Consider the following 57,671-nt stretch of genomic DNA (forward strand, 5'->3'; position numbering starts at 1 on the left):
CGCACAAAGTGCACGTCATCTTACGGGACAATTTTTCTTAATGACTTTTTCCGGATCAAATCTAGCAAAGAAGATCCGCGAGACACCAGATCTTCTGGGACTCAATATTCCGACGTCCAAAGCTTCCTCACCGGGCGCCTTGGTTTCGACAAAGATTGAGGTCATAAAGCAAGACGGCACTTTAAAACTGTCACGCCTTCAACAGCTCTATTATAAATCTTATGAGAAGGAACGATTTAGAAGATTCCTAACCGCTGACTGCCAAAATTCTTATGAGGATCTTTTGGCTCAAGAGGGAAAGGCTCTCGCACTGACGTTTATTTTAAGCGCAGATTATTTAAAAGCAAAACCTTACACGTACAAGGTGTCAGAAAACGAGTCCCAGATGGCCGTTAATATTGACATTATTCAGAGCGACACCACCTTCGTCACCAATCTTACTAAATCAGTGAAGGACTGCGTTGATTTCGGTGAAATGGGGTTTGTGCACACACTTTCTCAATAGCAAAACCAGGGACCTCAAAACAGAGGTCCCTTCGGGGGACCTATTGACCTAACATTTGATTGCGAGTGGTCTCGCAATCAGACTTAAATGTAAAATCACGGATGATCTTTCCGTTATAGTCAATCATCTTCACTCTGCCAACATCGCTGACACAAGCTAGCCCTGAAGAGATTTGCGCCAAGCTTTCGTTGCAATCAGATTTAAAAGTGAATTTATAGATCTTCTTGCCTTCAACTAAATCAAACAGCTCCACATTGCCCACATCACTGGTGCAAGCAAAGCCATCATTCTGATTTTGAAGTGCATCGATACAGTCCGATTTAAAGGTCATTTTCTTAACCACACCCACTCGCGCTGACAAAATATTGACTTGCCCCACATTCGAAGAGCACATCAAATCACCTTGTCTGGTTTCTAGAGTGGCAGTGCAATCGCTTTTAAAGGTAAAATCCAAAATCTTCTTACCCCAGGTGTTGAACATTGCCACTTTACCTATATCACTGGTGCAAAATAAACCGCGATCCATAGTTTCTAAAGCGGCGGAACAATCTGAAGCAAAAGTAAACTCTTTCACCAAACGCCCTTGGCTATTTACAAGGCTTTTGCCATCGCAAAAAACTTGTGGGGCACGTTGACGCCCGCCCCATTTATTTTTAGCTTGTCCCATCACAGGGATCATCGTGGACACCAACAAAAGACCCATCACGGCTTTTTTCATAAATACTCCTTATATATTGATGGGCTGTTTATAAAAGATAAACCCCCGATCTCGCCACCGAAACCACCCTCATCTGGAAAAAGACTATATATGTCTTGAACTTTGACAGGTCCCCGAAACTTCAGTTCAGGGAGCCAAATTGCGTCACCTCCATGAAATTTCGATGAGGTCCCACTCCTCAAGTCCTCTAAAACTCTGATGAACAGTGGCATTTTAGTTGCTCCTAAGCCCGCAGGATTAACCGTGGAGGTTTATTAATATGGAATTCGTACTATCGTTAGCACGTGGATTCACGTCAGCAGATGCATTTTGGATGTGGGCTATTTTGGCCGCTCAAATCGTTTCTATCGCAATTATTGCGGAAAGAAGTGTGGCTCTTTTCGGTGCTCGTAAGATCAATCAAAAAGACCTTTCTAAGCTTTTGGCCGAAGACATTAAGGCCGGAAACCTAGATAAAGCTCTTCGTCGCGCTATGCAAATGGGCAAAAACGAACCTTTGGGCGTTGTTGCTTCCGCTGGCATTCAAGCAGCTCTAGATATGGGCGGCAAAGAAGAAATCCAACTTAAAATGGATGAAGTTCTACTAGAAGAAAACTCTCGCGTTGAAAAACGCATTGGTTTCTTGGCGATGTTTGCCAACGTAGCAACTTTGATTGGTCTATTAGGTACAATCACGGGTCTTATTCACTCTTTTGCGGGTATCGCCAATGCCAATCCAGCAGAAAAAGCTGCGATCTTGTCAGCCGGTATCTCTTTAGCGATGAATACAACGGCTTACGGTCTTATCGTTGCGGTTCCAGCCCTGATCATGTACGCGGTTTTACAAAACCGTGCGTCTCGTTTAACAGATGACCTTAATAAAGGTGCACTGAATCTTTTCATCCAGTTGGGCTTTCATTATGAGCCAGTAACTGCTGAAGAGAAAACTAGCAAAAAATCTGCGAAGTAATTCGCGCTAAACCGGGAGTTCACCATGGATCACGATAAGGATCTGAACTTTGAAATTAATATTCTTCCGATTCTAGACATCTTGTCAGTGCTCATCTGCTTTTTGCTTTTGACCGCTGTATGGGTGCAAATCGGAACTCTTGATACTCGACAGGCCATTGGCGACAACTCCACGGCAGGGGCCGAAAATCCCCCGTCTCTTTGGATCACTGTCGACACTCAAGGCGCGGTTCAGCTTTCAATGCGTGATCTTCCCAATAAGAAGACTTACGAAGAGCAAATCCGTAGTTCTGGCCGTGGTGTGAACTGGGAAGTATTGGAAGCAAAAATCCAGGCTTTAAAACAACAATGGCCGGATCTTAAAACCGGCGTTGTTCGCCCTGAAGCTCAAGCGTCCTACGGTGATGTGATCCGCATTATGGATCAGCTTAAAAAATTCCAATTTGAAGGAGTGGGACTTTCCCCACTTGGATAGGACATTTTTATGAAATCCTCTTCCTTTGCGGATAAAAATAAAAAATCGCCTTTGGGTTCACTCATGAACCTAAAGCCGGGAATTAAAGGCAAAAAGAAAGGCGTGCGTGATTTAGCTCTCGCGCTTCCTTTAACTTCGTTGATCGATGCGTTTTCGATCATCGTTATCTATCTTTTGATCGGAACCCAAACCACAGGTCAAGAAGCAGATCTTCCTAAGAATCTGACTTTACCAATGGCAGAACACTCTGTCGGTCTGGATAAAGAGACGACGACTTTGACCATTCAAAAAGGTGTTTACCGTTTGAATGATCAAGTGGTTCCGGTGCGCGTTTTGGCGCAAAAGCTTTCAGAAATTAAGAAAGCTTCTAAAGAAGACATGACAGAACTTTTGGTTCAAGCCGATCAAGAAATGAAGTTTGAAGATTTGGATCCTTTGCTTAAAGCAAGCAGCCAATCAGGCTTCGAAAAAATGAAATTTGCGGTGGTACCTTCAAAATGAAAACACTCAACGACATCCTAACCCTAGCAGCCTTTGTGACTGGCATTTTAGCTCCTAACGGGGCTTTTGCCGATAAAATGAACGCCGACACGCAGGATCTCGTGATCAAAAAAATGGAGCGTGTCCTGTCGGCGATGGATAAAAACGAAAGTTCTTATCTGTCTAGTCAACAGCGTCTAGCCGACTTGTTGTCGGAGCGTGCCCGCATGCGTTTTATGCTGGAAGTTGAAGCCAACTGTAACGGCTGTAAGGGCTCTCAAGCCGATCGTTTAAAAGCGGTTGGCATTTATGAATCCCTGCTTAAAGATGTCAAAATCAATGAGCACGGTCCCATTCTTTTCCAATTGGCTCACTTGTATGAAATGGCCGGTCAAAACGATAAAGCTATTAGCTTGTATGAATCTATCGTTAAAGACGCCAAAAAGAAAAACATCAACCCTGCCATCGTGACTCGTTCACGCGTGGGTTTGGGTGATTTGTTATTTGCTAAAGGCAAATTCAAAGAAGCTCGCGAAAACTATCTCGTCGCTTTAAAAGACTCTAAATTAGAAAACCGCTCTTTGACGGTTTATAACTTAGCTTGGTGTGAATTTAACACGGACAACCTCAAAGGCGCCATTGCCACTTTAGAAACCTTGCTTAAAACTCCCCAAAAAATCACTCGGGATACAGATGAAGGCAGCCGTTATGATGGCGCTTTCCATACTGATATTATGCGCGATTTAGGAACGTTCTATACCAAACAAGACGTGACTTCTAAAGAAATCAACAGCTTTGAAGCTTTAGCCCCCGCTGAAAAGCGCAAAGATTTGTTATTGTATTTTGCCAAAGAAACAGATCGCATCGGTCAAAAAAAGGCCGCGCGCGAAATCATGAACCGTTATTTGGCTGACACTACTTTGACTAAAGAAGAGCGCATTGATGCTTCCGTGCAAATGGCGCAAATCAGCTATGACCAAGGGGAAACAGCGGCTTCTATCGCCGCTTTTGCTAAAGCTGCTGCCGACATCCAAAAGAATGGCTGCAAAAATGGCAAATGTGACGAGTTCCAAAAATCTATGAAGCGCTTCGTAACTGAGCTTCATAGATCTAAAAAGTTAAAACCAGATCAAGATCTTTTGAACGCTTATGTTACATACACCAACACCTTCCCGGCTGATAAGGAAATGGTTTTGCGGGGTGCTTCGGTCGCAACGGAAATGAATAACTATGCGGTCGCCATTCAATTTAATCGCATCATCAGCGAAAATAAGGCGTTTGATCAAAAAGACCGCACAGAGGCATTGCAAAATGAAGTTTCAGTGGCGGAACGCTCTAAAAACCCCACCATGCAGCGTGAAGCTTATCTGCATTACTTAAAATATGCTGATGAGGGTCCTAAGGCGTTTGAAGTTCGTTACCAATTGGCTTACTTAAGCTATTCACAAAAACAATTTCAAGACGCCGCAGGTGCTTTTGAAGACTTAGCTAAAGACAAAAAAGGCACGCCGGATCTTCGCAAAAAAGCCGCGGATCTTTCTTTAGATGCTTTGGCTCAAGTTAAAAACGAAAAGGCTTTAGAAGCCTTGGCTTGGGATTATTCTGTTATTTTTCCTCAACACAACAAAGAGTACTCGCAAATCGCGCGTCGTACTTTGATGAACAATGTAGCTCGCACCGCCAATGATGCCGCGGCCGATAAATCTGCTTTGAAATCATCGTTAAATGCTTTGGATGACCGTAAAATCCAAAACGCCTCGCCTGCTGAAAAAATCTTGTTCTATAAAAATCAAAGTGTTTTGGCATTGAAAGTAGAAGATGAAAAGACTTATATCACGTCTTTAAATGCCCTTCTTGCCATCCCCTCTTTGTCTAAAGAAGAGCGTTTGCAGGCCTTAGAGCAACTAACAAGCTATTACGAAAAGCGTTTGGATTTCCAAAATGCTTACGCCACAGCTTCGCGCATTAACAATCCTAAAATCTCTGAGAAGGAAAAAGAATTCCGTTTAGGAACCTTGGCGGACCTTGGTGGAATGGATGCTTCTAAGCACTATCGCCGTGCTTTAAAGGCCGGTCTTGCGGGTGAACGCGCTTATGTCGTGCGCACGCGTTTGGTGTTGTTGTCATCTTCACCGGTTAAAGAACTTAAAGAACAAGCCAAAGTTCTTAAACAAAAACCTTCGATGCTGAATGAAACAGTTCTTTTGGTTTACGGTAAAACTGGCGATGCCAAAGGTCTTTCCGCTATCACAGGCATGAAGGAAATGCGTAAGCAATCGGCAGTGAATTTCATTGCTAAGCAGTACTTTTACGAAAAAGTGGGTCGTGAAGCGAATAAAATTGCTCAGCATAAACTGAACACTAAAAACGACCGTGTCTTGCAAAAATCTTTGACCGACAGAATCTTGCTTTTAAAGCGAGCTGACAAATTGCTTGAAGAAAGCTTGGCCTTAAAAGATGTGACTGCCCAAATGTTGGCATTAAACGTCGTTTCTGTCGAAAACTTGCGTATGGTTCAAGACTTAGCTGGCCTCCCCCTACCAGCCGGTCTTTCCGAGAAGGAAAAGGCTCAGTATCTGGGACTGCTTAAAAATCAATCTCGCCCTTACTTGATGAAAGCGCGTGTGGCCCAAGCCAAAGAACAAGAAATTTGGACTCGCTCTAATGCTTTAGCTATGACCATTAAGGACTACCAAACGGCGCGTCCTGAGTTAAAGCCCCTATTGGGTCGTGAGCTTTCATTATTGAATCAAGTGCCAGGTAAAGGCCCTATGAAGTCAGCCTTAGAAGACGCTTTATCTGAGCGCCCATTTTCGTCACGTGACCTGGTGTCTGCGCGCAAAGCTGTGGCGCAATCACCGTCAGATTTGAAGGAAATTGAAAACTTGAAAATGATTGAGACAAAAATCGGCCACCCTCTTATGCCTGCTTACCTGGAAGCGCGTATAAGCCACTTACAGAGAGGAAAAAGCCTATGAAATCAATAATCTCGTTGGCCCTGATCTTGCTATTCTCCACAGTGACTTTCGCCGGAAAAACGGCCCAAAAGGCCGAAACTTCGGGAGCAAAAAAACCTCGTTTGAGCACTTCCTTTAAGTTTGATGGAAGTGCCTTAAGAGGGAAATACAACAGCTCCATGAGTACCGCGGCGACAGTCGAGAACGATAAACTCTTGGATGATCTCCTTAAAGGACGAACGCAGTTTGCGGACCGTCTCGATAAGGAGACTGAACGTAACTAAAGGAACCTAACATATGAGTACTGCGAAACTAGTGATTCTCGAAAACACTCTAGGACAAAAAGTTCGCACCTTTGCGGTAAACTCGGACAACTTGAACCTAGTTTATTTGAAAGACAAAAGACGTATCGAAGCGTGTGCTCAATTGCAGGATCTGGATAACGAGGGAATTGAATATTCCTTGGTTAAAAAGCTTAAGCTTTCGCAAATCTCTGAAGACGGAGTTGAAATCCAAGGCCTCGGCCGCCTCCGTCTTTTCTCTGAATCAGCTAAAAACAGCCCTACTTATGTTTTGGCTGAAGAACAAGACGACGAAAAATTAAAACTCTTCGTTAAAAACACCGCCATCGGTCACGTGGCCGCGGTGGCTTTGCTTTTAATCGCTTCATGGGTTTCTGCTCATTACTTTACTAAAGCTCAAGAGCCTCAATTAGTGACAATCACTCTGCCTCAAGAGGTTAAAAAAGAAACTCCTAAACCAGAAACTCGTCAAACGGTGAAAGTTTCTGAAAAGAAAATCAAGCCGACGAACAAAGTCGTTAAAAAAGTCGTAAAAACTCACACTTTAGTTAAACGTACGGCAAAAGCAGTCGCTCCGGCAAAAGACGTTCGCCGTATCGGTGCTTTAGCGGCCTTAGGTGGACTTAAAAACGGTCACAAAGGTGCTGAAGGCCTTGATATGAATTCACTTAAAAACATCCGCGCTGCCGGCACAGGTGCTGGTGGTGGCGGTATCGGTAACGCCGGTCGCGGTGGTGCTAAGGGTTACCTTTCTGGTTCTGGCTTGATTGCTGGCAGCCCGGGTGAAGGGGCTCGTGCACAAGGTGCGGGCGGTTACGGAACTCGTGGTTCTGGTGGTGGTCGTGCCGGTTACGGTAAGATCTCTTTAGTCGGTGGTACATCGGCTGTCAGCCTTCCACTTGATGATGAAGCTTCTGTTGAAGGTGGATTAGATCGCGATCAAATCATCGCGGTTATCAACCGTAACAAAGGTCAAATCGTTTATTGTTATGAAAAAGGCTTGCAAGCCGCTCCACAAATTGGTGGTCGCGTGGCAGTGAGTTTTGTGATTGGCGCTGCGGGACGTATCACTGTCGCTTCAGTGGCGGAGTCTTCTTTAAATTCGAAAATGGTTGAAAATTGTATGCTTGCGAAGATGCGCAATTGGCAATTCCCTCGCCCCGTGGGCAAGGTCAATGTCGATGTCCTTTATCCGTTTGAGTTAGCTCGCGTGAGCAGTCGCTAGGAGAAATGATTTATGAAAAGTAATAAAACAGCATTTACAGCTTTATTGTCTTTAAGTCTTTTGGCTGCCGGCTGCGGTGAGTACTCTAAATCTCCAGAAGGAGATATGAACGAACTTCGCCAGTGGCAACAAGAACAAAATGGCAAAAACAACGGTCCGGTGATTAAATACGTCGACAAACCTGTCGAACAACCACCGCAAATCGTTTACCGTGAACAAGCTAAAGTCGGTCGTGATGCGATCATCATTTCTACGGGCACACTGATGACTTTCAGTGAAGGTGTTAAAACATCCTACCCGATCCGCACCGCCATCACGGTGCCGGGGGTAAAAATCAGACTTAAGGCTGCAAACTTCCCTAAAGATATTCCTTTAGAGGAATCTAAAACGGAACCAGGCGTTTTCGTTTTAACTTGGACGCCTGACTTTTACACAATTCCATCAGGCGAAACCCATAAAACGTTTATCGCTAAAGTTATTCCAGAGATCATCGCGGGCGATGCCAAAGTTGTTGAGGCTTTGCGTGGTTTAGATCTTTCTCAAGACTTCACGGTTCAAGTATTACCGACTCAAGAACTTCCAAGTGCTTTGACGGTTTCTGGTCTTGAAGCGGAAGTGATGGAAGGAACTGTGGTTCCTTTCTCTGTGACGGTGAAAGTTCCAGGTGTTGATGATAAATCAGCGGAAAAACCGACCTTGGAAGTTTCTTATGATAAAATCAGCGTGACTGAAGGCAATAGCTTCCTTGAAATGGATGGCACTCGCCACGTGACTCCGGATGCCACTAAAAAGTCTGCTGAATACCTTGGCAATTACCAGTGGAAATTCAGTCTTTTGTTTGATACTCAAAAAATGTCTCGCCAAACACAGTTGGCTAAAGATGGTTCTGAGATGGCTAATGCTGACGGCACCCGCGTTCGCTTTAGTTTAAAAGCTAAAGGCGGTCGTGATCTTTCGACGCCTGTGAAATTGGTTCAGGTTAAAATCAAAGCTTTACCAAAGGTAGAAGCAGAACCTACTCCGACAACAGAAACGACGGTCACTCCGGCAGAAACTAAAAAAGAAGAAACAAAAGCTGAAACGACTCCCGCTAAAAAAGAAGAAGTCACTACGAGATCAGCAAAAGTGGACACTGCAAAAGCAGCGGAAGCTGCTAAGAAAGTAGCAGATGCTAAAAAGGCGGCTGATGCAAAGAAAGCCGCGGACGCTAAAAAAGCGGCTGATGCTAAAAAAGCAGCCGACGCGAAGAAAGCGGCGGACGCTAAAAAGGCCGCCGATGCAAAAAAAGCCGCTGACGCTAAAAAAGATACCAAAACTACAACCACTACAAAAAAGAAAACCACAACGACTGCTAAGAAGGAGACTAAATAATGAAAACGATGAAAATCCTCTTAACAGCTCTTCTCGTTTGCTCTTTTGTTCAAACTGCACAAGCGGCGGGCAAAAAGTCTGCGCCTAAACAAATCAATGCCTCTGAAGACATTGATACCTTAGGTGGTAACAAAGACCTTATGGATATGGCAGGCCGTATTCAATCAACCAGCCGTTCACGTATCGTGCAAGAGCGCATCGTGGATCGTCGCAACAAAGTTGAGTTCGGTCTTTCTTACGGCGGCATCATGGGTGGTGACGCTTATCTAAGAACTCAAAGCATTGGTTTTTCGATGGACTACCACATCACTCCTCGTTGGTCGATCGGTGGCCGTTATTATGATTTCGGGTCCAGCCTCACTCCAGAAGGAGAAAGAATCAAAAAAGCTTCCGAAGAAGCAAAAGCCAATGGTGGCGTTGCCAACCCATTTAACGTCGACACTCCACAAAGTGCGATGATGGCTGTTGTAAACTGGTACCCAATTTACGGCAAAACTAGTTTCCTAGATTTAGGTGTCACTCAGTTTGACCTTTACTTGCTTGCTGGCGGTGGTTCTATTGAACTTTCAAGTGGCAACACCGATCTTTATACTGCGGGTTTGGGTGTGGGTGCTTGGATGTCTCGTCATCTTTCCATCCGCTCTGAAATCCGTTACCAAAAATATGATGATATGCCAGACCGCACGGTGGCTCGCTCTGTAGATACAGCGGCGGCGACAATTTCGATCGGATGGATCTTATGATAAAATCAGTTCGCTTTGTTACAGCCACAGCTCTTATGTTCGCGATGAGCACCCCTGCTTTCGCGACCGAGCGCGTGTCTGTAAAAGAGTGGGCTCAGAAGTGGGCTGACTCTTTAAACACTAAAAAGGCGTTGGCGTTTAGCACCGCAGACCTAGAACAGAAAACTCTAGGTTTTTGCAGTGATTGCGATAACAAAACTTTAATGACCAAAGCCCGAAAGGATTTTGAAGCGGGTAAATACGATCAAGCGATCAGCTCTTATAACAAGATTCCTCGTGCCAATACCTATTGGTTAGACGCCGTGGAAGAAAAAGGCTGGGCTTTTTTCCGTAAAGGCGAATTTGAAAAAACTTTGGCGCAAACTAAGACCTTGCTTGCTCCTCAGTTTGCGGAAATCACGAATACCGAAGCTTACCTTCTGCAATCTTTAAGTCAGTTAAAGATTTGTGATTACAAAGGTGTTTTTGAAACGCACCAGGCTTTTAAAGAAAAACAAAAAGCTCGTATCATGGAAGTTCAAGCCTTAGCAAAATCGGGCTGGAATGACTCTTTGACGAAATTTTTGAAAAAAGCTGATAAGTTTCCGTTATCCATGGAGGACATGGGTGACAGCGTTACGAAACTGCCTTTGAACATTTACAAAGACATCGAGTTTCAAAAACAGGTTTTAAGATTTAAAGCTTCCGAAAAAGGAATCGTCTTTGCAGATTCAAAGAACAAATCTGTCGTTGCTAAGTTAGAAAAAATCAACGACGCCGCTTTTAAAGCGCTTAAAAACAGAGTGCAAGAACTGGCTCAAGAAGAAACGAACGAGAACTTTAAAATCATTCAGAAGTTAAATCTGGTTGAAGTGGAAGCCATCCAACGCGTTCACACCGATCAAGCTTTAACCGATGAAATGTACGCGAAAAAAACATTCAACAAGGTTGATTCGGACAAATTAGTATTTATGGATGACGGTCGCCCTTGGATTGATGAACTTGATAAGTTTGAGGTCGCAACGAAATCTTGCGCTCAAGGACTTAGGAGGAAGATGTGAGACATTTAACTGCCGCCGCTATATATATCGCGGCATTCCTTTTATTTGCCGCTTGCAGCCCTGAGTCGTCTTCGTACATCTCTCAACGTCCGGTGCAAAACGAGACGATTGAGTCACCGAAATACGACAAACTGCCAGAACAAACCTTTGAATGGGTGACTTTAGACGGTGGCCAAAGCCAACTGGATTTCAACCCGCAATTGGATATCTTGTTTGTGACGGACAATTCAGAAAGCATGAAGGGTGCGCAAGAGAATTTGTTCAAAAATATGGACAAATTCACTCGCAGCATCACTAAAAACAAAATGATCGATTACCATGTCGGAGTGATTTCGACGTGGGACGGTTCGGAAGCTTACCTTAAAGCGAATCAAAAATATGGTATTGGCGAGCTTCGCTATATTAAAGATAGCAAAGGCCAAAGCTATAACCGTCGTTTCGTGATCAAAACAGATTCTAAAGATATCTTAGCGTCGACTTTAAAAATCGGTGCGGTTCCTTTAGCTCAAGGTGGTCCAGAGAATGAGGAGTTCTTCTCTCCCCTTTCGGCGGCCATTCAGAAAACCGGTCGTGGGGCGGCGAATGAAGAGTTCTTCCGCGAGAACGCTCAATTGGTTGTGATCTTTTTGACCGATGCGGATGATTCAGCCTCCGGTGACCCAAAAGATATCGTGAAAGAATTGATCGCCTTCAAGGGCGGACGTAAAGATAAAGTTTCTATTTACGGTGTTTTGGTGAATAAAAAGGACAAAGATGACACGAAGGACTGGGCGTTACGCGTTCACCCTAAATATCACCCTGAGTGCTTTAAAAAAGAAGGCAAAAAACAAGTTCAGATTTCAGGATGTGGTCCTTTCGGTCCAGAGCGTATCGAAGCGGCGATTTTAGAAGCCAATAAGTATGACGGAACACCGGCAGAAATCCTAAAGAAATTCATCGTCAATATCAATTCCGCAAACTTCGGTACGGAATTGGGTTCGGTGGGTGATTCGATTTCGATCAAAACTTTGCGCAAAGAAATCTTCTTGGGAAACTTGGCGCCAAGATCTGTTGACGGCAAACCGTTAATCAAGGTCAGCTATGGCAAACAAGTGATCAACCAAGGTAAAGGTGGTTGGTTGTACAACGCTGAAAACAACTCGGTTGTTCTTTCTGGCGATATTGACTACCAATACGTTGAGGGTGCGAAATTCACCGTTCAAGTCAGCCCACTGACTTACTAGATTCAAAATTCAAATTTGAATCTCTAAAAACCCCGGCCACACACCGGGGTTTTATTTTTTTAGCTTGATCACCGTCAGCGCGTTGACGTTCGATCGGACATCACGATCATTAATCCACAGATAACCATCTTCACAAACTCTTTGAAACTCGGGCGCATAAAGAGCGCAACTTTTTCCCCAAGAGTTTCTTAGTTTAAACTCACAGGTCTGCGTGTTATCGTTCCAGCGCATCCCCACAATACTGCTTTCATGCAAATTATCAAAACTTGGCTGCGCAGCTCTTCCTTTCTCAAGAAAAGTCGTACTGTACCCGATGCTGACAGGATTGCCCGCTTTCAGAAATGACGCCAGCTTGTTAGAAATCTCATGCATTCTAGGCACGCTCGTCAAGGACCATTGTTCGATCTCCATGGGTTTCATGGGAACGCGCGGAGAACACAGGCCATCGATATTTTTTCGCAGCTCTTTAAGGGACTCGTTATTAAGCTGATCAACCCAAGCCGCCGCGCCATTAAACATATCATACCCTTTCGGCGCGCATAGCTGCATATAAGCCTCCTCAGAGGGAGCTTTAGGCAAAGGCATCCACTTTCTTTCGTATTTATCCCGGTCCCGTTTTCCACCAAGCTTTACGGTCTTGGTGTTTTGTCCCATGAGTGCAAGAGTTCGCTCTCCAAGGTAATAATTAACTCCATTATCGACCAAAGAGCCTTCAGATTTAAGTTGGCTTTCAAGGCAGGCTCCGCGTCCGTTAGCCTGATAAGCCAACGTGGCTAGCCCCTTGCCTTCTCCTGCCAAACCCCTTTAGATCGACTTTTTTGGTATCAATTTTAGATCTTTATTTCATGTTTTTAGCCATTTTATCGAAATTTGGATCATTTTTTGATACCTTCGGAAACGCCGTTGCGGGCCTTGGCAAGTTCGGGCACTTTCATTTTCAAGCAGTCATGCTTAAAAAACAAGGAGCTAGAAAATGAGAACAATGCTTTTGATGATCGTTTCTTTAGGACACAAAGTTATCAACGGAAACTGCGAATTCAGCACCCCTTCTTATCACCGTTTCAATGTTTTAGGTGGTGGCGCTTTCGTGGTGAGTGAACAACAAGATTAATCTTAAAAAAAAGGCACTAAGATGAGCAACTTTAAATCAGAACAAATCAAGACCGTGATCAAGGATCTTTTAAAAAAGAAAAAACTGACTTACGAAAACGTCGCCGAAGAACTTGAGTGCTCGGTGCCGACCGTGAAGCGCATTTTAGGCCCTGAAGAGTTAAGCCTTCCCCGTTTGCTTCAGCTTTGTGAACTTTTAGATGTAACTTTCGGGGAAATTGAAACCCTTATCCACATCAAAAAAGACGACCAAGAAGAGTTCACTTTGCCACAACAAGAATTCTTGGCTAAGAACTCTTCGTACCTAGCTTATTTTATCGCGCTGTATTCCTTCACTCCGGAACAAATTGCCGAAAAATATAAGCTAAACGCACGTTCAACAGACAAATACCTGCTTCAGCTTGAAAAGCTCGAGCTGATCAAAGTCACCGGTAAGCTGCGCGTAAAGCCGGCGTTTAAAAACCTTCCAGGGCTAGGTCATGGAGTTTTGGCCAAAGCATACTATCGAAATTTTATTAGCAAAGGCGCAGAATTCTTTATTCAGAATATCTCTGACGAGCTAAGTGCTTACAACCCTAAGTCCGAAGATAAGATACCTAAAGGCTTTAGCATGAATGCCACCAAAGTCAGTCGCGAGTCTTACACGAAGTTCGTGCATGAACAAAATAAAGCCCGCGAAGCCTTTATGAAGCTTGCTTCTTACGAAGAAAAATCTTTACCGGAATCCGAGCTGCAGACGATGGTCATCATGCACGCTTTCACCATCGTGGATAACGAAGACAAAGTACTTAAAATCGTTGAGAACACTTTAGGAGAAATTAAAAACCTTTAGTTTGAAGTTTAAACCTAAACTTCCAAAATCAAAGTCACGGGGCCGTCATTAAGAAGATCCACCTTCATGTCGCCCCCGAAGACGCCACCCAGGGTTTTAACCCCTTCTGCACGACTTAGCTGCAATGATTTTTCATAAAGGACTTTAGCGGCATCAGGTTTTTCGGCATTCACAAAACTGGGCCGACTGCCGCGGCTGACATCACCCAATAATGTGAATTGAGAAACGATCAGATGCTCTCCTTGGATATCTTTAACAGACAAGTTCATCTTGCCTTCGGCATCAGGAAAAATTCGCAAAGCACAGATCTTTGTTATCATCTTTTTAAGCTGTTCTTCACTATCACCTTGAGCGATCCCCAAGAGTGTTAATAAACCCGGGCCAATTGAGGAAATCAATTGCCCATCCACGGTGACACTGGCTCTTTTAGCTCTTTGAACGACGGCTTTCATGCCCTAGGATTCTAAGATAAAAAAATACGCTTTACAACGACGCGCAGGATGCTGCCGGATTATAAACAGGCCAAGATGTCGTATCAGTATCAGTCAATCCCATTTCTGGGTGAGCACGTCCCAAAAATCCCTCTTGAACCATGACTTCTCGCACGGGCACTAAGAGATCTGAGAAATCATTGACCCCTAAAAAGGTGTCTTTATTAATAACCCAAGCACTTTCAGGGGAAGGATGAATTAGGGCCAAGCACTGTCCGTTTTCAAAGCAGCCGTTCTGGTCTGGCGTTGAATTCATGCCGACCTCAATACTTTCCCCGCGTCGATCCAAGATCTCACAACCCGCAGCATCCCTTAAGATCCCTTCACGAGTGATAAATCCGCCATCTAAAGAGAACTGGGTCTCTTCTTCGCATCGTCGTACAAACAATCCATTTTGCGAAGCCACGTTAAGGATTCCCTGCTTAGAAGGGCTTTCTATTTCTGCGCCATAAATAATGCCGGAAAAAATAGCTTCAACTTCACGGCTAAAGTTGCGACAGTCCCGCATCCCCAAAACTTTCATGTTATTATCGACAAACACCTCAGAAAAAGTTCCTTTGCCGCACCCTTCGCTATGAATCTGAATTCGGTGTGCTTCCACTTCATTTTTAATATTGGTCATAGAAAATGCCCTTAAACGCATTTCACCCTGCAACGGAATATCCAGATTTTTTTCTTTAAGCAGACAATAGTATTTATCTAAACCCGAAAACTCTTGTTGATCTACGGTCGTCGCGGGCCTGCGCTCTGGCGCTTTTTCTGGAACCAAATCCTCAGCCTTCACTTCAAGCGCAGGAATTAAAGGAACTGACTCGGGGGCAAGGATTTCGCTCGCCGAAGTTTCCTTTGTCGTTTTTTCTTCAAAATTTTGGATTTTATAAAAAAGAATCGCCGAGCCGAGTATCGCTGAAACTAACAACACTTTTTTCTGCATTTAGAAAGGCTAGCAGCAAGAATGCCTTTTTCAGAGGGGAAAATCGTCAGGTATCAAAATGAGACCCTGGAATTTTGACGCCTGTCGAGGGGATCGACAGGCTTAAAACCCTTAGACAGTGAACTCCACCCGTGTGGTGTCGGTAAATAGCAGTTCTTCGAATTGCGCTTTGGTGAAGATAATATCCGCTAAACGCCCGGCCATGTCGTGAATCTCTGCATTGTTACCTAAAGAGGTGCACAGGACCTTTTGCACAGACTTGCCTTGCAGGGACTCTAAAACTTGAAAGCCCGTTTTGTCCGAATTCTCAAAAATAAGATCCGTGATCACCGTCCCAGATACTTCACCTTTGTATTTTTCAAATTCATCCGGTGACGAGTACCCGACCACGTGAGCCCCTAAGTCTTGTAAGCGCTTTAGCCATCTTTCGCGAACGGTGTTGTTATCTTCAAGTAAAATCACATTGCGATGAAGGTGCAAAACTTGTGGCACAAGACCGCTAGAAAAAGTTAAAAGAAAATGCGCGCCTGGAGTCTTATCTTGCAAGACCGCATCGCCGCTCAGTCCCTTGAAAGTCTCACGCACTTGCCACAAACCTAAACCCGAACCATCGGCTTTATTGTGAGTTTCGCCGCGCTCAAAAATCCGTGCTCGAATTTCTGCCGGCACTCCGGGACCATTATCGCTGAGCTCAATTTCAATCATGCCGTCTTTGACCTTCTTAACATTCAAGCGCACTTCGACCGGGACATTTTTAGCCGCCGCCTCTAATGAGTTATTAAGCATGTTTGAAATCGCACGTTCTATCGCCGTCGGGTCTGAGGTCTTTACCAAAACATCTGGAGGGCACTGCAGGTGAATCTTTAAACGTGTCCACGATTTTTCGTAAGCGTCTTTAAGTTCGGCTAAAACTTCTGACAAGTTTAAAACTTGCGCCGCAGCCCCTTCATACAATCCGCCGCTGCGGAATTTCTTTAACAGATCATCGGAAATACGATGCAGGCGCACGATGGATTTATCAATCAGATCGGCGGCTTCCGGATTTATGTTGCCTTTGTATTCGTTGGCAATCATCAACGCCGTTAACGGCGAGCGCATATCATGCGCCACTTGCGTGGCGATTTTAAGACCTTGTTCGGCGCGCGCGGATTTAACAACTAAGTTTGAACGCAAACGCTGCATTTCCAAATCGGCCACTTGACGGTCGCGCAGACGCAAGTGACGAATCAAAAGCAAAGGTGCTATGAAAAAATGCGCCAGCATCAAAACAAAAGGAACTTCAAGCAGAAACAAAAGCTTATTAAAGAAGTACAAACTTGCAAAAGCGATCACAAAATAAGACAGGATCACGGCCCCACCCCAGAGTGTCGCCGCCACCGGACTTAAGAAAAGAACTCCACACAGATACGCAAACACGAAAATGAAGGCAAAAATCTGCCGTGATGTGCGCATAAATCTGTCCACGGCATCTTTTTGAATCAAAGTCTCTAAATCCAAAGCCACGCGCTGGGAAAGCGTCATGTAATCGCCACTGATGGCCGATCCCCATCCATCGTCATTCATCACATCATCTAATCCAAGAATAAGGATCTGACCTTCCACGCTTTTTGGCAGCTGGTTTAACAAAATAATTGGAGCGACTGCGGGATGACGATAACGAAGATGAGTTTGCAGACTGATCTCCCAAGGATAGGTGGGAAAGTCTTCGACCTTCGATGAAATGCCATACTTACCTAAGACACCCATCAAAGGATGATCAATGCTTGGATCATTGACGTCATAATCAATAATCAATCTGCGCGTCATCCCGTCACTACCGCGATCTTGAGTTAACGGAATAAAAACATGCTGAGTTTTTTTAAAGTCGGGATGCTGAGCCAGACTTAAAGGATCTTTATCAGGATAGTTTGAGTAAAAATATAAATTCGGGTGACCCGAGGCGAACTTCACGAACTCTTGAATTTCAGCACTTGAGGCATTTTTCAATGGCAGCGGTAAAGTCGAAATGACAAAAAGAGGCTTTTGATCTAAAAGCACCTGCAGATTTTTTTGAATGGCCGCGAAGTTTTCAGGGATGGCCGATCCGACAACCGCGACTTTTCCCGAAGGGGCGGGGCGCGGTAAGGTGAGCATCATAAAATCATTGAGCTTTGCTCCGACTGAAATACCCCAGTCTTGCAGAAAATTACTTACCAGCGGATGGATCATTAAGAAGCTGATTAAAAGGCATCCTAAAAGTTTCTTTTTCATCACAAGGCTTTCTTCAAAAAAGAAAAGCCGGGTTTCCCCGGCTTTGACATTTAGTCTTCGTCTTCCTCAACCTCTTCAAGGTCGGCAAGCTCTTTGGTGTCTTGCTTCGACTTGTTCGGGTGAAGTTTTTGGTATTCTTTGATCTTAAGTGGATCTGGGCCCAACATTAAGAACATGTTCTTACCTTCCATTTTTGGCTGAGATTCAATCATCGCCAAATCATTCACGAACTCGATACACTTTTTCATGACTTCCATACCCAGCTCTTGATGGGCCATTTCACGTCCCATGAATCTGAGGCTGACTTTCACTTTGTCGCCATCAAGCAAGAATCGGCGCGCATGGTTCATCTTCGTTTCAAAGTCATGTTGATCTGTGCGCGGACGCATCTGGATCTCTTTGATCGTTACGACAGTTTGTTTTTTACGAGCCGCTGTGGCTTGTTTTTTCTTTTCGTACTTCCACTTGCCGTAATCCATGATTTTACAAGTTGGAGGACTTGCCGTAGGAGCAATCTCTAGGAGATCCAATCCACGATCTTCAGCGATGCGAAGAGCTTCAGGCACCGTCATCACGCCCAACATATTACCTTCATCATCGATCACGCGGATTTGTTGCGCACGGATCTCACGGTTTACACGCAAAGAGTCTTTAGAGTCTTTCTTGTTACGGTCAAAGCGTCCACCGCCACCGCCTCTAAAATTACCTTCGAACTTGCTAATGGGAAACCTCCGGGTTTCGTTTATGTGGTTGCAGGCTTCATAAGTGATGCCTGTAACAGTCTTTGGTTAATATCGTTTACAATCATTTCCTTCACATGCTCAACACTCAAGCCCTTATGTTCAGAGCCGTCGCGCAAGCGAAGTGACACCGTTCTGCTCTCTGCTTCCTTGTCACCTACGATAATCATGTAAGGGACTTTTTGCAGCTGAGCCTCGCGGATTTTATAGTTTAGTTTCTCATTTCTGCGATCAAACTCAACCCGAACTTTATCAGCCTTAAGTAGAGTCATTAACTCATCACAGAATCCATTCACACGATCGGTGACGTTTAAGATGCTGACTTGAACAGGGGCCAACCAAGGAGGCAAGTGGCCCGCCGTGTGCTCTAAGTAAACCCCGATGAAACGTTCTAAAGAGCCTAAAATCGCTCTGTGTAACATGACAGGACGGTGCTCTTTATTGTCCTCACCCGTGTATTTCAAATCAAAGGCTTGAGGCAAGTTCGGATCCACTTGCAGAGTTCCCAACTGCCAAGGACGGCTTAAAGCATCGACAAACATAATATCGAGCTTCGGACCGTAAAAGGCGCCATCGCCGGGATTGATTTCAAACGGAAGATTCAAAGTTTTCAAAGCTTCCGCCAAAGCACCTTCGGCCATGTCCCAATACTCTTCGCTTCCCATTCTGTTTTCTGGGCGCGTAGACAGGAAGATCTTATAGTTACTCATGCCCAATTTGTCGTAAACACGATTGAGCAATTGCATGAATTTGGCGATCTCTTCTTGCAGCTGATCCAAACGACAGAAAATATGCGCATCGTCTTGGCAGAAGGTACGAACACGAGTCAAACCGTGCATCGCTCCTGATTTTTCATAGCGATGCAGTCGACCAAAGTCGGCCATCTTGACAGGCAAATCACGATAAGAATACTTGTCAGAGTTGAAAAGCAAACAATGCGAAGGACAGTTCATCGGTTTAGAGGCAAAATCACGCTCGTCCACCTTGGTGAAGAACATGTTCTCTTTATAATTTTGATAGTGACCTGACGTATGGAACAAGTTCACGTCAAAAATTTGCGGGGTGATCACCTCTTGATAGCCCGTTTCCATATACAACTCACGCAAGTAAGTTTGCAAAGCGGTGTAAACCGTCGCGCCCTTACCGGTAAAGAAGGGAGAACCGGGAGCGAGTTCATTGAAGTAAAACAACCCCAACTCTTTACCCAGCTTGCGGTGATCGCGCTTTTTCGCTTCTTCGATATTATGAAGATAAAGCTCAAGATCTTTTTTATCATTAAAAGCGGTGGCGTAAATACGTTGTAATTGCGCGTTCTTTTCGTCACCACGCCAGTAAGCCCCGGCCACGGACAACAACTTAAAGGCTTTGATTTGCCCTGTAGTTTGGATGTGCGGTCCACGACAAAGATCAAACCAACCGTCACCGTTATAGTAAATACCAACAGTGGTTTCGCCTTTTTCCGCCAAACTCTCGATAAGCTCGACCTTGAAACGCTCTTTCATTCCTTTGAAGGTTTCAATCGCTTTAGAAATCGGCCAGTCTTCACGACGGATCACCAGATCCTTCGCCACAATATTGGCCATTTCTTTTTCGATCTTTTCAAAGTGTTCTTCGGTGAAAGTAAATGGAGAATCGAAATCGTAATAGAATCCATTATCGATCACCGGACCAATGGTGACTTTCACTTCGGGCCATAGTTTTTGAACGGCATCAGCCATCACGTGCGCGGCGGTATGACGAATGACTTCGACAGCTTCCGGGCTTTTGGTGGTCACCAGCGCCACCTTAGTTTGATCTTTTAAAACGGTGCGAAGATCCGAGATCTCATTAGACCCATTGATTTTTACGCCCAGGGTTTCTTTACCCAAACGAGGACCGATGGATTGAGCGACTTCAAGTGCTGTCGGCTCATGATTAAAAACCTTGGTGGAGTTATCCGGCAAAATAATTGTAACTTGTGACATTAGAATGAGGTGCTTAAGTGTGAAGAATTGTTGCGCTTTTGCATCACACTAGTAGTAATCCTCGAGGGACACAGGGTCAAGCACTCACCGCAAGAAATTGAACCCCGATAACCTGTTTGCCAGAAGCCATCGACACAACCCAGCGTACCTGAGACTCAATCGAAACCCAGCGGCCCGCACTATTGCGATACATGAGACTCACAAAGTCCTTCACTTTCACTCCCGTCGAATCTAAGGCCACTTTAGCCCCGCCTTGGGAAAAATCCTGCATTTCACCCTCTTTAAGGAATTGAACCTTGCCCCCTTGAGGAGCTTTGTCGGCAGTCATGGATTTCTTTAACATCACCGGGGCGCGCACCTGCACCCGCTCATGACGACGGCTTTTGGTCGACTTACCTTGAATGCGACGAGTTATAATTTCAGTCAGACGCGGACCTTCTGATTCATACACAAACAACCACTTCGGTTGATTTAAAGAAACCTGATAGGCCGCTTTTTCAATAGCTTGCACCACAAATATAAAGGAAAGCCTTGGGTGAGATTGCGCCCAAGAAGAAAGAGTTTCTGCAGTTCTAACCCCTAAAAAATCAGCCTTTACGATGACGATCAACTCACCGGGTTGCTTTGCCAGGATTTGGCGAAACTCCCGAGGGTCTTTAGCAAACAACCAACGGACACCCATAAGTCCCTCAAGATAAGGCGGCAAAACTTGACTCGAATTGAGATAGACCACGTGCTTAACCATTGTTAATTGCATGGAGAGTTTGTAATGCAAAGGCAGGGCCCAGGGCTCTAGTGCGTTCTAATGGGACCACGGCGTTTACTCTGTGGACATGCGTATATAAAACATTAAACAACCGGGCTCAGCGTCCGATTATGAGTGATTTTTTTCTGAATCGCTTGGGAAATACAAATAAGCACTGCCTAACACGCAAACCGTCGCAATCCCTACCGCCAGAAAAATACCCGCGTATCTAAAGCCATGAGCTTGAAAGGCATGAATGCCATAGCCGTGAACGAGGCTGCCCAGAAATCCCACGGTCAAACTATAAGAAAGAGCAAATAAGGTGCAACGCATGTTTCGGGGGAATAAATCGCACAACATCGCGATCATCGCCGCAAAACCGGTCACTAAAATAGCGCCCAGGCTTGCCACCGCAAACGCGATCGTCAGGGTTTGATGAGAGCTTTGGTAAGAAGCCCCCTCCAAAATTTTAAAAGAGGGAAACATCCACAAACATCCCACCGCCACGCTGATCCAGCAGATCTTAAAACTTCCAAAGCGATCCGCCAGCACTCCACCAATATAATAAAACGGCAGAAACAAAATAGTTCCTATTCCCGATGCGAAATCCACCGCCACCGGATCCATTTTTAAAATCACTTTCATAAAGTAAAACTTAAAGTTGGACGCCGTAAAGGATAGAATTCCCGTAGCAATTAAGACCGCCAAATAAGGTGTCCAGCTCTTCCCCTGCCTTCGAATGGTTAAAATGCAGGAACGCAGCCATTGCGCCTTTTCTATCACTAAAGTCCCTTGATTTTCATCTTCCCTAAAAGGTTCTAAAAAAAACAACCCGGCAATCGGTAGGAAAAAGGCGATACGCCATCCGCCTTTGATATAAAACTCTTGAGCATAAATCGTCTTTAACATCACAACACCCAGCAAAGCGGTGATATATCCAATGGCGACAGAAAACTGAATCCAAGAGGTGAAACGATTCCTCTTATCTGCCGGAGCACTTTCGTAAAGATAGACCGCCATCGCGGCATAAGCCCCACCCAAGCCAATGCCTTGAAAACACCGTAACAAAATAAAGTAAAGATCGTTGGTCGCCGGCGCCGACGGAAGAACCCCCATGAGGGCTGTAGAAAAAATTAACAATAGAATGCTTTCTTTGATGGCCTTACGAGGACTGATTAAATCCCCGCGCACACCAAACCATAATGCGCCTACAGGACGGGCCAAAAACCCCACAAAAAATGCGAGGAAGTCCATCAATAAAGTAGGTTCACCGCCCGAGGTCGTTACTGCCGGTGAAAGCTCGGTGACGAAGACGCTAGAAAGGTAAAAGGATCCGAAACAAATCAGATTCATAAAGCAGACGGCGCTGACTTTATCCCATATATTTCCGGAGAATGGATGCTCTCGAATAGAAACCTCGAAATTAAATATTAAGTATCACTTAAAACTTTTCGAGTGCCCACAAAAAAGAAAGACCCCTCGCGAGGTCTTTTTAAAGAAATATTTTTTCAACACACTCACCTTACAAAGGTCGCTCAAAATGGTTCGAGCGCAAGGCGGAGGGTTTCGATTTACGCGGAGGCGTACTCCAAGTACGTCGGAGCGGAAATCGAGGCCCGACAACGCAGTCGATCGGGCCGTTTTCAGCGACCGCGCGCCTAGTAGGCTACGTGGTGATTGATCGCTTCATGGATGCGAGGGTCTTTAAGTGGAACCAGGCTGTGCTTGCTCCAGAAAGACATGATCGTTAACAAGAACAATCCCGCAAAACCCGCGAAGATTCCTACTTCCCAGAAGCCAAATGTCACATGACCATCAAAGAAGTTTGGATACACCATCCAGTAAATATCGAGGTATTGCATTGCAAGAACCAAGATAGAAACTGCGATCACGTGGTTGTCTGTACGTTTCGCTCCACGAGGAAGTAGCGCCAAGAACGGAACCACGAAACGGAAGACCAAAAGGATCAAGGAGATACTCATCCAGCCGCCTTGAGCGCGCATGATGTAGTATTCCGTTTCTTCTGGAATGTTAGCATACCAGATCAACATAAATTGAGAGAACGCAATATACGCCCAGAAGATCGAGAAACCTTTAAGGTACTTCACGACGTCATGTTGATGTTCGACAGTCACGTAACCTTTAACGAAACCATGGCGACGCATTAAGATGATCACGATGGCCAAGAAAGCCATGCCCGCCTGGAACATACCCGCAAAGGTGTAAACCCCAAAGATCGTTGAATACCAAGTAGGCAACAATGACATTAAAAGATCGACAGAGAAAAACGAGAACGCCAAAGCAAAGAACACGATAAAGCCCACTGCGGGCGGAACGCTTTTCAATGTTAAGCTGTCATCACCGGTTTGGTCTTGCTTCAAAGAGTTTCCAACCAAAATCCAACGGAAGATCATGCAACCCACCGCAAAGATGAACAAACGAACCACGAAGAAGCCGGCATTGAGGTAACCGGTTTTTGCGGCGATCACCGGGCTGCCCGCGATCACTTCAGGATTTGCCCAAGGGTAAAGGTGCTTGAAACCCACTAACATGATCAAACCACCGATAAGAATCGCCGGGATGAAGGATGTTGTGGCTTCCGCGTAACGACGAATCGTCACGGACCAACCTGCTTTAGCCACCGAGTTGATCGCGATCCAGAAAAGACCGCTCACCGCCATAGCCGAGAAGAAAAAGAACGCAACAAGGTAAGAAGTCCAAAGGCGGTCTTGATTTTTCATCAAACCCACCAAGAACGTCACAAGACCGATCGCGATCAAAGCAAAGCTCAATGTTTTTAGCTTAGCTGGAGCTTCGAATTTTGAAACGTGAAGATTCACGTGATGATTAGAGTCACCCATTTTTCAGACCTACTTCGCTTGCTTCTCTAAGAAGCGGATATAGTTAACTACTTGCCAACGGTATTTTTGCGGAACGTGGGAAGCATAAGGCCCCATCACCCCTTGCCCCATAGTGATCACGTGATAAAGATGACCATCAGTCCAACCTTTAACTTTGTCGCTCACCACGGCTGGTGGTTTCAAAGCCATTTTTGAAGACACAACGGACTTTGCAGCCTCACCGCCTTCACCTTTAAAACCATGGCAAACAGCGCAGTTAGTTTCATAGTATTTTTGGCCCGTCAGGATGATGTCGTCTTCGGTTTGGCCCGCCAAAGGATTTTTCAAACCTTTAGAAGCCGCCTCAACGTCATTACCATATTTGTAAGGTTCAAAGCCCACAGGCGCCGTGTGCTCAGGAGGAACACGCATTCCGCTGCCGTGAGGAGAGTTCTCGTCATACTCTTGCGCTTTGATCGCCGGAGATTCCATCATATCTTGGATGATTTCGACGTTCGGATTATTTCCACGAGGACCGCAAGACGAAAGCGCCAGGATCGAAAGTCCCGCCGCCAGCATTGTGATTTGTAAGTTTACGATGCTTCTCATGATTAGTACTCCGTACGCTTAATCTCAGTTGCGCCCAAATCTTTAAACATCTTTTCGATGCGCGCTTCATCGTATCCCACATCATCGTGCGGAATGAAGATCGCAAACTTATGACTGCTTAAATCTGGATCGATAATTGGCGGATCCATGCGCGGAATACGGCATGCTACAAAAAGCGCACCGACCGAACAAAGAGCAGCAAATAAAATCGTTAATTCAAACATGATGGGTACAAACGCAGGTAAAGAGAAGAAAGGCTTACCACCCACATTCACGGCCCAGTTGACCGCGGATGTCCACCAAGTTAAGGCCAAACCACCCGTCAAGCCCACCAACGCCGCCACGAAAGTCACATATGGAATCCAAGATCTTTTGATTCCGCAAGCTTCTTCCATTCCGTGAATTGGATAGCCAGAAATAGCGTCAAATTTTTGAAAGCCTGCTTCGCGAGTTTTACGAGCGGCTTTTAAAATCCCCGCCTCGTCCAACCAGATACCAGCAATACCTCTTGTATATTGAGAAGCCATTAGTGGTGCCCTCCTTTATCGTCGTAACCCACATTCAGCACCGGTTTAACCTCAGCAATAGAGATCGCTGGGAATAAACGAAGATATAATAAGAACAAGGTCAGGAACATACCGAAGGATCCAACAAGAACCCCGGTGTCAAACCAAGACCATGCGTACATGCCCCAGCTTGATGGTAAGAAGTCGCGGTGAAGTGACGTTACGGTGATAACGAAACGTTCAAACCACATACCGATATTCACGAAGATAGAAACGACGAACATCACAGGGATTGAACGACGCATTTTACGGAACCAGAACACTTGAGGAATCAAAACGTTACAAGTCACCATCACCCAGTACGACCAGCCATAAGGACCGAAAGCGCGGTTGACGAACACAAAACGCTCAAATGGATTTCCTGAATACCAAGCAATAAAGAACTCAGACGCATACGCGTAACCCACGAGCATCCCGGTGGTCATGATGATTTTATTCATCACTTCCATGTGGTCCAAGGTGACGTAGTTTTTAAACTCTGGGAAGCCGATACGAACCAGCGTCATCAAAGTCACAACCATCGCAAAACCTGAGAAGATCGCACCCGCAACGAAGTACGGAGGGAAGATCGTCGTATGCCAACCTGGCAAGTTCGAAACCGCGAAGTCGAAAGAGACGATCGTATGAACCGAAAGAACTAGTGGCGTCGAAAGACCCGCAAGGATTAAGTACACCATTTCATAGTGTGACCAGTTTTTTGCAGTTCCGCGCCAGCCCAATGACAAAGCACCGTAAACCGAACGACGAATTTTATTTTTCGCGCGATCTTTAATAGTTGCAAAGTCAGGAACCAAGCCGATGTACCAGAAGACCATTGAAACTGTCGCGTATGTTGATACGGCGAAAACGTCCCAAAGTAACGGGCTTCGGAAATTCACCCACAAAGGTCCACGTTGATTTGGATACGGGAACAACCAGTAATCCAACCAAGGACGACCCGTGTGAAGTAACGGAAACAGACCCGCAGTCATAACGGCAAAGACCGTCATGGCTTCCGCTGTTCTTGCAACCGACGTTCTCCATTTTTGACGGAACAAGAAAAGAACCGCCGAGATCAACGTCCCCGCATGGCCGATACCGATCCAGAATACGAATGTCACGATCATCGTACCCCAGAATACCGGGCTATTCACACCCAGCAAACCGATACCAACGCCCACAACCGACGCTAGAATGCAGATATAAAATAACAACAATGTCTTCGCACCTAAGAAAAGACCCACCCAGCCTTTACCAGGGAAGGTCTCTACCGGAGCGCAGATATCGTCAGAAACGTCTTTTAAAGTCTTATTACCTAGGACTAATGGGTTACGCTTCATCATGAGTGCTCACCTTGTTTCGCAGTACCGTGACCGTTGTGGCCACCTGTTGATTCTTTGTCGTTGTTGCGAATCTTCGTAAGGTATCTTACTGAAGGTTTCGCATGCCATTCTTCAAGAAGACCGTAACCACGCTCTTCGGTTTTGAAGATTTTTGCCACTTCGCTTGTTGGATCATTAAGGTCACCGAACACGATACCACCTGCTGGGCAGGCTGTTTGGCAGGCTACTTTAATATCCCCGTCACGAACTTGGCGTTTTTCATTACGCGCGACTGTTTTCGCATCTTGGATACGTTGAACGCAGAACGTACATTTTTCCATCACCCCGCGTGTACGAACACCGACAGATGGATTCAAAGCCATGTTCAATGGTTTTTCGATCAACTTAGCATAGTTGAACCAGTTGAAACGACGGACTTTGTATGGACAGTTATTCGCGCAGTAACGAGTTCCCACGCAACGGTTGTAAACCATGTCATTCAAACCTTCGTCAGAGTGAACAGTTGCTAGAACTGGACACACCGTTTCGCAAGGCGCATTGTCACAGTGTTGACACATAACCGGTTGGAAGATCGCTTCCGCATTCGCCGGATCCCCCATGTAGTAACGGTCAATACGGATCCAGTGCATTTCACGTCCTTCAAGAACGTACTTTTTACCAACCACGGGAATATTATTTTCAGATTGGCAGGCCACCACACATGCCGAGCAACCGGTACAAGTGTGAAGGTCTACAGCCATTCCCCATTTATGACCACTGTACTCATGACCTGACCAGATCGACCAGATATGAGGATGTGGGATGCCTGCTTTAGCACTTTTTTGGAAGTCTTTATTTGTGACTTCAATAGCTAAAGAACGACCTTCCATCGTGTGGTGACCTTGCGTGCAAGCAAGATCATATTTTTTTGCAAGCTTAGTAAATGTCGCCGGCGCCCCAGAGAACACCATTTGACCATTTTTGAACGTTGCTAATGGGAAGACATTTTTACCGATGCCGTTACCGACCTTACCCACGCGCGTGCGTCCGTAACCGACAGCCATCGCCAAGACTTGATCATGCAAACCTGGTTGGATGTGAACAGGCATTTCGATTTTTTTATCGCCGACAGAGATTTCAACGACAGAGCCTTCTTTAAGACCGTGTTTTTCAGCGGTGCCCAAAGAAACCATCACGTAGTTATCCCACACGATTTTTGTCACTGGATCTGGGAGTTCATGGATCCAAGAAACGTTGTTCAGACGACCGTCACCCATTTGTGAAGTCGCATAAAGGGCAATTTCAAATCCATCATTTGCCGCCGCCGGCTTAATACCGGTGAAAGCGTCAACTTTAAAGGAACGAGCGCTGCCGCCTTTGGCTTCTTGACCCGCGTATCCTTTTTGCAAAGCAGTTTGCCATGCCTCTTCAAAGTCCCCACCTTTAAGAACTTCTGATTTCCAGAACGCACGAACATAGTCGTAATATGTTTCTGGAGATGTCATGCGCGAAGAACCTGTTTTTGCAAGTTTCGCCCACGTCATCAAAGACAATTGGAAAGAACGAGTGTCATACATGGGACGGATCGCCGGTTGGCAGATGGTGTAAACACCGGGTGCCAGCTCAGCATCGTTCCAAGATTCTAAAGCATGATTGTCTGGAGTTAGGTAATCCGCAAAGACACCTGTTTCATCCACACGGTCACCCGTATAGATCACCATTTCGACTTTACGAATCGCTTCAATCAAACCCATTTCAGCCGGCAATGCAAAACCTGGGTTCACTCGGTGAATGATCAAGGTTTTAACTTTGCCCGCCTTCATATCAGCGATCAAAGTGCCCATTTCTTCGTAAGAAGATTTGAAAGCGTTATTGGCACCACGAGCGTCAACAGTTTTACCCTCATTTCCTAAAACGGAGTTTAGGAAGTTCACGGCAATTTGCAGCTCTGTCGCTTTTTCTGTTTGTGCTGTCAAACCACCCGCCACAACAAGAGACTGTCCGGCATTGGCAATCAAATCTGCCGCTACTTTTGCAAATTGCGCCGGTTCAAAACCAAGTTTTGCGGCTGTGTTTGCAAAAGGAGCCAGAGTTGATTTAACAGACGCATTTCCAGCGTAAGAACCGTGACCTTTATTCACCACGATTTCATGGATCAAGCCCATAACAACATCTAATTGTTGTGAAGGTTTGATTTTGAAGCGGATGTCCGAGTTTGCACCCGTCAAAGAGTAGTTCGAATCAAAAGACACCATGCGATTCATGTTTTTGATGTCTTTACGGCCGTTCACAAATTGATTTGTGAATGCTGTTGGCGCAATCCAAGTTCCCAAGAAATCGGCGTCAACAGAAACGATCATTTTTGCATTATCAAAACGATAAGCTGGAACGATGGCATCGCCGTAAGAAGCTTTTTGACCATTTCTTACGTCTTCTTCAGAGATGGCCTCCCAAACCACGTGTTTAGCACGGAAGGCGGAAGTGAAATCACCAAGCAACGCCCGCGTTGACGGAGAAATCACATTCCCTGTCAAAACGACCACATCCCCTTTTTTCAACTGTTCAGAGATTTTCGCGTCCGCGTCTTCCCATTTTACGTCGATGATTTGGCTGTTGGATTTCTTTTCGTTAAATAGATTGCGCTTAGGCCCTTGGGCGCGCTCAGGATCGTACAAGTTTAACAATGCCGCTTGCGAGCGGATATTCAAACCACTACCGCTGTAGGGGTGCGTGCCACCTTCGATATGAATCGGGCGACCTTCACGCGTTTTTACCAACATACCGACAGCATCAGAACCGTCAAAGTAAGCCGATGTATAATAGTTCGCAACACCTAAAGTGACTTCTTCAGGTTGTTTATTATAAGGGACGATTTTTTGAACCGGACGACGGATGCAACCCGCACTCGCCAATGCAATAGAAGCGCCCATGAGTTTTAAGAACTCACGACGGGCCCAACCATCTTGGCTGCCATCATCATCTTGACGAAGAGGTGATGATTTAAATTCGGTCGCCGCCAGCTTCATGAAGTCGGGATCGTTACTCCATTGCTCTAAGCTGTTCCAGTATTTTGGGTCGCGTTCAATCGCCGAATCCGCGGGACGAAGCGCCTTTTTCATTTCTAACTCGTGGTCGTGATGCATTTCAGACATGATACCTTCCGAAACCTTTAGTAGTGGCAAGTTGAACAGTTAAGAGGAGCTTTATTTTCTGGCTGACGGTGACAGTTCACACACCAACCCATAGACAAGTCAGAGAATTGCTCCACTTTTTTCATTGTCTCAATAGGACCGTGACACGTTTGACAGTTCACGCCCTTAGCAATGTGCGCATTGTGATTAAAGTGAACGAAGTCAGGAAGCATGTGGACTCTGACCCATTGAATAGATTCACCTTTATCGTAAGCTTCACGCAATTTTTGAATGTCTGGTTTGTCGGTCGCAACCTGAAGATGGCAATTCATACAAGTTGAAAGAGCTGGAATATTCGAATGCTTTGTACGCTCTACTTGGTTGTGGCAGTACTGACACTGAATCTTATTGGTGTTCACGTGAAGACTGTGGTCAAAGGCGATAGGCTGCTCGGGAGCATATCCTTTGTTATATCCGAAACCTGGTTGAAACTTACAACCCGTCAGGAGTGTTGAAACCATCAGTGCGCAGAACAAAGCCATTGCGCCCGCTTTAGTTTTAAGTACTCGATGCATAATCATCCTTCTAACTCGATGTAACTCAATGTCAGCACTTCTCTGGCGCGCGAATTTCTCGCCCATCAGAAATTGATGACAAAATCGTGACTTCTATTTGGTGTCTATTTAAAGGTGGAAAAGTCCAGTTGTCCATATTCTTTTTGCAAGCAAATTGAAAAAGCGCGATGCTTCGCGCTTCTTCGCTCAAACCTTAAGCAGATTTTTTGTCGGAAGAATTACGGCCACGACGAAGAATCGCGACATAGATAACCGCAAGAATATGCAAACCGACAAAAGCCGAAACATATTCAATACCCCCGGCACCGAATCCATAGGAATGAAGCCCTGCGCCAAGAACGAAATTCACTCCGTACCAAGCCATAATCACCAAAGAGAAAGTGATAATGCCTGTCACTACCATGCCGAAGTTTTTAATCATTCCCGCATAACGTGCATGCAGAACCGCGAGGTACCCTAAAAGCGCGATCAAAGCCCAAGTTTCTTTCGGGTCCCAGCCCCAGAAACGACCCCACGAATAGTCTGCCCAAATCCCCCCCAAGATAATTCCTGGAGCCAAAAAAGCGACACCGATTTGGATGGAACGATAGATTCCCGTCACCACACTGCGGATTTGATGTTGATACTTTTCTTCTCCACGGAGGTAGTAAAATAAACCAAGATCCCCCAAACCGAATGCCAAGAAAAAAGCCGCGTAACTGATAGTGATAGTCATCACGTGAATCGTCAGCCAATAATTACTGCGCAACACGGGCTCTAAAGGTTGCAACGTCGGATCCAGAACCGCCGGAGCAAAATCCGCAATGACTAGACCAAATGCCGCCACCAGAGTTCCCGCCACCAAAAAGACGCGGAACTTATAGATCAATTCTAAGATCGCCGCAAAAAGGATGGTGCCCCAGGACACCCAAATCACCGTCTCATACATATTAGAAACCGGCGCCCGCCCCATGATATACATACGCAGACCAAATCCATAGGTGTGCAAAATGAAACCTGCAATTAAAAACACCCAGGCGGCTTTTGATAATCCTGGCTTATTTAAAGTCCAAACCAGAAGCAACAAAGTGAACGCGATAAAATATAAAATATAAGACCAGCGGAATGGATGGAACTCATTATAGTGAACCTCGGCACGAATCTTAGAGGCATGATCGTAAAGGACGGGATTTTGCTTCTTAGCAGACTCTTGAAACTTAACAAGGGCCGCATCTAAATCCGCCCCCGTTTGCGCCGTGCTTTGCTCTGAAGCCATGGCCCCAATATGACTTACGAAGGCCTTGGTCACCTCCATGAAAACTTCTTGTTGCTCTGGCTGCATTTCTGAAACTGAAATCCACGCATCACCCTCGACCGGTGGCACGAGCTTTAGCATACGCCCGGCAGCGATCTCTTGAAACGTGAAGAACTGGTTTTCTAAGCGCTGCAAAGCTTGGAAGTAAGGATTCAGTTTTTCTTTAGATTCACGTTTGTTTTGCAACTCTTGTCTTAATAAAGTGAAGCGCTCATTTCCAAAGATTTCGGCTCCGGTAAAATATCTTTGCTCTTTAGGCAATTTAAGCGCTTCTAAAACTTGATGATTGCGAACTTCAAAGATCTTTTTACCTTCCCAAGACTGAGGCGCTAACATCCACGTCATCACGATTTCGGTGGCATTGCGTTTTTCAAACTTAGTTTTACCATAAACGATTTCTAACATCTCACGCGCGAAGCTGTCGTAGGGCTTCACCCGCCCCCCGTCTTGCACGGGAAGATACTTTAACCCATCACCGGGCGCCGCTTTCGCCGAAAAACAAAACACCACCGAAAGAAGAAAGAACACCATTTTTTTTATATTATTGCCCATCTTTGTTACTCTCTTTTTTCGCAAGTTTGAAATCCATGTGCTTAAACCACATCAAAAACACAATGCCTAAGCTGATGACTAAAGATCCAAGATATTTCGTAAAACGACCCGGATCTTGATTCACGGAAAAGATTGAAGCGACAGGACGCCCCTCTTCCTCTTGAAAGCTGGCTTGGTAAATTGTCAGACCTTTGTATTTTAAAGGCTCATTCATCGAAATCGTATGCTCGGATCCGTCCGGAAGTTTAACGACACTTTCATAGGCCATCGCGCGCATCGTTCCTTGATAACGATTCACTTCGAAATTCACTAAATCTAGCTTAAACCCGATATCCACACGGCGATTTCCGTACGTCAGCAAGTAAACGGCATTGTTGGTAAAAAGCTTGGTCATATCGTTCAATAAGACCCAGTGATCTTTGCCATCAAAACGGATTTTCACCGCGGATGTCGTCAATGGTGTGGGACGCTCGGACGGTTGCAAATCCCAGTCCTCAGCCGCCGCAGGCAAATAGCGCAAAACACGGAATTGCAACGCCATCTTAAAGCCCGGGTCAAAAGTATCCCCCTCTTTCACCGTGCCGGTTTTTAAGGGCTTCTTTTGATCTTTCTGAAAGACCACATATTTTAAACTGTCCGTCCCCGGGGTCAGATAAATTTCATTCGCCCCGCGACCTTCTGTTGGCGCGGGACCCAGGTGAATTTGCGCGGGCCCAAAATTATGTGTCGTCAAAGCATTGGGTTTGCGTTGCACCAACCACTCAATCACGTTGACGTTTGGATTTTGCAACTGAAAGCGCAATCCCGCGCCCGCCTTACCGACTTCACCGGCGATGACTTTTTTGGAAGGCAAAACGTACTTTTGATAATCAATAATTTCAATTTTGGATTCGTATGCGGGGATGACTTTGGGATTCTTTTCCGTCGGCGGGTATTTGAAAAAATCCACTTCTTCTTCGAAGGTTTTTGTATAACGATCCCCATCAAAACTGGTGTAAACCACCAGATCTGTTTCCGGCAATTGCACCAAGTTGTTTGATTCCCCGATCCCGATACGCATAGAACCATCCAGGCCGTACTTCATCGTCAACCAAGAGCCAAACAAAAGAATGATAATCCCGATGTGCGCTAAAACAAAAGAGGTATGACGCTTTTTCCAAGGCCAACGATCCAGCATCACCCCGATCAGGTTGATAATCAAAAGTCCCAAGATAGAATACATCCACCACGTGTCGTAAACGAGTTTTCTGGCAGCGTAAGCATCGTACTTGGCCTCAACGAAAGTTCCGACCGAAGTGATAACGGCTAAACCCAAAATAACAAAAACCGCCAGCTTTAATGACGCTAAAGGCTTATTCCATTTTCTCCATAAAGATTTCTGCGAGCTAGGTGCTTTACTCAAAACGGGTCTTCCCTTGTTGCAAACAAAATGATTCCCCTAGCTTTAATAAAACTAGAAGCATCTGACCATGCTTTTCGACTCTCGACGCCCTACATTATATGCATCAAATTGTTGCGGATATAGCTTAAAGCGAACAGCACTTTTTCTTGCGTTTTCTTCGCCTCTTCCGGTTTTAATTTTTTAGTTTTCTCATCCATGTACAAGGAACGATTCATTTCAACCTGAAGCGTGTGTTGTTCTCTTGACGGGTTTCCGTATTGTTCCGTGACGCGACCGCCAAAATACGGCCAATTGTAACCCACTTTAAATCCTGCCGTCACATAAGCAGAGATCACCAAATCTTTGAATCTTGGGTCACAGCTTTTACCCTTGCTGTCGCTGACCACGATATCCGCGCGGGTTTCCCCCGGATCACGATGTTCGCTTGTCCCCACCGAAGGCATGCTGTGCGCATCAATGTGATAGGTTTTTTTGAAACCTTTTTCGTGCATGTCCTGATACAGTTTTTTTATGCCCTCGTGAAAAGGGTCGTAAATCAGCTTTACCAATTCCTGATGGGCCTCCGAGGACATGGGCTCATTCATCAGGGGATGCTTGTACGTGGTAATCACCCAATGAAATCCACGGTTGTGAGTTCCGGCCGGATTTTTATTGCCGATCACCGAAGAAGAATCCACATCATCTGGGATTCGATTTAAATCGGCTGCATACCGATGCCACTCTGTTTTGACATAGGGGATTTTTAACTTATGCAGACTGGGCTCATACAAAAAGTCCACATAGCGATCCACGTCGCACATCAGGATTTCCTCTGGAAGAGTGTTCAACCAGGGAGTTTGTGGAGGAATTTTTTCTCCGGAATGAGGGATTGTTACGAATAAGGGAACTTGATTGTCGGCCATGCTCAAAGCCTTGACCTATCTTTAAAAAAAATCAACACTTTAATGACTACGACTGCTTAATGGAGATGAACACATGAGCGACGTTCCAAAGGCAAAAATCTATACCCGGACCGGCGACAAAGGAACCACCCGTCTGGTGGATGGCTCTTGTGTTGAAAAGTTCAATCCTCGCGTTGAGGCCTATGGCACCGTGGATGAACTGAACAGTTACCTGGGCGTGGTTCGTTCTTCTTTGGTAATGCATGTTGCGTTATTAAGCCTGGACGCCGTTTTAGAAAAAATCCAAAACGAGTTGTTTAACATTGGCAGCTTGCTAGCCACGGAAAAAGACGAAGTCTTTAAGATGCTGCCCCTGATCACCGAAGAACAAATCAAGCATGTTGAACACGAAATTGATCAAATGACGGCCGAATTGCCGGAGCTGCGCCAGTTTATTTTACCGGCGGGTCATATTGTCTCGGCTCACTTGCATGTGGCCCGTACTTTCTGTCGTCGCGCCGAACGCCGCTCGGCGGAAATCGCCGTGAAAGACGAACGTTATTCTTTGACGTTGCAATACTTAAATCGCTTAAGTGATTTTCTTTTTGTGGCTGCTCGCTGGTCGAATTTAAAAACCAGTCATCCTGACGTTGTTTGGAAAAAAACTTAGATGAATCTTGAGATTGCTCGTCCCGAAGACACCAAAAATCTTTCTGAATTTTATAAAACCTTTTTAAGCCGCGGTTTGGTGGACGTGAAAGTCGATCGCAACGGAGATTTCTTTGCGCCTTATGCCGTTCAGTCCGATCAGCATTTAACTTACCAACTGCGTGAGGACGACAAGCTTGAAGGCATTGCGAGCTTTGTAATTCGCGATGTGCTTTTGGATGACAAGGTTCAAAAAGTGGCCTTCGGACGCGATTTGCGGATTTCTTCAAATCGCCGCGCGGTTTTAGAGTGGTCTAAGCATTTTTTACCCGTGATGAATGAGGTTTTCAAAACCTTTGATTGTAAATACTTGTTTTCAGTTTTAAGCATGGGCGATGTGCAAGCACTTAACGCCTTTGTTCGCCCACGGACTTTAAAGCGTCCTTTGCCGCAGTATCATTTATTCCGCAGATTTAATATGGTCTCGGTTCATGGCCGCTTGCCTTGGGCGCGAACACCATTGCCTCATTTGCGTATTCGTCGTGGCAGTGCCGCCAATGTCGATGCTTTGATTTATTATATTATTCAAAAATCTCGTCAGCGAGATTTAGCGACGGTCTGGGATGCACAGAGCTTTCATGAAAAATTGGAACGCTGGAAAGATTTAAACCTAGAAGATTTCTTAGTGGCTTTTGACAAAAACGACAATATTGTCGGGTGCTGCGCCCCGTGGTCTGCGGGTAATATGCAAGAGTTTATTCCAATGGAATATTCTCTGCGCGCACACAACTTCCGTCAGTTTTTAAAGTTCGGCAAACGCTTGGGTTGGACACGCACTTTGACCAAGCCTTACTCACGCCTGAAAGTCGAAGCCGGGTTTAATTTTAAGTATTTGTGTTTCTTGTTTGCCGATAATGGCGATATCTTTCAAAGCTTGTTATGGAAGGCTTACGACGAAGCTCATGAGCATGAGTTTATCGTGTATAACCAGCAGCGCTCGGAATACATTTACCGTCGTCCGCCGACTTTGATCTCTGCCAAAATGCCTTTTGGTATTTACTTACTGCATCCACCGGATCAAGAGATCCCTAGCTTTTTACATCCCGCCAATGAAAAAGCGGCGGAGATGGAACCTTTCTTTGCGCTGTGATGCTTTTGCGGCAACGACTTGGTTTTGCCCCTGAAATCTCATTTTGAGACGACGCAATGGCACCTAATTTTTGACGTTTCGATAACAAAAAACGCGCGCTATGACTGTCCAAAGGATCATCTCCCTCTTATTTACTTTTTAGGTGGCGTAAAGCTTGCTTTGCTAAGACCTTAGGAGATTTCCATGTATCGATACTTGCGCCTCTTTTCAAAATCTTGGCTTTCCGTTATCGCTCTTTTTAGCGCAACCACACTCCTCGTCTCTTGCATCACCACTTCGGACACTTCTTCCTCCCAAAATTTCACCCCGGATTATACGACTGTTTCCACGGCGAATTCGGGTCTGTCGCCGGAACAAAATGCTCGTCAAATGGAACTAGAAGGTTACGTGGCCCGAACGTCCTCGCGTTCGATGATGCGATTGCCTAAAGATTTAGATCTCACTTTAAGTGGTGCCTTAAGAAAATCCACTCGCGTGGAGTTTATCGAACCCGAAGTTGAATACCAAAGCCATTTGTATCCGTATCGCATGACGGATTACACCAGTACGATTCATTATCGTCCGGTGTTTAATGATCGTTTCAACGCTTCAGGCTCTGTTCGCTAAAAGAAGCCTCGAGGCAGATTGTTTTTTAAATTTATTTTAAATCTCAAACAAATCGAACAGTCGATGCGCAAAGATAAATTCTTCTTCTAGATCCAGCGGATCTTCCGGCAAATAAAGTGCCTCCTCTTCGGATTCTATATGCATTTCTTCTAACTTTTCTTGCGCGGACTTCCAGTTTAATTTTTGCCATTGGGGATTGGTATTTTCGGTAAAAAGCTCACTGAGGCCCAACGCTCTTTGGGTCGCATCTTTATTCATAACCTTTTGATCAGGGAAAATATAATTCAGGGCTTTTAGAATGTCTTTCGCAAAAACTCTTTCAAGCAACATGTAGGTCGCACACAATACTGCTAGTAAATACTGGCGATATACTTCCGAGGATTTTTTTGCCCAAACATCTTCCCCGCCAGGGCGATAAATAAGTCTTAATCTTTCAAACGTGTTGGAAAGATCTTTTCCTAAGGCGTCCCCTAGAGCCAAATCCATCGTCACCACCAAACTTTCGGCAAAATTCAAATATCTCTGCAGATCGCGTTCCTCTTGGGGCGCCGGAGGCAAAACACGCCATACAATGCGGTGGTTTTGTTCATGATATAAAGAGATCTCATTAAACAGCTGCATAGACTTCATGTGCGCATCGGGATCGTAAATTTTTGCGGCGTGATCGCGGAACCAATAAAATTCTGTCGCCGACGGCGTAAAATCAATTTGATCCTTAAATAAATCCTGATGACTTAAAGATCGCATCGTCGAACAAAGGCGCGGCTGAAAAATCCCTCCCAAAGAATTATACAGACGCCGACTGCGTTCATAGACAGAGCTGGCCGACAAAAGCTGATGATCAAAGGGATACTCAGGCAAAACCAGCGGCGCAAGATCCGATGTGGTGGGAACTTTCGTCGCCGTGTTTAAATCATTTAGAAATTTTTTAAGATCGGCGGAGGTGCGAGCAGGCATTGCAGACCTCGATGATTTAGGTTTCAAGACGTTAGTTTTTCCAGATTTCAGTTTCGACGTCGTTTTTTTCGCCGCCGTATTTTTTGCCGAAGCTTTCTTTTTTGCCATGCCGAAAGCTTACCCGCACACCCTCATTAGCGCAAATGATTCAAATTATTTTCTTATGAGTAGAAAATTCACCCTCTGGCCCTTTTATCTGAAAGCCCCGCTTTTTCTGCAGCTAGTAAATTATGCGTTCGACACAAGATTCGTAAATTCGTTAAATCACTTGTCCCACCGAAGGCCACCGGCTTCACATGATCAATTTGCAACTGGTATTTAGATCCACAGCGTTGCCGGTTCTTTTTATTCACGTATTCGCAGCACGCATTGGCTTTACGGAAAAGTTCTTTTTTAACCGCAACCGAAATCGCTTTTCGCGGACTCACCTTCGTAGCGATGACTCTGTCGGTCACCAGCTCTTTAGTGCCTAGACTATTTCTATTGCCGTTCTCATTGGCGGAAACATCCTCGTTAACGTTTTCCACAAAAATCCCCTCGCTGGATAATTTTTTTGAATTTAAGGTCGCTCTTGGGGCATTTGATTTCAAAATATTTTTATCATTAAATTTTCTCGCCAACGCACCAATGACTTCCGACCATTCCCCATGAGGGCACACATGCGATAAAAGGTCCTTTGCTTTTTGTAATTCTTTAAACTGCTCTGCCGTTAAGGTAATTTCAAGGCGAACAGATTCGTCACTTTGTGGACGTAAAACCTCATAAGATGGTATCGGCAAATCAAATTCTTTAGCCAGAACGGCCTCTGTTTGGAATGTGTTTTTATTTTCCACTTTTTCTAAAATCGTTAAAACTTGCGCACAGGAAATCATCGCCCCTTTTTGGGATTTTTCTTTAAGACATTTCTGCACACGCGTCAGCTGAGATAAATGTAAAGCGCCAGATTCGATTTTTTCTGAAAGTTCCGGCATTTGTTTCAAAAGCCTTGCCGACTGCAAACGACGATAAGCCGCCGCTTCAGAATAACCCAGTTCACGGGTTAAATAGGTGTACATACCATCATAGCCAAGTTCGGCATAGATCCGACGCGCTTCAATTTCTAGGATGTGCACCAAAACCAAGTGCGTGATTTTTCGCTCGGTCTTCACCAACTTTTGCATGCGATGAACAATCTCTGAATTTGAAAAATTCTGTAAGTCCATTTTAATCTTTCCACTTTTTTAGTTAAAGAACTCTCTCGAAAAGGAACTTAACATAGCTTTTTGAAACGCAATTTTAAGGTTTTTCAGAATGAAGAATGCGCTTACAAAGCCCAGGAATATCGCAATTAGAAACGCTTAAACCGCCCAACATTCAACGCAAAAAAGAAAAACAAGAACCGTCGTTGAAAATAATTTATCTATGCCTAAAGCCAAATTTAAAAACACGAAAACCATGGCAAATAAATTCGACATTACAAATTAATTTTGCCGCAACGCGCCCGCGTTTTGAATTTTGAATTTTGAATTTTGAATTTTGAATTTTGAATTTTGAATTTTGAATTTTGAATTTTGAATTTTGAATAAAAATATCCCATGACTTCATAAATAGAAAACTTAAAATGAGCGCAAGCACATTCGAAAATCACTGGCACGCGAAGCGCCTGACCGAAGCGCTAACTTCACCCAAGCTGATTACAAAGCTGACTACAGTCCGATTGAACCCAAGATCATCTTCTTCCCCTTACTTTGAGCTTTNNAAAGCTCAAAGTAAGGGGAAGCAAGAGGGTCTGAAAGTTAGACCATGTGGGCCGAATAAGTCTCTTTAACCTTAGGCCAAAACCAATCCAACTGCGGATCAGAAGCAATGACATCTTTGATTAAAACTTTCACGTCCCCACGAGTGGAGATTTCACGGCGCAACCAGATTTCGATTTCGTCATAACCGGGGCCGATGATCGTGATTTCAACATGACTTAAAAAATGCAATAAGTGCAGATCTTGCGTGGCAATCGACTTGCCTTCCGTTTTGCTGCGAATGAAATTCAAAACTTCGTTCTTAATGTCGGCAAAACAACGATGATTGATGCGACGGATGATTAAATCCGCGCGATGATCACGATTTATCCAACGCTGATGCAAACCTCTTTGCACCAGGTTAACAATAAGGGTACGTAATGGCGAAGGGACCAAACGAAAATCTTCGTCCGGTAACGACATCACCTGCATTAAATCTACGTACTTAGCCTGTTCCTGGCCTCGACGTAGAGAGGTGAGTACTTCTGGAATGCGCAAAACTGATTCGCGAATTCCAAGAAGATCGATTCCTGCTCCATCCGTGAAGTAGAGAACTCTCATACTTTTATCATGACCTATGTTGAGATATTTTCGATAAATATTTTTACACTTGCGACGATGGTCTAGTTTTGCCGCGAAGCCCTAGTAAAATCTTATACTTTGCTTGGTCTAGGCCGCACCCGAAATCGGGTAACAAGTTGCAGCCTCCCCGCCCAACTGCTAGGATGGATGGAAGTCTAAGGACTAGACTAAAAACGAAGCAATTAAGAGCACGGTTTAAAAGCAAGGCAAAGGATTGTCATCAGTGGCTTCACGCAATACGAAAAATCAGCGCCCACCTTTTGAGCGATGGTATTCATATCTTCTTTTTATTTTCGTGGGTTACTGCATTGCAGACCTTGCAATTCTTGCCTATCGCGATCGCATGCTCCCCCAAACGGCCCCCCCCGCACATCCCAAATCTCAACGCATGGATATGAGTGTCGGTCGCGGAGCTTATAACAACATAACTGCGCGAAATATTTTTGCTTCCAACGGACAAATCCCCGATGCCTTGGTCGACAAATCTAAAGGCGAACAGCGCGAAGAAGATCCGGTCCCTTCACAGCTTCCGCTGACATTGATCGGAACATTGGTTCACTCCAACCCTGAAAAATCCATCGCGGCCATCGAGGTCAAAGGGAAAGGTCAGGTGATTTCTTACAGTCCGAAAAAAGAAATCGAAGGTATTGCCACGATCATTCGTGTTGAGCGCCAAAAAGTCGTTCTTCGCAATACAAATTCCGGGCGCTTGGAATTTATCGAAATGAAAAAAGAAGGCAAAGTGGCCTTCGGCAGTGCGCGCCCCTCCTCTGGAACCACGGGCACCGAGGTTCAACGCAGTGGTGACAACACCTTCAGCATCAAAAGAGCCGACGTTCTTAAATACACCAACGACCTTTCAGCCGTCTTGATGCAGGCCCGTGCGGTTCCGAATCGTGAACCCGGCACTGGCAATATCAACGGCTTCCGCATTCTTGATATGCAGCCCGGAAGTATTTACGAACAATTGGGCTTGCAGCGCATGGATGTGATTAAATCCGTTGACGGAACACCGGTCGACAGTCCGGCCAAGGCCATGGAGCTTTATAACTTGCTAAAAAATTCTCCGAAAGTGACCTTGCAAGTGGAACGAAATGGCAAGCAAGAGAACATGACCTACAACATTCAGTAGGTTTTGGGATCGACAGAGAATATTTTTTGCGAATTTAGTTTTTATTTTAGTTTCTGTTTTAGGACGAGGGAGAAACCACATGAAAAAAAATGTCAGCATAGGAATTGCTTCATTGATGACCGCGCAGATCGTGGGACAGGCCGCGAACGCGCAGTTTGATGATTTCCCACCTCCTCCTCCACCGCCGGATTTTGGCGATTCTAACGCTGGTGATTTTGATGGAGGAATGAACAACTCGTTCCCTCCGCCCCCAGCGCCACCAAGCACGATTCCTTCGGCTAATAATGGCGGCTCTCGCGCTGGCGGGGCTCGCAGCGGATCTATCGGCGGCGGGAACGATGTTTTAAGCAAAGATGCCAAAGATAAGTTTTCTAAGGCCGCGATTGAAGACATCAACAGCCAAAACTTCCCCGAAACTATTGAGTCCTTTGATTTTCCCAATGTGGAAATCGCCGACCTAATTAAGGCCATTGGCGAGCTGACCGGTAAGAACTTTATTATCGATCCGGGTGTCCGCGGTAAAATCACGATCGTTGCTCCGTCAAAAATCACCGTGGCGGAAGCTTATAAAGCTTTCTTGTCGTCTTTGGCGATCAACGGTTTCACCGTGGTTCCGATGGGCAGCTTCTTAAAAGTAAAATCAGCAAGAAATGCGCAACGTGATAATATCGAGACATTCTCTGGCGCTTATTATCCGAACGCCGATCAGATGATCACACGTATTATTCACTTAAAACACATTTCTGCCGCGCAAGTGAATCGTGATCTTCGTATTTTACCTTCTAAAGATGGTGAAATGAATATTTACGAACCCACAAACTCGATCATCATCTCTGACTGGGGCGCGAATATTGACCGTGTGATGAAAATCATCAGCCAATTAGATGTTCCAGGATTTGAAGAGCAGCTTGAGGTTATTCCGGTAAAATACGCCAAATCTAAAGATTTATCTGATCTTGTTGATAAAATCGTCAACAAAGGAAGCAAGCCTCAAGGTGGCGCGCCCGGAACATTCACAGCGGGCGTTCCCCGCTTTTCGCGTTCTTCTGGAGCCAGCTCTCAACAAGGGGCCAGCTTTTTTATGGCGATTCCGGATGACCGCACCAATTCAATCATCGTGGTTGGTAATAAATCAGGTATCGTACGTATTAAAAAATTGATCTCGCAATTAGACTTTAAAATCCGCGCGGAAGACACGGGTGGCGTTTACGTTTATTACGTTAAAAATGGAGATGCAGAAAAAATCGCGCAAACTCTTCAAGGTGTGACTAAAGATGCAACTCCAAAACCAGCCACGGGCGGCAGCCTTCTGTCCCCGATTGGGGCTGGTGGACAAATGCAAGCCCCGCAAGAGATCTTTGGGGGCGATGTTAAAATCACCGCAGATAAAAGCACAAACACACTTGTTATCACGGCAAGCAAACAAGACTATGAAGTGGTCTTAAATCTTTTAAACAAAATCGATATCCAGCAAGACCAAGTTTACGTCGAAGCCATCATCATGGAGATGAGTGCTACCGACGGCAACACTTGGGGGGTCGGATACTATAAGTACAGCGATTCTGGGTACGGCAAAGTCGGCTTTAACGGTGGCATTAAAATCGAAGAAATGCTAAGCCCTACGGGTGGCAATGGCGCGGTCATCGGTTTCGGTGAAGGCAAAATGGTTGAAGTGACGGATCCTTTAACTAAAACCAAGTTATCCATCCCAAATCTTGTGGGATTCATCAACTTCCTTAAGACCACTAAAAAAGCCAACATCCTTTCAACGCCTCAGATCTTAACTTTGAACAATCAAGAGGGTGAAATCGAGGTCGGTGATAAAGTCGTCACCGGTTCACAAACGACAACTCCCACAAATGGAACGCCGATCACCACGCCGACGTTTGAAGATGCGACGATCAAGCTAACGTTAAAACCATTTATCAGCCCGGCGACAAACTTGATCCGCATGGAAATCAAACAACAAGTGTCTCAGCTTTCAACGGCGAGCTCTCCGAAGGCTTTCCAAGACTCTACGCAACCGATTGCCAAACGTTCTATCAAAACCACGATCAACGTGAATAACGGTGACACGGCAATCCTAGGTGGACTCATGAAAGAAAATGACATCGAGTCTATTACGAAGGTTCCTCTTCTTGGCGATATCCCCATTATCGGCTGGTTGTTCAAATCACGCACGATTGCCAAAGAGAAGACCAACATGGTCGTGTTCTTGACTCCAAAAATCGTCCGAACTGTGGCAGACTCGAACAAGATTCTTTCGCAAACTCTGGACGATCGTGTTGAGTTTATTAAAAGCCAAGGTGGCGTGGATCCTTATGGTAAAAAGATGGATCCTATTCACCAAAAAGCTCGCGGAAGTGCAACTCCGGATATTCCGGACGACACTCTACAGGAATAATAGATGGCCTCTTTAGATCTTCAAAATGTCCTGTCTAAAGCCACTTCGCTGACACAGGATCAAATTCGCTCTGTTCTTAACAGTCCCTCTGTGGTTCGCCCCGTCAACGTGGGCGAAGCGCTTGCGGCCAAAGAATTTTCTTCAGCGGATGAAGTGGTTGCAGATCTTTGTAAAGAGTTGGGGTTGGATTTCATTAAAGACATCCCCGTCAGTGACATTTCGGCTGACTTAGTTCGCGACATTCCGATCAACTATGCAAAACAGCACAACATCCTTCCTTATAAAGACGAACCGGATGTTTTAACTGCGCTGACCAGCAATCCCGTCAATTTGCATTGCATGGATGATCTAAAGGTTCTTTTCGGAAAGAAAGTAAAACCTTTAGTGACCACGACTCCTCGCCTGCAGGACGCCATCAATAAGGTTTACGAAAAAAGTACGGCCAATCTTTCTGGTTTGGATGAAATTGACGAAGAAGATTATGATCTCGATGATCCGATTGTCGATCTTCTTGAGGCCGGTGAAGATGATGCTCCGGTTATTAAAATGGTGAACAGCCTTTTGTTCCGAGCCGTGAAAGAAAAAGCTTCCGATATTCATATCGAGCCCTATGAAAAAGACATGGCCGTGCGCTTTCGTACGGACGGTATTTTGTTTGACGTCTTTAAACCACCTAAAAAACTGCAAAATGCCATCACCTCGCGTATCAAGGTCATGGCGAACTTAAATATCGCTGAAAAACGTTTGCCGCAAGATGGTCGTATTCCGTTGAAAGTCGGCGGCAAAGATATCGATATTCGTCTATCCACGGTGCCCACCGCTTTTGGCGAGCGCGTGGTGATGCGTATTCAAGATAGATCTAATATCGTTCTTGAACTGACTCAATTGGGTTTTTCAAAAGAAAATCTAGATAAATTAGATGATCTTTTAAGCCGCAGTTACGGAATTTTCCTCGTGACGGGCCCCACGGGTTCAGGGAAATCCACAACCTTGTACGGTGCGCTTTCAAAACTCAATCAACCCGACGTCAACATCTTGACCGTCGAAGACCCCGTGGAGCAACGTATTCACGGGATTGGTCAAGTGCAGGTGAACTCTAAAATCGGGCTGACTTTCGCAGCCGGCCTCCGCTCTTTCCTTCGTCAAGACCCGGATACAATTATGGTCGGAGAGATTCGTGACTTAGAAACCGCCGAACTCGCGATTCAAGCCTCACTCACAGGTCACTTGGTTTTATCGACTCTGCATACCAATGACTCTGCCGGTGCCTTTCCCCGCTTGATTGACTTCGGGGTAGAGCCGTTTTTGATTGCGACGTCAATCATGGGCGTGGTGGCTCAGCGTTTGGTGCGTATTTTGTGCCCGCACTGCAAAGCCCCCCATGAGGCCACCGATTTTGAGATTCAGCTTTTAGGAATTACCAAAGAGCAAGCCAAAAACGCCCACATCTGCCGCCCGATGGGATGCAATCACTGTGGGCAAAAAGGTTATTCCGGTCGAACGACCATCAGTGAGCTTTTAATTGTGACTGACGATATTCGTTCTTTGATCATGCAGCGCAAAGACGGTAACTCGATCAAAAAACAAGCCGTCGCTAACGGAATGAAAACCTTCCGTGATCACGGCGTACAAAAAGTTTTGACGGGAATCACTTCCATTGAAGAACTGACTTCAAATACCCAGTTGGATATTTAGGAATAAAACATGCCTATTTTTGAGTATAAAGGCTTAAGCCGCGATGGAAAAAATGTTAAGGGAGTTGTCGACGCCGACAACCTTCGCACCGCGCGTTTAAAACTCAAAAAAGATAACATCTACGTTATTGATATTCGGGATAAAAAGAAGGCCGATCCGCGTAAAAAATCAGGTCCGCGCTCGACAAAATCAGTGCAAGTTAAAGAGCTCGCACTGATGACACGCCAATTGGCGACATTGATTAAGGCCAATATCCCTTTGGTGGATGCCTTAACGGCCGTGTCCGAACAAGTGGAAAACCCGACTTTGTCAGAGGCCTTGGCCGACTGTAAGAACATGATCAATGAAGGTTCGAATTTTCATAAATCTTTAGGAAAATACCCGAACATCTTTAATAATATTTATATCTCCATGGTGGAAGCCGGTGAGATGTCAGGCAGCTTGGATGTGATCTTAATGCGTCTGGCAGAGTTCACCGAGGCACAAGCCGATTTGCGCGCCAAAGTTTCCAGTGCCATGACCTACCCGATCATTATGATCACCGTCACCGTGGGTCTTTTAGGTTTCTTATTTATTTTCCTTATTCCAAAAATGGTTGTGGTCTTTGAATCCTCCCCCAACCTGCAACTGCCTTGGTACACCGTCATGATGATTAACTTTAGTCAATTCATGGTGAATTATTGGTACATCCTCGCCGGTTTTTTTACGATTGCGTTTTTACTTTTCCGCAATTGGAAGAACTCTCCTGCTGGAAAACAACAATGGGATATTCTCTCATTGAAATTACCGGTCATTGGACCGACGGTACAAATGGTCGCGGTGTCTCGCTTTACACGAACTTTAGCAACCTTGCTTAATGGTGGCGTCCCTATGCTTGCCGCATTAAGTATTGTGCGCAACGTTGTAAATAATCACGCTTTGGCGATAGCGATTGATGAAGCCCGCAGCAATATCTCTGAAGGGGAATCTATTGCGGGCCCTTTAAAAAAATCCGGACGTTTCCCTCCGATCGTTATTCACATGGTCAACATTGGGGAAAAAACGGGCGAACTTGAAAACATGCTCACACAAGTTTCTGATGCTTATGACTTCCAAGTAAAAAACAAACTGGAAGGTTTAACGAGTCTGATGGGTCCGGTCGTCATCGTTCTGATGGGTTTTGCGATTGGTGCCATTGTGGTGGCCGTCATGGTCCCAATGTTCGAAATGGCCAACATCGCCGGATAGATTTAAGTCCCGTTTTGGAACCGAAAAAAGTGTGGTGCCCATCACGGGTGTCTGCTAAGATTTATGACTGTTGGACACAGAAACTAGGAGTAAAAATGTCTCTTCTTAAGAACCGCCGAGGTATGACACTTATCGAAATCATGATCGTTCTTGCGATCATCGGAAGTATCGCTGCCCTTCTGATCCCGAATTTGACTTCTTCATTGGACAAATCAAAAGTCAAAGAAGCTAAAATTCAACTCACCCAAGTCGTAAATGCCTTGCAAATGTATTACACCGATTGCGGAAAATACCCACAATCTCTTGAAGGTCTTACCGCCGCGGATTCAAACTGTACTAACTGGGGCCCGCAACCTTATTTAGAAAAGAAAAAATTGAAAGATCCGTTTGGAAATGAATTCGTTTACGAGCTGAACGGTTCTGAATACAGCTTGAAGTCCTTAGGTAAAGACGGCCGCGAAGGTGGCTCTGCATTTAACGCTGACATCACACTTGATGATGCTGAAAGCAAATAGGCTTTAATGAAGTCGCAGCGGGGTTTCACGCTTATTGAAATCATGATTGTCCTGGGGATCCTGGCGGCAATCATGGCAATAGCAACCCCGCGCTTGATGAAAAAAGATGCTAATATTAATTCTGTCGCGCGAAAGTTTTTAGTTCTCGCCCGCGAAGTTCGCACCAAAGCCCGCCTGCAGGGCGCCACTTATCGCATCGTAATCAAAATGGATGATAAAGAACCGCAATACTGGGTTGAAAGAGCCAGCGGTCCCCAGCGCATTGATCCTGATGCCTATGAAAAAGCCTTAGAAAAAGCGAACGAAAAAAAAGGCGAAGAGGCCCCGCCCCCCCTTTACCAGATAGACAAAAGCATCACTCGCAAAGCCCAGGACCTGCCGTCGGGTTTGCGCTTTGCTTCTTTAGAAACCGCGAATATGAAAGCCCCTATTACCTCAGGGGAAGCTTATATTCATTTTTTCCCGGAAGGATTTGTGGAGGCCGCCGCATTGCAAATCACCGACGGACAAAAATTAACCTGGACTCTTGTTTTTAATCCTTTAACGGGTCAAGCTGATATAGTCGAAAAAGCTCAATCGTTAAAGGGTCTTCAACGGTGAAAAAAAACGGATTTACATTGGTCGAGACTGTCATTGCGATGGTCATTCTTTCTTCCGGATTGCTTTTATTAGCCAATTCTTGGAGCGGCAGTTTTATGCGCGTGCGAAAGACCCAAACATCCACCGAAGTCGCAGCCCTCTTAGAACGTAAGATGGCCGAAATCGAAATGCAGTACCAAGGCAAGCCCTTGGAGTCCATCGAGGAAGAGAAATCCGATGACTTCGGTTCCGAGTATCCGCAGTATTCTTGGAAAATGACTTCCAAAGAATTTGAAGTCCCCGATATCAGTGCCACCTTGACCGCACAAGCCGGGGGAGCCAATGAATTGGCGCTGACCATGATGAAAACTTTGACTGAACATCTTTCGAAATCCATTAAAGAAGTTAAAGTGACCATCATCATGAAAACCGGCAAAAAACCTTTAGAGTATTCGGCCACTCAGTATTTTGTGGACTATGACAAGCAATTGCCAATGCCGGGCCTTCCAGGCGGAGGCTAAGTTTGGTCAAAAACAAAAACGGTTTTACTTTGATTGAGTTGATGATTGCCTTAGCTATTTTGGCAACACTCACCGTTTTAACTTCCCAAGCCATCAGCCAAGCCGTGAAAGCTAAGATCAAATTGCAAGATCAATTGGATGACGTCTCCCGCATGCGCGATGCCGTGCGCCTGATCGAAAAAGATTTAAACTTGGCCTATCACTATCGTGATGTGGAAAAAGAAATCCAAGATCTGATCAATAAAGCCAACGCGCCTCCACAGATCCCCGGGGCTCCCCCCCAACAGCCTCCGGTGCAACCTCAAACGGCCACTCGCCGCGAAGTTCCCCGCCGTGATCCCGAAACGCACTTTATCGGCACCACCGACTCTGTCAATTTCGTGACCATGAATAATGCGCGTGCCGTGCGCAACACGCAAGCTGCAGACTTTATAGAAGTCGGGTATTCCTTGCGCGAATGCCGTAATTTACGTTCAGACACCTCTTCAAAATGCATTTGGCGACGAAGCACGCCCTTTGTGGACCTTGATGTCACCAAAGGGGGCGACGAAGTCGTTTTGATGGAAAATGTCACCGAATTTAAGCTGCGCTATATCGGTAAAGGCAAACAGGACTGGGTAACAGACTGGCGCACGGATGCGCAAGGTGATGCTTCCACCAAGGGAAAATTCCCCCAAGCCGTCGAGCTTTCGGTGACCATGGATAAGAAAGTCCAAGGTCGTAGCAAAAAATATTCAATGCAATTAATCATCCCGATTCACTTCCCAAATAATCCTGATGAAGGAGCCGCTAATGGGCGTACTCAATAAAATTTGGAAAGAAGCTAAAAAACCCGTCAGCAACCAAAAAGGTGTCGCCTTGATCGTGGCGATTTCCGCGCTGATGTTGATCATGTATTTTGCGATGGAAGTTTCCTACGAATCCAATGTCGAATACATCGTCAACGCCCAAAGCTTAAATCGCGTGAAAGCCTATTATGCCGCAAAGTCCGGAATGCAACTCAGTCTTTTGCGCATTAAAATTTACCAGCAAGCGCAAAGCCAGCTGGGCGCGCAACTTGGCGACAGCCCGATGTTAGATCAAATCTGGCAATTCCCCTTTGCTTGGCCCTTGCCCGTCCCGCCTGAAATGAGCGCCGTGGATAAGGATTCATTTGCGAAAGTCGTCAAAGAATCCTCGATGGATGCCAGCTATATTGTCACCATCGAAGATGAAGGTTCAAAAATTGACTTAAACGACCTCAACTCGCCCTCAAAATATTTGCGTGAAGCCACCAAACAGCAATTAGTAAATATCTTTGAACAAAAGAAAAAAGACGACGAAGAGTTTCAGCGCAAGTATTCCAACTTTAACTTTGAAGAGCTGGTGAATAATATTGCCGACTGGCAAAGTGATAAATCGGAATCTTTAAACGGTGGCGCTAAGTCTGCGAAGTACGGCGATCTCAATCGTGACACTCAAGATTACTACCCTCCCAATCGTGCCTTTAGAACCATGGCCGAACTGCATTTAGTGGCCGGGATGGAAGATGACTTTTACGATTTGCTTGAACCCCGTATCACGATTTATGGAATGAAGGGGATCAATCCTAATTTAGCTTCCAAAGAGGTTCTTAAATCTTTAGATCCCGCAATGACCGATGAGGCCGTGGCGGAAATTATCAAACGACGAAGCTCAGAAGAAGAAGGCGGTCCCTTTAAGTGCGATCAAAAAGAACCTAAGAGCCCTGACTTTTGGGATTTTGTCGCTTCTCGCGGAGTGCGTGTCTTAGGAAATCCCGATCAAATCCCGATGACGTGCGAAAAGGTTATGAATTTTAAAATTCGCAGCACCGGTGAGTTCGCCGGGGCGACTCGTGAAATCATCGCAATCGTGATGGATCTAAATCGCACGGCAAAAAAAGTGAAATCCTATGTCGATAAAGAAAAAGCGCAGGCCAATCCGACGCCAACTCCGACTCCGTCCCCCACTCCTCAGCAGAACGCCAACCAAAAAGATCCCATCCCTAAAGGTGCTCCTCGTGTTGTTTACTGGAGCGAGCGTTAAGACTTAGGTCCAGCATTACTCTCTCGATCTCTGTCTGATTTTTGCCTATACAATCCTACTTACGTAACTTAAACTTAGGTCTTAAAGCCCGTTCACGGAGGAACGCTTTGAAGTCAGTCGGTATAGACATCGGATCCAGCAGTATTAAAATTGTCGAAATGCAGGCCTCTTCCAAAGGCTTTCAGGTCTCTCAGTATTTCGAACATGGTTTGAATGTTGCTCCGGGTGCGGATCAAGAATTAGAAATTATTGAATTCTTGCGGGACTTCACCAGCCACTATGATGCCAGCCAAACGCGCTTTATCATTTCACTGCGACAAGACCGCGTTGCCATCAGAAATAAATTCTTTCCTTTTAATGACCGCATTAAAATTCATAAAAGCTTAGCGTTTGAATTAGAAGAAGATCTTCCTCTTTCTTCAGACAACGCGATCTTTGACGCCAAGATTGTTCGCAGCGTGGGGGCAGGGGCTGAAGTTTTGGCTTGTGCGGCCCCTAAGCTCCACGTGCAAAAGGCGATTCAACAAGCCGAAGATTCAGGCTTTGAACCCTTCCTTTTGAGTGCGGAAGGACCGGCTTTTGCCAATATCTTTGAACGCTGGAACGAACCGCCGCCCTTAACTTCCGCACCCACCTTGGAGTTGGTGGATGAGCAAAATCGTCCTCCCCGTCACGTTCAATTAGTTTTGAACATGGGCCACTCGCGCACCTTGGTGTGTGCTTTTGAAGGCAGCTCATTGATCGCCGTCCGCTCCATCCTGTGGGGTGGAAAAAATATCGCCGAAGCGATTGCAAAAAAATACGAACTTCCGTTTCTTGAAGCTTTGCGCGAACTGCAAACCAAAGCTTTCATCCTAACGAACAAACAAGGAGCCACTTTTGATCAAGTCACTTTTTCAGACACCATCGCAAAAAGTGTCCGTGAAATGGCGCGTGACTTACAACTTTCAATCTTAGAACTTAAAGGTGAATTCAACGCGAATATTCACAGCATCGGCATGACGGGTGGCGCTTCCCAGATTCAAAATCTGGGTCCTTTCTTGACTCAGATCTTAGAAGTCCCCGTGAATCGCACCTCTGTTTTAGATTTAGTTCCAAATGTTTTATTTGAACGAAATGCCGCGGTTTCAGCCAAAGCCGGATTGGCCCTGGGTTTAGCCATTGAAGGTTTCAAAAAACCTCGCAATCCGCCGCTTAATTTCATGCGTGGTGAATTCGCGAAAGAAAATCATCAGTTTAAATTACTTTGGGAAAAATGGGGCACAACCGTCAAGGTCGCAACGGCCGCCATTTTAGTTCTTTTCGTGTATGCCTCCTTACGATCCAGCTTTTCCATGTCTTTAGCAGAAAGAGCCGATGACGCATTAAAAGATCAAGCCAAGGCCGTGGCCAATTTGCGTGGCCGGGCGGCTTCTGAAAGTGGTATAAAAAAATACATCCGCGACAATAAAAAACGCGCCGCCGACTTAAAAACTTTAGCCAACGTGGCGCAAATGAATTCGGCCATGGATATCGTTAAAAAAATCACGGACGCGACTCCATCAAAAACGGCCATCACCTTGGATGTACATCAATTGCAAGTCGTCGACAGCCAAGTGACGATGCAAGGGTACGTGGCTTCACAAAAAGAACTGACTCTTTTACAGCAGTCTTTGACCAACATCACTTCCAACGGACAAGTGCAATCACAACGTTCTAATTTAAATCCTTTGAGTGGAAAAACGGCATTTTCATTTAGTTTCAGCGTAGATCGCGGAGTTCAGAAGGTGACACGATGAATTTAGACGATTTAAAAGACCGCTTAGCCAGTGACGCCCGCCAAACGTGGGAGCGTGTGCAAGAAAGTGCTGCCTACAACCAACTTCGCGATCGTTATGAAAACATGTCCCCTAGCATGCAAAAGATCACCGTGGTCGCGGCTTCCGCGGCGGTCGCTTTGCTGATTCTTTCTTTCCCTTATGGCAATCTGACAACCTCAAGTGAATACGTCGGTGAGTTTGAAGGAAAGCGGATGACCATTCGTGAGCTTTTAAAAGTCAGTCGCGAATCTTCGGAAGTTCCAGAAATTCCGCCCGCTCCTTCGATGGCCCAGCTGCGCTCGACGATCGAGGCCCAGATCAAGTCGGCCAATTTAATGGCTGAACAGATCAAAGGAACCCAAGAAGGACAAAACGATTCCAACTTGATTCCAAAGAACTTAACGGAAGGTTTAATGCAAGTCAGCCTTGCGAAATTGAATCTGCGGCAAGTTTTGGATTTGGGGCATCAATTTCAAAGCATCAGCCCAAGTGTTAAGATGAAAGATATGATCATGACCGCGAATCGCGAGGATGGTCGTTATTTTGACGTCGTTTACAAACTTGTGGCCTTAGCCGTCCCGGCTCCTCCAGAAGTCGCTCCGGAACCCCCTGCTCCGCCACGCAATCGTCGCGGCACCCCTGAGGAATAGATGGAACAGCTTCGTGAATTGATCACTCTTATTCGTAATAGCAAAGGAAAGATTCTTGTTTTGATTCTTTCGGCTTTTGTTTTTACGTTCCTGCTTTTTCCGTTTGATGATTTGAGTGATTTGATTTCATCGCAAGTGTCTAAAGTCACCAACAACTCGGTTTACGTTTCATTTGAAAAACTAAAAATGAGCTTCTTCCCCCAGCCCGGTGTAAAAATGGATCAGGTTTACATTGAATCCATACGCACCCCGGCCCTTTCCGCGCAAGAGCTTGTGATCACGCCTTCTATTTCAGGATTGATTGCGCAAAAACCTTACGGACAGGTTTCCGCGAAAGGTCTTTTAAAAGGCGACGTTGAAGTGGAAGTTGGTAAAGGCAGCCGGACCGAAAACGGCATTGAACGCCACCGCGTGGAAGTGTCGGCAAAAAAAGTATCTTTGCAAGATTTGCGTGAGCTTGCGAATTTGCCGGTTTTACTTAAAGGCGAATTGGATTTAGAAAGTACGGCCTTAGCGGATCTAACTTTCCAAGAACAGCCGGACGTTGAGATTGATTTAAAAATTAATAAATTCGAATTGCCTCCTTCGAACGTCAACACGCCGATGGGTCCTTTGACGTTACCAGATTTAAAATTAACTTCGGTAGAATTAAAAGGTCGTTTGGCCGCGGGGCGATTCATCATTGAAACCGGCACCATTGGTCGCCCGGGAGATGAGTTGCAGGGCACTATCAAAGGTGACATCGCGATTAATATCGTGAACCGTGGTGGCGGCTTTGGACAACAGATCGGTGCTTATAATTTTAATATTGATTTAAAAGCCAAAAAAGCCTTCCAAGATAAGGCTATTTTGTTCTTAGGTTTCTTAGATGGGTATAAAACGGCAACCCCTGAAGGTGGCCAATATAAGTTCCGCGTTTCAGCGACAAATCCCATGATGCCGCCAAGCATAAGCGCTGCGCGTTAATCCGGTATTCGTTCTTCACTTCTCTTCAACTTCAATTAAGCTGGCACACAGCTTTGGGCAGGGTTTTGCTTAAGTCTAAAGCAAACAATTATCCGGGTCCGAGTTTTATTGACTCCGACCAGTAAACGGATCAAAACAAATACGAAAGTTTTAGGGGGTATTATGTCAGGTGTAAATAAAGTCATTCTTGTCGGTCGTTTGGGAGCAGATCCTGAAGTTAAAGCAATTGGAAGTGGAAGCACAGTTGCACGTCTTAACATCGCAACAAGTGAATCATGGGTCAAAGACGGACAACGCCAAGAACGCACTGAGTGGCACCGTGTGACGGTATGGGGTAAATTGGCAGAGATCTGTGGGAAGCATCTTGCAAAAGGTCGCCAAGTTTACGTCGAAGGTAAATTACAAACTCGTCAATGGGAAGACCAACAAGGTCAAAAACGCTATACGACTGAAATCGTAGCTAGCACTGTTCAATTCTTGGGTGCGGCAGGTGCCGAAGCGGGCGCGGGTCGCTCTTCTTCAACTTCTGCAGGTAATGATGACTTCGGTGGTTTCCAAGATTTCGGTCCAGAGCCAAGCTTCAATTCGAACGACGAAATCCCGTTCTAATTAAAGCTCTCAATTTTGAAATATTAAAGCCCCCGCAAAACGCGGGGGCTTTTTTTTTTAGGTTCACCGCGCCGGAATGGAAACATTCATTTAACAAGACTAAAGAGACAATTTATTTTGAAGCTTTTTATTTCGTCCCGCCTCTTTTATACTTTTATCTATGAAGAGTGTCGTTGTTGGCGTTTTATTATGTGTCACAGTTTCCGGATGTACGGTGTACCGTTCGGAAGGTCGCAAACAATTTGAATCCGAAGCTCCCACCAAATTAAAAACCTCTGCCTTGGTTGAAACTTCGGCCCAACCTTTTGAGCTTGTGAGCTGCAAAAAAGAAACGCGCCTTGAAACGTGGTTGAATGAAGAGTTCCCTGCCGCCACCTATGAAATGGTCGTTGTGGAGCAGGACCTTGAAATCTGGCGCACGTTTCGTGGAAAAACTGTGGAAGTCAAAGCCCTGCAGCGCTCTCAAAATGCGACAACTTCATGCATTTATCGTTTTTCTAGCGACAAGATTTGGAATCTCTATAAAAATCAATTTGTGAAAGAACTTGAAAACAACTTGATGACTTTAGATTAGGAATCAATTTTGAGTCTTAAAAATTCTCTTCTTATCAGCCTGCTTTGCCTTCTCACTTATTCAACTAGCTTTGCCGCTTTTGTCACGACCGTAAAAGGCAATAAAGTTCTGATCAACCTCGAAGGGGATCCGGTGGATCCTGAAGACGAATTTTTTCTGATCAACCCTGAGACGAATAAAAAAACCGCCATCATTCGCATCAAACAAGTCAAAGGCAATCGGGCCCTTGCAGATATCATCAAAGGCCGCGCAGGGGTCAATCAAACTTTACAAGCCAAGGGCACAGCCAATCGCAGTCGTCCGATGTCGGCAGATGTTACCGACCCGGGGGCTCCTGATTCGGCGTCCTCCCCCGCCCCCAGCGCCTCGGGCCGTTACACGACGATGATTAAAGAATCTTACGGTTTGATGGGCTCACTGAACATGAACTCGATGAGCGCCAATGTCACTTATCGCGATCCGGTGGGCACAGTTTTAAAATCTAGCACAGATATGAAAGGAAATGGTTTTGGGGTCGGCGGATTTTACGATTACCCTTTCACCGATACCTTAGTGGGCCACGCCTACGCGGCGATTGAACAATTCGTCGTGAGCGGCAGTGCTGCTAATGCCGCCTGCTCTGGTTCTACCAACTGTGAAGCGAACATCAACTATCTTTCGGTGTATGGTTTAGCAAAATGGTACTTCCTTCCGGGCAAATATCGTTCGTGGGCCGGAGGAGGCGCGGGGTTTCTTTTAGCGCTTTCGAAATCAAGCTCGGCATTAAATGAGTCTCAGATTTCGACCAATCAAGTTTTCAGTTTTGCGGGCGGTGTTGATATTCAAATGAGTCGCCAAAACTTTATCCCCGTCAGTTTGCAATACAATATGTTCCCAGATTCAAGTTCCGTGAAAGCAAGTCAGATCATCATAAAAGCGGGTTGGGGCTGGAATCTTTAAACCACCGGAAGCCAAATCACAAATCGTGTGCGGGCGGAGTCTTCGTCCAAATAAAATTTTCCGTTATGACTTTGAATAATACCTTGAGAAATACTTAATCCAAGGCCTACTCCTTTACCGACTTCTTTGGTGGTAAAAAACGGCTGCATGATACGCGAACGTAAGTCATAGGGAATACCCGGTCCACTATCGGCCACGCTGATTTCCACACCCCCGGGACGAGCTAAAGCCTCTATAATAACGCTTTTGTTTTTACTACTTTGAACTGCATCCAAGGCATTATTAAGCAAATTCAAGATCACTTGCGAAATCTGATGCGGTTGGCATTTAATTTTTAAATCGGCGGGCACGCGCGTCTGAAGCTCCACTCCATCGGCGCGAAATCTTTCGCGGCTAAAGGACAAAGTTTCTTCTAAAAGAGCTTCCACCGTGATCCATTCATCATCACGAGAATCGGTTTCCCGGGAGAAACTGCGAAGGCCTTTAATAATTTTAGCAATCCTTTGCACGACGGACTCAATAGCATCGACTTTTTTAACAATCTCGGCATCGTCACCCAAACCTTTTTGTTGCAGCTGTTTTCTTAAGACACCGGCGTGACCATTGATAATGGCTAACGGATTATTAATCTCGTGCGCAATCCCCGCGGCCATCTCTCCTAAAGAGGCCATGCGCGAGGATGCTACGATTTTCATTTCTTGTTCCGCTAAAAGTTTTTCTTTGGCTTTCAGCTCCGTGACGTCTTCCAAAATTTGTAAATACCCGGTGATATTTCCTTTTTCATCGCGAATTTCGCTGGTGGAATTAATCACGGTGTAGCGTTCGCCAGAACGAGAAATTTGCGTCCACTCGGAAGCCCGGTGCAGCCCCAGCTTAAAAAGAGCATCCATAAACTCGCGGCCCAGAGTGATATTATAACCTAGTTCTAATTCCATCTTGCGCGTGAAGGCACGCACTTCCGTAGGATCATAGAACATCAATGGAGAAGTTTTTCCGGCCAGTTCGGCGGTTTCATACCCTAACATCTTTTCCGCCGCCGCGTTCATCTCACGCACCAAGGTATTTTCATCAAGAGAAATCATTAACAATGGGCTGCTATCAATCCCGGCCTTATTCCATTCAAACGCTTTTTTTAGCTGTGCTTCCGAAGCACGCGAAAGATTGTAAAAGCTTAAAGCCATACCTAAAAGAACCGAAACACTGACCCCGAAAAGCAAAACCACACCTGGTAAAGCCGAGGTATTCGCGCGAATTTGCTCAGGTGTCGGTACAATCTTAATATGCCAGCGGACCCCCATGTTTTGATAAAACCCTTGCGATAACCAGTCCCGTTCATACACCGGATCTGCGGTCCCACGACTGAAAATCTTTACGTTGTCTTCTAAAATTTCAATGCTATAGCCTTCAAGCAACGATATTTGCGAAAAGAAGGGCTGCACTAAAATCGAAGCTCCGACGACACCTTTAAATACATTTTTCGTGTCATGAATTGGCAGAAACACCACGATCCCACGACCGCCCGTGCGGAAATCAAAAACTTTGGACAACGCCAATTTTTTTCCATGAACCAGCTCTTCAACCTGGGGGATCAGATTTTTATTATTACTTCCCAAGCGCATATTCAGTAAAAGACGGGCCCCGTCATCCTGCGGATGTATCCAACGCATGATACGATCTTGATCCGCCCACCACAAACGACGGATTCCGGGGAACTCCTCTAGATAACTTTCTGCATCCGCATCCCACAAAGATTTTTGTGGATACCCTTTCATCGAAAAGCGCTTTGCCATGTGTTCCATGGACTTAATCACCGGGATAAAGGCGTTATCAATGCTGGCTCTGAATGAATCTAAACGGATTTGGGTGACCGTGCGGTTTCTTTCTTGATCTCGTAAAATCAAAAGCTGCCAAATTAAAATCGTTAAAAGCACACCCACCGTTAAGACATAAAACGGCACTAAAGCGCTACGACGACTTGAAACCTGGCGCACGTCCAAACGTAATTGCATTAAAACGGCAAAAGACAAAAGACTAAAACACACCGAAGTGTGCAAAGCCATGCGCGCAAAGCTGCCCCAACCGTATTCGGCATT

General features: G+C 45.4%; 53 protein-coding genes (2 of these 53 only partly in view). 31 read left to right on the forward strand and 22 right to left on the reverse strand.

Features of this window, described 5'->3' with window-relative positions:
* A protein-coding gene (locus AZI86_RS11620) for a hypothetical protein (protein ID WP_061835356.1) crosses the window boundary here: on the forward strand, positions 1–505 show its 3' portion. 518 nt of this gene lie to the left of the window's left edge; only the last 505 of its 1,023 coding nucleotides appear in the window; its start codon lies beyond the left edge, outside the window; its stop codon occupies positions 503–505.
* A 40-nt stretch (positions 506–545) separates the two neighbouring features.
* Here the strand turns inward: AZI86_RS11620 and AZI86_RS11625 are convergent, their stop codons facing one another.
* Positions 546–1,223: a hypothetical protein gene (locus AZI86_RS11625; RefSeq protein WP_061835357.1), complete on the reverse strand. Its 678-nt coding sequence runs from the start codon at positions 1,221–1,223 to the stop codon at positions 546–548.
* Between the two features lie 259 nt (positions 1,224–1,482).
* Between AZI86_RS11625 and AZI86_RS11635 the strand changes: the two genes are divergently transcribed.
* Genes AZI86_RS11635 through AZI86_RS11680 form a run of 10 tightly spaced genes read left to right on the forward strand, consistent with a single transcriptional unit; the run spans position 1,483 to position 11,987 of the window.
* Positions 1,483–2,172, forward strand: coding sequence for a MotA/TolQ/ExbB proton channel family protein (locus AZI86_RS11635; RefSeq protein WP_061835359.1), 690 nt, complete (start codon positions 1,483–1,485; stop codon positions 2,170–2,172).
* Between the two features lie 24 nt (positions 2,173–2,196).
* Positions 2,197–2,646, forward strand: a complete 450-nt coding sequence (locus tag AZI86_RS11640) for an ExbD/TolR family protein (RefSeq protein WP_061835360.1) — start codon at positions 2,197–2,199, stop codon at positions 2,644–2,646.
* Positions 2,647–2,655: 9 nt separating this feature from the next.
* Complete coding sequence (locus AZI86_RS11645; protein ID WP_061835361.1) at positions 2,656–3,147, forward strand: ExbD/TolR family protein; 492 nt, start codon at positions 2,656–2,658, stop codon at positions 3,145–3,147.
* Complete coding sequence (locus AZI86_RS11650) at positions 3,144–6,104, forward strand: tetratricopeptide repeat protein (RefSeq protein ID WP_061835362.1); 2,961 nt, start codon at positions 3,144–3,146, stop codon at positions 6,102–6,104. The genes AZI86_RS11645 and AZI86_RS11650 overlap by 4 nt, the downstream gene beginning before the upstream one ends.
* The gene (locus AZI86_RS11655) at positions 6,101–6,367 is read left to right on the forward strand and encodes a hypothetical protein (protein ID WP_061835363.1); all 267 of its coding nucleotides are present in this window, start codon (positions 6,101–6,103) and stop codon (positions 6,365–6,367) included. Before AZI86_RS11650 ends, AZI86_RS11655 begins: the two co-directional genes overlap by 4 nt.
* 13 nt (positions 6,368–6,380) lie before the next feature.
* Complete coding sequence (locus AZI86_RS11660) at positions 6,381–7,610, forward strand: AgmX/PglI C-terminal domain-containing protein (RefSeq protein ID WP_061835364.1); 1,230 nt, start codon at positions 6,381–6,383, stop codon at positions 7,608–7,610.
* Positions 7,611–7,622: 12 nt separating this feature from the next.
* On the forward strand, positions 7,623–8,981 hold the full coding sequence (locus AZI86_RS19105) for a hypothetical protein (protein WP_061835365.1): 1,359 nt from the start codon (positions 7,623–7,625) through the stop codon (positions 8,979–8,981).
* On the forward strand, positions 8,981–9,724 hold the full coding sequence (locus AZI86_RS11670; RefSeq protein ID WP_061835366.1) for an outer membrane beta-barrel domain-containing protein: 744 nt from the start codon (positions 8,981–8,983) through the stop codon (positions 9,722–9,724). The genes AZI86_RS19105 and AZI86_RS11670 overlap by 1 nt, the downstream gene beginning before the upstream one ends.
* The gene (locus AZI86_RS11675; protein WP_061835367.1) at positions 9,721–10,764 is read left to right on the forward strand and encodes a hypothetical protein; all 1,044 of its coding nucleotides are present in this window, start codon (positions 9,721–9,723) and stop codon (positions 10,762–10,764) included. Before AZI86_RS11670 ends, AZI86_RS11675 begins: the two co-directional genes overlap by 4 nt.
* Entirely contained in the window at positions 10,761–11,987 is a 1,227-nt protein-coding gene (locus tag AZI86_RS11680; protein WP_061835368.1) for a hypothetical protein, read from the forward strand. Before AZI86_RS11675 ends, AZI86_RS11680 begins: the two co-directional genes overlap by 4 nt.
* Positions 11,988–12,038: 51 nt before the next feature.
* Here AZI86_RS11680 and AZI86_RS11685 read toward each other — a convergent pair whose 3' ends face one another.
* Positions 12,039–12,785: a hypothetical protein gene (locus AZI86_RS11685; protein WP_061835369.1), complete on the reverse strand. Its 747-nt coding sequence runs from the start codon at positions 12,783–12,785 to the stop codon at positions 12,039–12,041.
* Between the two features lie 175 nt (positions 12,786–12,960).
* On the opposite strand from AZI86_RS11685, the gene AZI86_RS19230 reads away from it, so the two are divergent.
* On the forward strand, positions 12,961–13,098 hold the full coding sequence (locus tag AZI86_RS19230; protein ID WP_157684695.1) for a hypothetical protein: 138 nt from the start codon (positions 12,961–12,963) through the stop codon (positions 13,096–13,098).
* A 21-nt stretch (positions 13,099–13,119) separates the two neighbouring features.
* Positions 13,120–13,929 carry a helix-turn-helix domain-containing protein gene (locus AZI86_RS11690; protein ID WP_061835370.1) on the forward strand — a complete coding sequence of 270 codons (810 nt, stop codon included), beginning with the start codon at positions 13,120–13,122 and terminating at the stop codon, positions 13,927–13,929.
* A 14-nt stretch (positions 13,930–13,943) separates the two neighbouring features.
* Here the strand turns inward: AZI86_RS11690 and dtd are convergent, their stop codons facing one another.
* From dtd to AZI86_RS11770, 16 genes are all read right to left on the reverse strand, one after another.
* Entirely contained in the window at positions 13,944–14,381 is a 438-nt protein-coding gene (gene dtd, locus AZI86_RS11695) for a D-aminoacyl-tRNA deacylase (RefSeq protein WP_061835371.1), read from the reverse strand.
* A gap of 31 nt (positions 14,382–14,412) precedes the next feature.
* Complete coding sequence (locus tag AZI86_RS11700) at positions 14,413–15,354, reverse strand: hypothetical protein (RefSeq protein ID WP_061835372.1); 942 nt, start codon at positions 15,352–15,354, stop codon at positions 14,413–14,415.
* Between the two features lie 111 nt (positions 15,355–15,465).
* Entirely contained in the window at positions 15,466–17,604 is a 2,139-nt protein-coding gene (locus tag AZI86_RS11705) for a sensor histidine kinase (protein WP_061835373.1), read from the reverse strand.
* A gap of 50 nt (positions 17,605–17,654) precedes the next feature.
* Complete coding sequence (infC, locus tag AZI86_RS11710) at positions 17,655–18,248, reverse strand: translation initiation factor IF-3 (RefSeq protein WP_061835374.1); 594 nt, start codon at positions 18,246–18,248, stop codon at positions 17,655–17,657.
* A gap of 98 nt (positions 18,249–18,346) precedes the next feature.
* The gene (gene thrS, locus AZI86_RS11715; protein WP_061835375.1) at positions 18,347–20,308 is read right to left on the reverse strand and encodes a threonine--tRNA ligase; all 1,962 of its coding nucleotides are present in this window, start codon (positions 20,306–20,308) and stop codon (positions 18,347–18,349) included.
* 76 nt (positions 20,309–20,384) lie between these two features.
* Positions 20,385–21,065, reverse strand: a complete 681-nt coding sequence (locus AZI86_RS11720; RefSeq protein WP_061835376.1) for a PilZ domain-containing protein — start codon at positions 21,063–21,065, stop codon at positions 20,385–20,387.
* A 117-nt stretch (positions 21,066–21,182) separates the two neighbouring features.
* Positions 21,183–22,406, reverse strand: coding sequence for an MFS transporter (locus AZI86_RS11725; protein ID WP_061835377.1), 1,224 nt, complete (start codon positions 22,404–22,406; stop codon positions 21,183–21,185).
* 305 nt (positions 22,407–22,711) lie between these two features.
* Positions 22,712–23,914, reverse strand: coding sequence for a hypothetical protein (locus AZI86_RS11730; protein ID WP_061835378.1), 1,203 nt, complete (start codon positions 23,912–23,914; stop codon positions 22,712–22,714).
* 9 nt (positions 23,915–23,923) lie between these two features.
* The gene (locus AZI86_RS11735; RefSeq protein ID WP_061835379.1) at positions 23,924–24,502 is read right to left on the reverse strand and encodes a c-type cytochrome; all 579 of its coding nucleotides are present in this window, start codon (positions 24,500–24,502) and stop codon (positions 23,924–23,926) included.
* A gap of 2 nt (positions 24,503–24,504) precedes the next feature.
* The gene (locus AZI86_RS11740; protein WP_061835380.1) at positions 24,505–25,029 is read right to left on the reverse strand and encodes a DUF3341 domain-containing protein; all 525 of its coding nucleotides are present in this window, start codon (positions 25,027–25,029) and stop codon (positions 24,505–24,507) included.
* The gene (nrfD, locus tag AZI86_RS11745) at positions 25,029–26,390 is read right to left on the reverse strand and encodes an NrfD/PsrC family molybdoenzyme membrane anchor subunit (RefSeq protein WP_061835381.1); all 1,362 of its coding nucleotides are present in this window, start codon (positions 26,388–26,390) and stop codon (positions 25,029–25,031) included. The genes AZI86_RS11740 and nrfD overlap by 1 nt, the downstream gene beginning before the upstream one ends.
* A complete protein-coding gene (locus tag AZI86_RS11750) occupies positions 26,387–29,521 on the reverse strand; it encodes a TAT-variant-translocated molybdopterin oxidoreductase (RefSeq protein ID WP_061835382.1) in 3,135 nt (1,044 codons plus the stop codon). Before AZI86_RS11750 ends, nrfD begins: the two co-directional genes overlap by 4 nt.
* A gap of 17 nt (positions 29,522–29,538) precedes the next feature.
* A complete protein-coding gene (locus tag AZI86_RS19235) occupies positions 29,539–30,075 on the reverse strand; it encodes a cytochrome c3 family protein (RefSeq protein WP_253715900.1) in 537 nt (178 codons plus the stop codon).
* A 193-nt stretch (positions 30,076–30,268) separates the two neighbouring features.
* On the reverse strand, positions 30,269–31,921 hold the full coding sequence (locus AZI86_RS11760; protein ID WP_253715906.1) for a cytochrome c biogenesis protein: 1,653 nt from the start codon (positions 31,919–31,921) through the stop codon (positions 30,269–30,271).
* Positions 31,911–33,323, reverse strand: coding sequence for a cytochrome c biogenesis protein ResB (locus tag AZI86_RS11765; RefSeq protein WP_061835383.1), 1,413 nt, complete (start codon positions 33,321–33,323; stop codon positions 31,911–31,913). Before AZI86_RS11765 ends, AZI86_RS11760 begins: the two co-directional genes overlap by 11 nt.
* 89 nt (positions 33,324–33,412) lie before the next feature.
* Positions 33,413–34,225, reverse strand: a complete 813-nt coding sequence (locus AZI86_RS11770) for an N-formylglutamate amidohydrolase (protein WP_061835384.1) — start codon at positions 34,223–34,225, stop codon at positions 33,413–33,415.
* 73 nt (positions 34,226–34,298) lie between these two features.
* Here AZI86_RS11770 and AZI86_RS11775 point away from each other — a divergent pair, with 73 nt between their 5' ends.
* From AZI86_RS11775 to AZI86_RS11785, 3 genes are all read left to right on the forward strand, one after another.
* A complete protein-coding gene (locus AZI86_RS11775; protein WP_061835385.1) occupies positions 34,299–34,874 on the forward strand; it encodes a cob(I)yrinic acid a,c-diamide adenosyltransferase in 576 nt (191 codons plus the stop codon).
* A complete protein-coding gene (locus AZI86_RS11780; protein WP_061835386.1) occupies positions 34,875–36,002 on the forward strand; it encodes a hypothetical protein in 1,128 nt (375 codons plus the stop codon). It begins immediately after the preceding gene.
* A gap of 183 nt (positions 36,003–36,185) precedes the next feature.
* A complete protein-coding gene (locus AZI86_RS11785) occupies positions 36,186–36,608 on the forward strand; it encodes a hypothetical protein (protein ID WP_061835387.1) in 423 nt (140 codons plus the stop codon).
* 36 nt (positions 36,609–36,644) lie between these two features.
* Here the strand turns inward: AZI86_RS11785 and AZI86_RS11790 are convergent, their stop codons facing one another.
* The 3 genes from AZI86_RS11790 to AZI86_RS11805 all read right to left on the reverse strand — a co-directional run bounded on the left by AZI86_RS11790 (position 36,645) and on the right by AZI86_RS11805 (position 39,901).
* Positions 36,645–37,673, reverse strand: coding sequence for a hypothetical protein (locus AZI86_RS11790; RefSeq protein ID WP_096000901.1), 1,029 nt, complete (start codon positions 37,671–37,673; stop codon positions 36,645–36,647).
* 68 nt (positions 37,674–37,741) lie between these two features.
* Positions 37,742–38,767, reverse strand: a complete 1,026-nt coding sequence (locus AZI86_RS11795) for an HNH endonuclease (protein WP_061835388.1) — start codon at positions 38,765–38,767, stop codon at positions 37,742–37,744.
* A 573-nt stretch (positions 38,768–39,340) separates the two neighbouring features.
* The gene (locus tag AZI86_RS11805) at positions 39,341–39,901 is read right to left on the reverse strand and encodes a hypothetical protein (RefSeq protein ID WP_157684696.1); all 561 of its coding nucleotides are present in this window, start codon (positions 39,899–39,901) and stop codon (positions 39,341–39,343) included.
* Positions 39,902–40,145: 244 nt separating this feature from the next.
* On the opposite strand from AZI86_RS11805, the gene gspC reads away from it, so the two are divergent.
* The 15 genes from gspC (at position 40,146) to AZI86_RS11880 (ending at position 55,578) form a co-directional block, all read left to right on the forward strand.
* Positions 40,146–41,054: a type II secretion system protein GspC gene (gene gspC / locus AZI86_RS11810; protein ID WP_061835391.1), complete on the forward strand. Its 909-nt coding sequence runs from the start codon at positions 40,146–40,148 to the stop codon at positions 41,052–41,054.
* A 79-nt stretch (positions 41,055–41,133) separates the two neighbouring features.
* Positions 41,134–43,458: a type II secretion system secretin GspD gene (gspD, locus tag AZI86_RS11815; RefSeq protein ID WP_061835392.1), complete on the forward strand. Its 2,325-nt coding sequence runs from the start codon at positions 41,134–41,136 to the stop codon at positions 43,456–43,458.
* A 3-nt stretch (positions 43,459–43,461) separates the two neighbouring features.
* A complete protein-coding gene (gene gspE / locus AZI86_RS11820; RefSeq protein ID WP_061835393.1) occupies positions 43,462–45,153 on the forward strand; it encodes a type II secretion system ATPase GspE in 1,692 nt (563 codons plus the stop codon).
* Positions 45,154–45,162: 9 nt separating this feature from the next.
* Positions 45,163–46,380 carry a type II secretion system inner membrane protein GspF gene (gspF, locus tag AZI86_RS11825; protein WP_061835394.1) on the forward strand — a complete coding sequence of 406 codons (1,218 nt, stop codon included), beginning with the start codon at positions 45,163–45,165 and terminating at the stop codon, positions 46,378–46,380.
* A gap of 95 nt (positions 46,381–46,475) precedes the next feature.
* Positions 46,476–46,895: a type II secretion system major pseudopilin GspG gene (gspG, locus tag AZI86_RS11830; RefSeq protein ID WP_061835395.1), complete on the forward strand. Its 420-nt coding sequence runs from the start codon at positions 46,476–46,478 to the stop codon at positions 46,893–46,895.
* Positions 46,896–46,901: 6 nt separating this feature from the next.
* A complete protein-coding gene (locus AZI86_RS11835) occupies positions 46,902–47,495 on the forward strand; it encodes a pilus assembly FimT family protein (protein WP_061835396.1) in 594 nt (197 codons plus the stop codon).
* The gene (locus AZI86_RS11840; RefSeq protein WP_061835397.1) at positions 47,492–47,995 is read left to right on the forward strand and encodes a type II secretion system protein; all 504 of its coding nucleotides are present in this window, start codon (positions 47,492–47,494) and stop codon (positions 47,993–47,995) included. Before AZI86_RS11835 ends, AZI86_RS11840 begins: the two co-directional genes overlap by 4 nt.
* A 2-nt stretch (positions 47,996–47,997) precedes the next feature.
* Positions 47,998–48,804, forward strand: coding sequence for a type II secretion system protein GspJ (locus AZI86_RS11845; RefSeq protein WP_061835398.1), 807 nt, complete (start codon positions 47,998–48,000; stop codon positions 48,802–48,804).
* Positions 48,788–50,041, forward strand: coding sequence for a general secretion pathway protein GspK (locus AZI86_RS11850; RefSeq protein WP_253715908.1), 1,254 nt, complete (start codon positions 48,788–48,790; stop codon positions 50,039–50,041). Before AZI86_RS11845 ends, AZI86_RS11850 begins: the two co-directional genes overlap by 17 nt.
* Before the next feature lie 107 nt (positions 50,042–50,148).
* Entirely contained in the window at positions 50,149–51,819 is a 1,671-nt protein-coding gene (gene pilM, locus AZI86_RS11855; RefSeq protein ID WP_061835399.1) for a pilus assembly protein PilM, read from the forward strand.
* The gene (locus tag AZI86_RS11860; protein ID WP_061835400.1) at positions 51,816–52,490 is read left to right on the forward strand and encodes a hypothetical protein; all 675 of its coding nucleotides are present in this window, start codon (positions 51,816–51,818) and stop codon (positions 52,488–52,490) included. Before pilM ends, AZI86_RS11860 begins: the two co-directional genes overlap by 4 nt.
* Complete coding sequence (gene gspN, locus AZI86_RS11865) at positions 52,491–53,456, forward strand: type II secretion system protein GspN (protein ID WP_061835401.1); 966 nt, start codon at positions 52,491–52,493, stop codon at positions 53,454–53,456. It begins immediately after the preceding gene.
* Between the two features lie 162 nt (positions 53,457–53,618).
* Positions 53,619–54,065 carry a single-stranded DNA-binding protein gene (locus AZI86_RS11870; protein ID WP_061835402.1) on the forward strand — a complete coding sequence of 149 codons (447 nt, stop codon included), beginning with the start codon at positions 53,619–53,621 and terminating at the stop codon, positions 54,063–54,065.
* A 160-nt stretch (positions 54,066–54,225) separates the two neighbouring features.
* A complete protein-coding gene (locus AZI86_RS11875) occupies positions 54,226–54,639 on the forward strand; it encodes a hypothetical protein (RefSeq protein WP_061835403.1) in 414 nt (137 codons plus the stop codon).
* 9 nt (positions 54,640–54,648) lie between these two features.
* Entirely contained in the window at positions 54,649–55,578 is a 930-nt protein-coding gene (locus AZI86_RS11880) for a hypothetical protein (protein WP_061835404.1), read from the forward strand.
* Here the strand turns inward: AZI86_RS11880 and AZI86_RS11885 are convergent.
* Positions 55,575–57,671, reverse strand: the 3' portion of a protein-coding gene (locus AZI86_RS11885; RefSeq protein ID WP_061835405.1) for an ATP-binding protein. 501 nt of this gene lie beyond the right edge of the window; the window shows 2,097 of its 2,598 coding nt (coding positions 502–2,598); its start codon lies beyond the right edge, outside the window — the gene reads right to left on this strand; the stop codon is at positions 55,575–55,577. The two genes, AZI86_RS11880 and AZI86_RS11885, sit on opposite strands and share 4 nt — an antisense overlap.

It is taken from the genome of Bdellovibrio bacteriovorus (assembly GCF_001592735.1).
GTDB classification, from domain to species: domain Bacteria; phylum Bdellovibrionota; class Bdellovibrionia; order Bdellovibrionales; family Bdellovibrionaceae; genus Bdellovibrio; species Bdellovibrio bacteriovorus_D.

Bases quoted from the DNA above. Each gene is read 5' to 3' on its own strand.
- AZI86_RS11790 (WP_096000901.1), bottom strand. From the start codon at position 37,673: ATGGCAAAAAAGAAAGCTTCGGCAAAAAATACGGCGGCGAAAAAAACG.
- AZI86_RS11645 (WP_061835361.1), top strand. From the start codon at position 2,656: ATGAAATCCTCTTCCTTTGCGGATAAAAATAAAAAATCGCCTTTGGGT.
- thrS (WP_061835375.1), bottom strand. From the start codon at position 20,308: ATGTCACAAGTTACAATTATTTTGCCGGATAACTCCACCAAGGTTTTT.
- AZI86_RS11735 (WP_061835379.1), bottom strand. From the start codon at position 24,502: ATGAGAAGCATCGTAAACTTACAAATCACAATGCTGGCGGCGGGACTT.
- AZI86_RS11860 (WP_061835400.1), top strand. From the start codon at position 51,816: ATGAATTTAGACGATTTAAAAGACCGCTTAGCCAGTGACGCCCGCCAA.
- gspF (WP_061835394.1), top strand. From the start codon at position 45,163: ATGCCTATTTTTGAGTATAAAGGCTTAAGCCGCGATGGAAAAAATGTT.
- gspE (WP_061835393.1), top strand. From the start codon at position 43,462: ATGGCCTCTTTAGATCTTCAAAATGTCCTGTCTAAAGCCACTTCGCTG.
- AZI86_RS11700 (WP_061835372.1), bottom strand. From the start codon at position 15,354: ATGCAGAAAAAAGTGTTGTTAGTTTCAGCGATACTCGGCTCGGCGATT.
- AZI86_RS19230 (WP_157684695.1), top strand. From the start codon at position 12,961: ATGAGAACAATGCTTTTGATGATCGTTTCTTTAGGACACAAAGTTATC.
- gspD (WP_061835392.1), top strand. From the start codon at position 41,134: ATGAAAAAAAATGTCAGCATAGGAATTGCTTCATTGATGACCGCGCAG.
- gspN (WP_061835401.1), top strand. From the start codon at position 52,491: ATGGAACAGCTTCGTGAATTGATCACTCTTATTCGTAATAGCAAAGGA.
- AZI86_RS11730 (WP_061835378.1), bottom strand. From the start codon at position 23,914: ATGGGTGACTCTAATCATCACGTGAATCTTCACGTTTCAAAATTCGAA.
- AZI86_RS11760 (WP_253715906.1), bottom strand. From the start codon at position 31,921: ATGGGCAATAATATAAAAAAAATGGTGTTCTTTCTTCTTTCGGTGGTG.
- AZI86_RS11740 (WP_061835380.1), bottom strand. From the start codon at position 25,029: ATGGCTTCTCAATATACAAGAGGTATTGCTGGTATCTGGTTGGACGAG.
- AZI86_RS19235 (WP_253715900.1), bottom strand. From the start codon at position 30,075: ATGCATCGAGTACTTAAAACTAAAGCGGGCGCAATGGCTTTGTTCTGC.
- AZI86_RS11625 (WP_061835357.1), bottom strand. From the start codon at position 1,223: ATGAAAAAAGCCGTGATGGGTCTTTTGTTGGTGTCCACGATGATCCCT.
- AZI86_RS11870 (WP_061835402.1), top strand. From the start codon at position 53,619: ATGTCAGGTGTAAATAAAGTCATTCTTGTCGGTCGTTTGGGAGCAGAT.
- AZI86_RS11720 (WP_061835376.1), bottom strand. From the start codon at position 21,065: ATGCAATTAACAATGGTTAAGCACGTGGTCTATCTCAATTCGAGTCAA.
- AZI86_RS11750 (WP_061835382.1), bottom strand. From the start codon at position 29,521: ATGTCTGAAATGCATCACGACCACGAGTTAGAAATGAAAAAGGCGCTT.
- AZI86_RS11795 (WP_061835388.1), bottom strand. From the start codon at position 38,767: ATGGACTTACAGAATTTTTCAAATTCAGAGATTGTTCATCGCATGCAA.
- AZI86_RS11770 (WP_061835384.1), bottom strand. From the start codon at position 34,225: ATGGCCGACAATCAAGTTCCCTTATTCGTAACAATCCCTCATTCCGGA.
- AZI86_RS11780 (WP_061835386.1), top strand. From the start codon at position 34,875: ATGAATCTTGAGATTGCTCGTCCCGAAGACACCAAAAATCTTTCTGAA.
- dtd (WP_061835371.1), bottom strand. From the start codon at position 14,381: ATGAAAGCCGTCGTTCAAAGAGCTAAAAGAGCCAGTGTCACCGTGGAT.
- AZI86_RS11635 (WP_061835359.1), top strand. From the start codon at position 1,483: ATGGAATTCGTACTATCGTTAGCACGTGGATTCACGTCAGCAGATGCA.
- AZI86_RS11660 (WP_061835364.1), top strand. From the start codon at position 6,381: ATGAGTACTGCGAAACTAGTGATTCTCGAAAACACTCTAGGACAAAAA.
- AZI86_RS11640 (WP_061835360.1), top strand. From the start codon at position 2,197: ATGGATCACGATAAGGATCTGAACTTTGAAATTAATATTCTTCCGATT.
- AZI86_RS11805 (WP_157684696.1), bottom strand. From the start codon at position 39,901: ATGAGAGTTCTCTACTTCACGGATGGAGCAGGAATCGATCTTCTTGGA.
- AZI86_RS11655 (WP_061835363.1), top strand. From the start codon at position 6,101: ATGAAATCAATAATCTCGTTGGCCCTGATCTTGCTATTCTCCACAGTG.
- AZI86_RS11650 (WP_061835362.1), top strand. From the start codon at position 3,144: ATGAAAACACTCAACGACATCCTAACCCTAGCAGCCTTTGTGACTGGC.
- AZI86_RS11835 (WP_061835396.1), top strand. From the start codon at position 46,902: ATGAAGTCGCAGCGGGGTTTCACGCTTATTGAAATCATGATTGTCCTG.
- AZI86_RS11705 (WP_061835373.1), bottom strand. From the start codon at position 17,604: ATGAAAAAGAAACTTTTAGGATGCCTTTTAATCAGCTTCTTAATGATC.
- AZI86_RS11690 (WP_061835370.1), top strand. From the start codon at position 13,120: ATGAGCAACTTTAAATCAGAACAAATCAAGACCGTGATCAAGGATCTT.
- gspG (WP_061835395.1), top strand. From the start codon at position 46,476: ATGTCTCTTCTTAAGAACCGCCGAGGTATGACACTTATCGAAATCATG.
- AZI86_RS11675 (WP_061835367.1), top strand. From the start codon at position 9,721: ATGATAAAATCAGTTCGCTTTGTTACAGCCACAGCTCTTATGTTCGCG.
- AZI86_RS11785 (WP_061835387.1), top strand. From the start codon at position 36,186: ATGTATCGATACTTGCGCCTCTTTTCAAAATCTTGGCTTTCCGTTATC.
- AZI86_RS11670 (WP_061835366.1), top strand. From the start codon at position 8,981: ATGAAAACGATGAAAATCCTCTTAACAGCTCTTCTCGTTTGCTCTTTT.
- nrfD (WP_061835381.1), bottom strand. From the start codon at position 26,390: ATGATGAAGCGTAACCCATTAGTCCTAGGTAATAAGACTTTAAAAGAC.
- AZI86_RS19105 (WP_061835365.1), top strand. From the start codon at position 7,623: ATGAAAAGTAATAAAACAGCATTTACAGCTTTATTGTCTTTAAGTCTT.
- AZI86_RS11775 (WP_061835385.1), top strand. From the start codon at position 34,299: ATGAGCGACGTTCCAAAGGCAAAAATCTATACCCGGACCGGCGACAAA.
- AZI86_RS11850 (WP_253715908.1), top strand. From the start codon at position 48,788: ATGGGCGTACTCAATAAAATTTGGAAAGAAGCTAAAAAACCCGTCAGC.
- AZI86_RS11725 (WP_061835377.1), bottom strand. From the start codon at position 22,406: ATGAATCTGATTTGTTTCGGATCCTTTTACCTTTCTAGCGTCTTCGTC.
- AZI86_RS11875 (WP_061835403.1), top strand. From the start codon at position 54,226: ATGAAGAGTGTCGTTGTTGGCGTTTTATTATGTGTCACAGTTTCCGGA.